The organism is Acinetobacter sp. YH12097 (assembly GCF_013419225.1).
GTDB lineage: Bacteria > Pseudomonadota > Gammaproteobacteria > Pseudomonadales > Moraxellaceae > Acinetobacter > Acinetobacter amyesii.
The window spans coordinates 1-54816 of sequence record NZ_VPAN01000007.1; the positions used below are offsets into that span (position 1 = coordinate 1).

At 41.8% G+C, this 54816-nt stretch carries 67 protein-coding genes, 4 tRNA genes and 1 rRNA gene (1 of these 72 only partly in view); 21 read left to right on the plus strand and 51 right to left on the minus strand.

Annotation, left to right across the window (positions count from 1 at the left end; genetic code table 11):
- The 4 genes from FTU37_RS04695 to FTU37_RS04710 form a co-directional block, all read right to left on the minus strand.
- Window positions 1–219: ribosomal RNA gene (locus FTU37_RS04695) — 16S ribosomal RNA — on the minus strand; the annotation flags it as partial.
- A gap of 435 nt (window positions 220–654) precedes the next feature.
- Window positions 655–1731 (minus strand): DUF6670 family protein, encoded by a 1077-nt coding sequence (locus tag FTU37_RS04700; RefSeq protein WP_180123892.1) that lies wholly within the window; start codon window positions 1729–1731, stop codon window positions 655–657.
- 37 nt (window positions 1732–1768) lie between these two features.
- The gene (pssA, locus tag FTU37_RS04705; RefSeq protein ID WP_078189231.1) at window positions 1769–2593 is read right to left on the minus strand and encodes a CDP-diacylglycerol--serine O-phosphatidyltransferase; all 825 of its coding nucleotides are present in this window, start codon (window positions 2591–2593) and stop codon (window positions 1769–1771) included.
- A gap of 41 nt (window positions 2594–2634) precedes the next feature.
- A complete protein-coding gene (locus FTU37_RS04710) occupies window positions 2635–3492 on the minus strand; it encodes a 23S rRNA (adenine(2030)-N(6))-methyltransferase RlmJ (RefSeq protein WP_078189232.1) in 858 nt (285 codons plus the stop codon).
- Between the two features lie 114 nt (window positions 3493–3606).
- Between FTU37_RS04710 and FTU37_RS04715 the strand changes: the two genes are divergently transcribed.
- Both FTU37_RS04715 and FTU37_RS04720 read left to right on the plus strand, forming a co-directional pair.
- Window positions 3607–4209 carry a 2OG-Fe(II) oxygenase gene (locus tag FTU37_RS04715; protein ID WP_180059188.1) on the plus strand — a complete coding sequence of 201 codons (603 nt, stop codon included), beginning with the start codon at window positions 3607–3609 and terminating at the stop codon, window positions 4207–4209.
- 71 nt (window positions 4210–4280) lie between these two features.
- Complete coding sequence (locus FTU37_RS04720) at window positions 4281–4808, plus strand: hypothetical protein (RefSeq protein ID WP_180008394.1); 528 nt, start codon at window positions 4281–4283, stop codon at window positions 4806–4808.
- A 51-nt stretch (window positions 4809–4859) separates the two neighbouring features.
- Here FTU37_RS04720 and FTU37_RS04725 read toward each other — a convergent pair whose 3' ends face one another.
- The 5 genes from FTU37_RS04725 to FTU37_RS04745 all read right to left on the minus strand — a co-directional run bounded on the left by FTU37_RS04725 (window position 4860) and on the right by FTU37_RS04745 (window position 9510).
- Window positions 4860–5117, minus strand: a complete 258-nt coding sequence (locus tag FTU37_RS04725; protein ID WP_078189234.1) for a DUF2789 family protein — start codon at window positions 5115–5117, stop codon at window positions 4860–4862.
- Between the two features lie 104 nt (window positions 5118–5221).
- Window positions 5222–5482 (minus strand): DUF2789 family protein, encoded by a 261-nt coding sequence (locus FTU37_RS04730; protein ID WP_078189235.1) that lies wholly within the window; start codon window positions 5480–5482, stop codon window positions 5222–5224.
- A 188-nt stretch (window positions 5483–5670) separates the two neighbouring features.
- Window positions 5671–6657 (minus strand): malate dehydrogenase, encoded by a 987-nt coding sequence (locus FTU37_RS04735; RefSeq protein WP_078189236.1) that lies wholly within the window; start codon window positions 6655–6657, stop codon window positions 5671–5673.
- Window positions 6658–6827: 170 nt separating this feature from the next.
- Window positions 6828–7484, minus strand: a complete 657-nt coding sequence (locus FTU37_RS04740) for a ribonuclease I (RefSeq protein WP_180123893.1) — start codon at window positions 7482–7484, stop codon at window positions 6828–6830.
- A gap of 49 nt (window positions 7485–7533) precedes the next feature.
- Window positions 7534–9510, minus strand: coding sequence for a lytic transglycosylase domain-containing protein (locus FTU37_RS04745; RefSeq protein WP_180123894.1), 1977 nt, complete (start codon window positions 9508–9510; stop codon window positions 7534–7536).
- A 307-nt stretch (window positions 9511–9817) separates the two neighbouring features.
- Here FTU37_RS04745 and miaB point away from each other — a divergent pair, with 307 nt between their 5' ends.
- The 4 genes from miaB to FTU37_RS04765 all read left to right on the plus strand — a co-directional run bounded on the left by miaB (window position 9818) and on the right by FTU37_RS04765 (window position 13251).
- On the plus strand, window positions 9818–11275 hold the full coding sequence (gene miaB / locus FTU37_RS04750) for a tRNA (N6-isopentenyl adenosine(37)-C2)-methylthiotransferase MiaB (RefSeq protein WP_180123895.1): 1458 nt from the start codon (window positions 9818–9820) through the stop codon (window positions 11273–11275).
- Window positions 11276–11313: 38 nt separating this feature from the next.
- Complete coding sequence (locus FTU37_RS04755; protein WP_111885944.1) at window positions 11314–12405, plus strand: PhoH family protein; 1092 nt, start codon at window positions 11314–11316, stop codon at window positions 12403–12405.
- A gap of 9 nt (window positions 12406–12414) precedes the next feature.
- On the plus strand, window positions 12415–12897 hold the full coding sequence (ybeY, locus tag FTU37_RS04760) for an rRNA maturation RNase YbeY (RefSeq protein ID WP_180123896.1): 483 nt from the start codon (window positions 12415–12417) through the stop codon (window positions 12895–12897).
- A gap of 63 nt (window positions 12898–12960) precedes the next feature.
- The gene (locus FTU37_RS04765; RefSeq protein ID WP_180123897.1) at window positions 12961–13251 is read left to right on the plus strand and encodes an antibiotic biosynthesis monooxygenase; all 291 of its coding nucleotides are present in this window, start codon (window positions 12961–12963) and stop codon (window positions 13249–13251) included.
- Window positions 13252–13254: 3 nt separating this feature from the next.
- On the opposite strand, the gene FTU37_RS04770 is transcribed toward FTU37_RS04765, so the two are convergent.
- Window positions 13255–14112, minus strand: coding sequence for an energy transducer TonB (locus FTU37_RS04770; RefSeq protein WP_218954640.1), 858 nt, complete (start codon window positions 14110–14112; stop codon window positions 13255–13257).
- Between the two features lie 258 nt (window positions 14113–14370).
- Between FTU37_RS04770 and FTU37_RS04775 the strand changes: the two genes are divergently transcribed.
- The 4 genes from FTU37_RS04775 to FTU37_RS04790 all read left to right on the plus strand — a co-directional run bounded on the left by FTU37_RS04775 (window position 14371) and on the right by FTU37_RS04790 (window position 17257).
- Entirely contained in the window at window positions 14371–15054 is a 684-nt protein-coding gene (locus FTU37_RS04775) for a hypothetical protein (protein WP_180123899.1), read from the plus strand.
- 157 nt (window positions 15055–15211) lie between these two features.
- Window positions 15212–15925, plus strand: coding sequence for a DUF3108 domain-containing protein (locus FTU37_RS04780; protein ID WP_078192434.1), 714 nt, complete (start codon window positions 15212–15214; stop codon window positions 15923–15925).
- 90 nt (window positions 15926–16015) lie between these two features.
- Complete coding sequence (locus FTU37_RS04785) at window positions 16016–16591, plus strand: xanthine phosphoribosyltransferase (protein WP_078189246.1); 576 nt, start codon at window positions 16016–16018, stop codon at window positions 16589–16591.
- Window positions 16592–16858: 267 nt separating this feature from the next.
- On the plus strand, window positions 16859–17257 hold the full coding sequence (locus FTU37_RS04790) for a hypothetical protein (protein ID WP_180049320.1): 399 nt from the start codon (window positions 16859–16861) through the stop codon (window positions 17255–17257).
- A 165-nt stretch (window positions 17258–17422) separates the two neighbouring features.
- Here the strand turns inward: FTU37_RS04790 and FTU37_RS16670 are convergent, their stop codons facing one another.
- Window positions 17423–17551, minus strand: coding sequence for a hypothetical protein (locus tag FTU37_RS16670; RefSeq protein ID WP_257225226.1), 129 nt, complete (start codon window positions 17549–17551; stop codon window positions 17423–17425).
- 316 nt (window positions 17552–17867) lie between these two features.
- Window positions 17868–18461 carry an NAD(P)H:quinone oxidoreductase gene (gene wrbA, locus FTU37_RS04795; protein ID WP_180010538.1) on the minus strand — a complete coding sequence of 198 codons (594 nt, stop codon included), beginning with the start codon at window positions 18459–18461 and terminating at the stop codon, window positions 17868–17870.
- A 112-nt stretch (window positions 18462–18573) separates the two neighbouring features.
- Here wrbA and FTU37_RS04800 point away from each other — a divergent pair, with 112 nt between their 5' ends.
- A complete protein-coding gene (locus FTU37_RS04800; protein WP_180123900.1) occupies window positions 18574–19821 on the plus strand; it encodes a YihY family inner membrane protein in 1248 nt (415 codons plus the stop codon).
- Between the two features lie 399 nt (window positions 19822–20220).
- Here FTU37_RS04800 and FTU37_RS04805 read toward each other — a convergent pair whose 3' ends face one another.
- Window positions 20221–21150: a DMT family transporter gene (locus FTU37_RS04805; RefSeq protein ID WP_373686275.1), complete on the minus strand. Its 930-nt coding sequence runs from the start codon at window positions 21148–21150 to the stop codon at window positions 20221–20223.
- A gap of 103 nt (window positions 21151–21253) precedes the next feature.
- Here FTU37_RS04805 and FTU37_RS04810 point away from each other — a divergent pair, with 103 nt between their 5' ends.
- Together FTU37_RS04810 and FTU37_RS04815 are read left to right on the plus strand one after the other, a co-directional pair.
- On the plus strand, window positions 21254–22069 hold the full coding sequence (locus FTU37_RS04810) for a helix-turn-helix domain-containing protein (RefSeq protein ID WP_180123901.1): 816 nt from the start codon (window positions 21254–21256) through the stop codon (window positions 22067–22069).
- A gap of 96 nt (window positions 22070–22165) precedes the next feature.
- Window positions 22166–22939, plus strand: coding sequence for a tetratricopeptide repeat protein (locus FTU37_RS04815; RefSeq protein ID WP_180123902.1), 774 nt, complete (start codon window positions 22166–22168; stop codon window positions 22937–22939).
- 54 nt (window positions 22940–22993) lie between these two features.
- Here FTU37_RS04815 and FTU37_RS04820 read toward each other — a convergent pair whose 3' ends face one another.
- Together FTU37_RS04820 and FTU37_RS04825 are read right to left on the minus strand one after the other, a co-directional pair.
- On the minus strand, window positions 22994–23659 hold the full coding sequence (locus tag FTU37_RS04820; protein WP_373686280.1) for a fumarylacetoacetate hydrolase family protein: 666 nt from the start codon (window positions 23657–23659) through the stop codon (window positions 22994–22996).
- 8 nt (window positions 23660–23667) lie between these two features.
- A complete protein-coding gene (locus tag FTU37_RS04825) occupies window positions 23668–24165 on the minus strand; it encodes a YcxB family protein (RefSeq protein ID WP_180008423.1) in 498 nt (165 codons plus the stop codon).
- Between the two features lie 163 nt (window positions 24166–24328).
- Between FTU37_RS04825 and FTU37_RS04830 the strand changes: the two genes are divergently transcribed.
- Complete coding sequence (locus FTU37_RS04830; RefSeq protein ID WP_180123904.1) at window positions 24329–25633, plus strand: SRPBCC family protein; 1305 nt, start codon at window positions 24329–24331, stop codon at window positions 25631–25633.
- A gap of 92 nt (window positions 25634–25725) precedes the next feature.
- On the opposite strand, the gene FTU37_RS04835 is transcribed toward FTU37_RS04830, so the two are convergent.
- The 4 genes from FTU37_RS04835 to FTU37_RS04850 all read right to left on the minus strand — a co-directional run bounded on the left by FTU37_RS04835 (window position 25726) and on the right by FTU37_RS04850 (window position 26603).
- Window positions 25726–25802: transfer RNA gene (locus FTU37_RS04835), tRNA-Arg, on the minus strand.
- Between the two features lie 497 nt (window positions 25803–26299).
- Window positions 26300–26376: transfer RNA gene (locus FTU37_RS04840), tRNA-Arg, on the minus strand.
- Window positions 26377–26421: 45 nt separating this feature from the next.
- A tRNA-Arg gene (locus tag FTU37_RS04845) sits at window positions 26422–26498 on the minus strand.
- Between the two features lie 15 nt (window positions 26499–26513).
- A tRNA-Ser gene (locus tag FTU37_RS04850) sits at window positions 26514–26603 on the minus strand.
- 268 nt (window positions 26604–26871) lie between these two features.
- Between FTU37_RS04850 and rnr the strand changes: the two genes are divergently transcribed.
- The 6 genes from rnr (at window position 26872) to FTU37_RS04880 (ending at window position 33712) form a co-directional block, all read left to right on the plus strand.
- A complete protein-coding gene (rnr, locus tag FTU37_RS04855; protein WP_168379126.1) occupies window positions 26872–29289 on the plus strand; it encodes a ribonuclease R in 2418 nt (805 codons plus the stop codon).
- 79 nt (window positions 29290–29368) lie between these two features.
- Window positions 29369–29953, plus strand: coding sequence for a hypothetical protein (locus FTU37_RS04860; RefSeq protein WP_111885424.1), 585 nt, complete (start codon window positions 29369–29371; stop codon window positions 29951–29953).
- 74 nt (window positions 29954–30027) lie between these two features.
- Window positions 30028–32067, plus strand: coding sequence for a M3 family metallopeptidase (locus FTU37_RS04865; RefSeq protein ID WP_180123905.1), 2040 nt, complete (start codon window positions 30028–30030; stop codon window positions 32065–32067).
- Window positions 32068–32107: 40 nt separating this feature from the next.
- The gene (locus tag FTU37_RS04870) at window positions 32108–32317 is read left to right on the plus strand and encodes a YheV family putative zinc ribbon protein (protein ID WP_171256675.1); all 210 of its coding nucleotides are present in this window, start codon (window positions 32108–32110) and stop codon (window positions 32315–32317) included.
- 15 nt (window positions 32318–32332) lie between these two features.
- Window positions 32333–32770 carry a hypothetical protein gene (locus tag FTU37_RS04875; RefSeq protein WP_180049281.1) on the plus strand — a complete coding sequence of 146 codons (438 nt, stop codon included), beginning with the start codon at window positions 32333–32335 and terminating at the stop codon, window positions 32768–32770.
- A 66-nt stretch (window positions 32771–32836) separates the two neighbouring features.
- Entirely contained in the window at window positions 32837–33712 is an 876-nt protein-coding gene (locus tag FTU37_RS04880; RefSeq protein ID WP_180123906.1) for a DMT family transporter, read from the plus strand.
- Window positions 33713–33799: 87 nt separating this feature from the next.
- On the opposite strand, the gene FTU37_RS04885 is transcribed toward FTU37_RS04880, so the two are convergent.
- From FTU37_RS04885 to FTU37_RS04905, 5 genes are all read right to left on the minus strand, one after another.
- Window positions 33800–36001, minus strand: coding sequence for a TRAP transporter large permease subunit (locus tag FTU37_RS04885; RefSeq protein WP_078189260.1), 2202 nt, complete (start codon window positions 35999–36001; stop codon window positions 33800–33802).
- A 190-nt stretch (window positions 36002–36191) separates the two neighbouring features.
- Window positions 36192–36764, minus strand: coding sequence for a rhombosortase (gene rrtA, locus FTU37_RS04890; RefSeq protein ID WP_180123907.1), 573 nt, complete (start codon window positions 36762–36764; stop codon window positions 36192–36194).
- Between the two features lie 41 nt (window positions 36765–36805).
- Entirely contained in the window at window positions 36806–37888 is a 1083-nt protein-coding gene (locus tag FTU37_RS04895; RefSeq protein WP_180123908.1) for a hypothetical protein, read from the minus strand.
- 521 nt (window positions 37889–38409) lie between these two features.
- Entirely contained in the window at window positions 38410–38796 is a 387-nt protein-coding gene (locus tag FTU37_RS04900) for a hypothetical protein (RefSeq protein ID WP_180123909.1), read from the minus strand.
- The gene (locus tag FTU37_RS04905; protein WP_078189264.1) at window positions 38789–39046 is read right to left on the minus strand and encodes a succinate dehydrogenase assembly factor 2; all 258 of its coding nucleotides are present in this window, start codon (window positions 39044–39046) and stop codon (window positions 38789–38791) included. The genes FTU37_RS04900 and FTU37_RS04905 overlap by 8 nt, the downstream gene beginning before the upstream one ends.
- A gap of 182 nt (window positions 39047–39228) precedes the next feature.
- Between FTU37_RS04905 and FTU37_RS04910 the strand changes: the two genes are divergently transcribed.
- Window positions 39229–40401: an acyl-CoA dehydrogenase family protein gene (locus tag FTU37_RS04910; RefSeq protein ID WP_180089578.1), complete on the plus strand. Its 1173-nt coding sequence runs from the start codon at window positions 39229–39231 to the stop codon at window positions 40399–40401.
- Between the two features lie 44 nt (window positions 40402–40445).
- Here the strand turns inward: FTU37_RS04910 and FTU37_RS04915 are convergent, their stop codons facing one another.
- From FTU37_RS04915 to rplW, 27 genes are all read right to left on the minus strand, one after another.
- On the minus strand, window positions 40446–41243 hold the full coding sequence (locus tag FTU37_RS04915) for an alpha/beta fold hydrolase (RefSeq protein WP_373686277.1): 798 nt from the start codon (window positions 41241–41243) through the stop codon (window positions 40446–40448).
- 133 nt (window positions 41244–41376) lie between these two features.
- Window positions 41377–42867, minus strand: coding sequence for an NAD(P)/FAD-dependent oxidoreductase (locus tag FTU37_RS04920; RefSeq protein ID WP_180123910.1), 1491 nt, complete (start codon window positions 42865–42867; stop codon window positions 41377–41379).
- Window positions 42868–43083: 216 nt separating this feature from the next.
- Window positions 43084–43449 (minus strand): 50S ribosomal protein L17, encoded by a 366-nt coding sequence (rplQ, locus tag FTU37_RS04925; RefSeq protein ID WP_005012953.1) that lies wholly within the window; start codon window positions 43447–43449, stop codon window positions 43084–43086.
- Between the two features lie 18 nt (window positions 43450–43467).
- The gene (locus FTU37_RS04930) at window positions 43468–44475 is read right to left on the minus strand and encodes a DNA-directed RNA polymerase subunit alpha (protein ID WP_004650465.1); all 1008 of its coding nucleotides are present in this window, start codon (window positions 44473–44475) and stop codon (window positions 43468–43470) included.
- 17 nt (window positions 44476–44492) lie between these two features.
- Entirely contained in the window at window positions 44493–45119 is a 627-nt protein-coding gene (gene rpsD / locus FTU37_RS04935; RefSeq protein ID WP_078189268.1) for a 30S ribosomal protein S4, read from the minus strand.
- A gap of 12 nt (window positions 45120–45131) precedes the next feature.
- Window positions 45132–45518 (minus strand): 30S ribosomal protein S11, encoded by a 387-nt coding sequence (gene rpsK / locus FTU37_RS04940; RefSeq protein WP_001040166.1) that lies wholly within the window; start codon window positions 45516–45518, stop codon window positions 45132–45134.
- Window positions 45519–45537: 19 nt separating this feature from the next.
- Window positions 45538–45894: a 30S ribosomal protein S13 gene (gene rpsM / locus FTU37_RS04945; protein ID WP_078189269.1), complete on the minus strand. Its 357-nt coding sequence runs from the start codon at window positions 45892–45894 to the stop codon at window positions 45538–45540.
- A 107-nt stretch (window positions 45895–46001) separates the two neighbouring features.
- Entirely contained in the window at window positions 46002–46118 is a 117-nt protein-coding gene (gene rpmJ, locus FTU37_RS04950; RefSeq protein ID WP_000867907.1) for a 50S ribosomal protein L36, read from the minus strand.
- Between the two features lie 20 nt (window positions 46119–46138).
- Window positions 46139–47458, minus strand: a complete 1320-nt coding sequence (secY, locus tag FTU37_RS04955; RefSeq protein ID WP_171263746.1) for a preprotein translocase subunit SecY — start codon at window positions 47456–47458, stop codon at window positions 46139–46141.
- A 45-nt stretch (window positions 47459–47503) separates the two neighbouring features.
- Window positions 47504–47944, minus strand: coding sequence for a 50S ribosomal protein L15 (gene rplO, locus FTU37_RS04960; protein ID WP_078189271.1), 441 nt, complete (start codon window positions 47942–47944; stop codon window positions 47504–47506).
- Between the two features lie 3 nt (window positions 47945–47947).
- Entirely contained in the window at window positions 47948–48124 is a 177-nt protein-coding gene (gene rpmD / locus FTU37_RS04965; protein WP_005012961.1) for a 50S ribosomal protein L30, read from the minus strand.
- 6 nt (window positions 48125–48130) lie between these two features.
- On the minus strand, window positions 48131–48628 hold the full coding sequence (gene rpsE / locus FTU37_RS04970) for a 30S ribosomal protein S5 (RefSeq protein ID WP_067762902.1): 498 nt from the start codon (window positions 48626–48628) through the stop codon (window positions 48131–48133).
- A gap of 2 nt (window positions 48629–48630) precedes the next feature.
- Entirely contained in the window at window positions 48631–48981 is a 351-nt protein-coding gene (gene rplR / locus FTU37_RS04975; protein ID WP_067762903.1) for a 50S ribosomal protein L18, read from the minus strand.
- Window positions 48982–48995: 14 nt separating this feature from the next.
- Window positions 48996–49529 carry a 50S ribosomal protein L6 gene (gene rplF / locus FTU37_RS04980; RefSeq protein WP_078189272.1) on the minus strand — a complete coding sequence of 178 codons (534 nt, stop codon included), beginning with the start codon at window positions 49527–49529 and terminating at the stop codon, window positions 48996–48998.
- A gap of 13 nt (window positions 49530–49542) precedes the next feature.
- Window positions 49543–49938: a 30S ribosomal protein S8 gene (rpsH, locus tag FTU37_RS04985; RefSeq protein WP_078189273.1), complete on the minus strand. Its 396-nt coding sequence runs from the start codon at window positions 49936–49938 to the stop codon at window positions 49543–49545.
- A gap of 12 nt (window positions 49939–49950) precedes the next feature.
- Window positions 49951–50256: a 30S ribosomal protein S14 gene (gene rpsN / locus FTU37_RS04990; RefSeq protein WP_067762906.1), complete on the minus strand. Its 306-nt coding sequence runs from the start codon at window positions 50254–50256 to the stop codon at window positions 49951–49953.
- Window positions 50257–50265: 9 nt separating this feature from the next.
- Window positions 50266–50802 (minus strand): 50S ribosomal protein L5, encoded by a 537-nt coding sequence (rplE, locus tag FTU37_RS04995; protein WP_067762907.1) that lies wholly within the window; start codon window positions 50800–50802, stop codon window positions 50266–50268.
- Between the two features lie 15 nt (window positions 50803–50817).
- Window positions 50818–51135 carry a 50S ribosomal protein L24 gene (rplX, locus tag FTU37_RS05000; protein ID WP_078189274.1) on the minus strand — a complete coding sequence of 106 codons (318 nt, stop codon included), beginning with the start codon at window positions 51133–51135 and terminating at the stop codon, window positions 50818–50820.
- A gap of 9 nt (window positions 51136–51144) precedes the next feature.
- Entirely contained in the window at window positions 51145–51513 is a 369-nt protein-coding gene (gene rplN / locus FTU37_RS05005) for a 50S ribosomal protein L14 (RefSeq protein ID WP_005012978.1), read from the minus strand.
- Window positions 51514–51602: 89 nt separating this feature from the next.
- A complete protein-coding gene (rpsQ, locus tag FTU37_RS05010; protein WP_078189275.1) occupies window positions 51603–51860 on the minus strand; it encodes a 30S ribosomal protein S17 in 258 nt (85 codons plus the stop codon).
- Window positions 51857–52054 (minus strand): 50S ribosomal protein L29, encoded by a 198-nt coding sequence (rpmC, locus tag FTU37_RS05015; RefSeq protein ID WP_005012982.1) that lies wholly within the window; start codon window positions 52052–52054, stop codon window positions 51857–51859. The genes rpsQ and rpmC overlap by 4 nt, the downstream gene beginning before the upstream one ends.
- Complete coding sequence (rplP, locus tag FTU37_RS05020; RefSeq protein WP_078189276.1) at window positions 52054–52467, minus strand: 50S ribosomal protein L16; 414 nt, start codon at window positions 52465–52467, stop codon at window positions 52054–52056. The genes rpmC and rplP overlap by 1 nt, the downstream gene beginning before the upstream one ends.
- Window positions 52468–52470: 3 nt before the next feature.
- Complete coding sequence (gene rpsC, locus FTU37_RS05025) at window positions 52471–53223, minus strand: 30S ribosomal protein S3 (protein WP_180123911.1); 753 nt, start codon at window positions 53221–53223, stop codon at window positions 52471–52473.
- A gap of 1 nt (window position 53224) precedes the next feature.
- On the minus strand, window positions 53225–53554 hold the full coding sequence (gene rplV / locus FTU37_RS05030) for a 50S ribosomal protein L22 (RefSeq protein WP_035265103.1): 330 nt from the start codon (window positions 53552–53554) through the stop codon (window positions 53225–53227).
- Window positions 53555–53565: 11 nt separating this feature from the next.
- Window positions 53566–53841 (minus strand): 30S ribosomal protein S19, encoded by a 276-nt coding sequence (gene rpsS, locus FTU37_RS05035; RefSeq protein ID WP_004281508.1) that lies wholly within the window; start codon window positions 53839–53841, stop codon window positions 53566–53568.
- Between the two features lie 19 nt (window positions 53842–53860).
- On the minus strand, window positions 53861–54685 hold the full coding sequence (gene rplB, locus FTU37_RS05040) for a 50S ribosomal protein L2 (protein WP_078189278.1): 825 nt from the start codon (window positions 54683–54685) through the stop codon (window positions 53861–53863).
- 11 nt (window positions 54686–54696) lie between these two features.
- On the minus strand, window positions 54697–54816 hold the final stretch of the coding sequence (rplW, locus tag FTU37_RS05045; protein ID WP_005012992.1) for a 50S ribosomal protein L23. 201 nt of this gene lie beyond the right edge of the window; 120 of the gene's 321 nt are visible here — the last part of the coding sequence; its start codon lies off the right edge, out of view — the gene reads right to left on this strand; it ends in the stop codon at window positions 54697–54699.

Here is a 54816-nt window from a genome sequence, read left to right on the forward strand (position 1 = left end):
ATTAGCGCAAGGTCCGAAGATCCCCTGCTTTCTCCCGTAGGACGTATGCGGTATTAGCATCCCTTTCGAAATGTTGTCCCCCACTAATAGGCAGATTCCTAAGCATTACTCACCCGTCCGCCGCTAGGTCCAGTAGCAAGCTACCTTCCCCCGCTCGACTTGCATGTGTTAAGCCTGCCGCCAGCGTTCAATCTGAGCCATGATCAAACTCTTCAGTTTAAAATCAATAGTACATATAGTGTACCAATCTTGGCTCATCAATTACTGACAAATATTTCTCAAATAAACTTCGAGTAATTTCTACCATCAATCAATGAAATATTTTCGATTGATCAACCAGTAAAAATCCACACAAGTTGTTCTTCATAATCTCTTAATGATCTTCTTGTTGGTTCGTCACCAGCAAGCTAGGTCGGCTATATTACTCTTTATTTCTAAAGAGTCAACCGGTAATTCAAATTATTTTTAAACTTATCAAATAAAACCCAACTTAATCAATTCAACCAAGTCATTGTTTTATCAGAAGTTTTAATCTTCATCACCGCCGATGGATGTGCATTCTACAGCATTTCCGATCCAACGCAACACCCTTTTCCATTTATTTTTAATTTTCCATTACGTTTGTTTATTTATTCTACTAAATTGCGTTTTTTACTATTTTTTGAGCATAAAAGGGACAATATTTCCATATTTGTCCGTTAATTTATCTTTTTCATTCTTTTCTTGCCATTTCAAAGCTCGACAATCGACATATTCACAGTATCCACCTTCCCCACACTCAATTTCGTCATTGATTTTGATTTGATAGTTAAAGCTTCCTGCATAACCTGCGCCGAGTCCAAATTTAAAATCCCCACGGCTCTGCGCTTGTACATGTATTTTCATTTTGTCATTTTGGTAAATCCATTCAAATTCACGTGGCAAATACATTTTTTGCAAATTGGGGGTTTTAACAACGGGATAAACGCGCATGACTTTAAAGAACACACCTTGGTCTGCCATGAACACTTGCTGCTGATTTAAATCTCTTAGATATAAACGCGAACTCAAAATATTGTTATAACGATCTCGCGTTTGCATAAAGATAATTTGACGCTGTCGGCTAAGGTTGATTACCTGATGGGTATAAAACGCTAAAGGTAAATATGGAAACTTGCGTATTTGTGCATAAGATAATACCGCCAACTGATTTACATCATACATCTGGCCCTGAAATTTGATTTGCCCTTCACATTGGCACATCACTGACCAATATTCAGCAAGACCCAATCTTAATTTAATTAAACACGAAGAAATATCGGTAGTTTGCACGGACAAATCTAAACTGAGTTCAGTATCTTCTCGATGGATTTGAAATACCGCACCATCCCAACCAATCAGTTCTTTGTCTCTAAATTTAAAGACGGTCTCACTCAGACTACAGTCGTCTTTGATGGAATATGATTGTAATTGCCCAACCATATGACCACTCACACTGGTCATTACTGTGGCCGTATTGAGTTCGTCTTGTTGAATGGACGCAGGATTTTGAAAAGCGGGAATCTGAGGCTGCCCGAGCCAACTCATAAAGTTAAGATAATGTAAGGGCGCAGGAAGATTCGGTAGACAAAGTCCATAATGGACTGAAGGATATGGCGTATTCGGCGCATGTAAATTTATTTTTTTATGTTGTAAATCTGGAGCTTGATTCAGTCTTCTTGATTGATCCAAGAAATCTTGAAATATCTGCATATCAAGCTCCTTTTCATTTTTTATTTCATGCTTTAACTCATGCTTCTGCCTTTTTTGCCATTAAGGTTGTGACAAAGCCAGACAATGCATAAATTACTGAAATAATTAAAATACCCATTGGAATATTATACGTTACAGCAGCTAAAACAAAGACTATGATTGGTAACACCGCAAATGGAACACGGCGACGATCCACCGTTTTAAATGAATAGTATTTTACATTTGAGATCATCAATAGACCCACTGCAATAATCACTACCGCATTAAAAATCTGAATACCTGTTTCGCGTAAGTCGAAGACCGCAGGGATATCCATACCTACCCATACCAATGAAATAATCATAACGGCTGCGAGTGGACTTGCAACACCAATAAAGTAACGTTTATCGACGACCCCAATTTGTACGTTAAAACGTGCCAAACGGAAGGCTGCACATGCGGTGTAAACAAAACATGCTGCCAGGCCAATACGGCCTAAGTCATTTAGACTCCAGCTATACATTAAAATGGCAGGTGCAACACCAAATGCTAGCAAGTCTGATAAGGAGTCAAACTGTTCACCAAATGGACTTTGTGCGCCGATAGCACGTGCGACACGCCCATCCAAACCATCAAATAATGCTGCAAGAAAAATAGCATAAATGGCTTGTTGAAATTCACCATTCATACTGGCAATTATTGAATAAAAGCCGGATAACAACGCTGCGGTTGTAATCAAGTTTGGCCACAGATAGATCCCACGACGTTTCACTTTATGCCCTTCATGGGTGTGCTCCTCTTCTTCAACTTCAAATGTAATGCCATCAAATGCATTTTCATCCTTCGAAGAAATTTCCCGCTCAGGTTTATTTGTATTTGTCATTGTTCGATCCTAACTGTGACCTTTCTTTTTCAAGTTTAAAATTATTCGCCAACTAACCAACGTACGGCTGCATGACCACCATTTTCATTCATACGAAGATGTGGGAACAACCATTGTAATGCTTCGTCCGCATCTTCAGAGAATTTCCAAGGTGGATTAATCACCAATAAACCACAACCATTTAAACCGACTGGAGTGTCATCTGGCCATACGCAAATTTCACAAACCAACTGACGACGAATGCCAGTTTTGTACATTTTCTTTTCAAAACGTTCAATCATCGCGCGGTCTTTAATTGGATACCATACCGCAAAAACACCTGTCGGCCATTTTTTATAAGCAGCCACCAACAATTCTACAAGCTGTGGAAAATCTTTACGTTCTAATTCGTAAGGCGGGTCAATCATCACCAAACCACGTTTTTCTTTTGGTGGAATTACACCCAGTAAACCTTCGTAAGCATCACGCTCATGCAAGCCTGCACGTTTATCAAAAATATTGTGGCGCAATTGCTGAAATACATCACGCTGCATTTCAAAAATCGTGGCTTTATCAGTTTCACGCATGCCTTCAAGTGCAAACCATGGAGAACCTGGATAGGCGCCCTTACCAAAGTTTTCACGCATTTTTTCAACAACTTTTAAATATTGTTGAACACCTTCAGGTGCATTGCGTTTAATAGAATCATCGAGCTTAACTAAACGATGAATACCATTTAAAAACTCACCTGATTTCTGCGCTTCAGAGGTCGAAAGATCATATTTACCCGCACCACCATGTGTATCTACATAGCGATAAGGTTTATCTTTTGCATTCAGTCGACTTAATAACTGAAGCAGCAAAACGTGCTTCATCACGTCGGCAAAGTTGCCTGCATGGAAATGGTGACGGTAATTCATGTTTCTTTAATTCCTGATATCAACGGACATTTTAGCATGAAAAATAGTTTCATTCCGATGCTATTCTTGCTCTAGAATACGTCACCTTTTTTTCCACAACTTTATGGATCGTATATGGAAACAGCCTTTCTCCCAAAGTCTTGGCCGGTTGATCAAATCCTCGATGATTTAGATCAACACGGGTTTAGTATTATTGATGATGCTTATCCTGCTGAATATATACATGCACTTGTTGAAGAATGTATGTCAAATTTAAATAAATTTAGGGATGCAGCCGTACAAAATGGGGTCATCAGTAAAATTAGAAGTGATCATATTTTATGGATTAACGACACATTAGATGTCGCACAAGAACACGTTCAAGCCTTAGAACATTTATCAGAACAATTTAATCGCGCATTTTTTTCTGGCATTCACGAAGTCGAAGCACATTTTGCCTGTTATAACGCAGGTGAATTTTATGCCCTGCATAAAGATAATCCTCAAGGTAAAAATGGACGTGTCATTTCAGCGGTTTATTATTTGCATGAACATTGGCAAGCCGACTGGGGCGGTGAATTGCGCTTACAAGATAAGAATGATGTTTGGCATATTTTAGAACCTAAACCGAATCGCATTGCTTTATTCCAAAGTGACCTGTTACACGAGGTACTCGAAGCCAAACATCAACGTTTATCGATTACGGCTTGGCTGCGTAATGACAACACGATGTGGTAATTCAAGATTCATCCTTTAAATCCCTTAAATTATCCTCATATATGAGTCATTCATAGATGAGGATGTACCCGATGCGTCAAAACAGTCAACAAATCATTCAGCGTATTGGCGAAACTGATCAATTATTTCTACAAGGCAACAGCCCTGAACTTGCCCTTGAGCGTGCTGACTTACGACTGCAATTGGTTGGCTTAAGCAAGAACCATCAAGAACAAGTATATTTTCTGCAAGAAGCCATTGTTCTGCTTGAACAAAGCCGGATTGAATTTGAAGAAATGCCGATAGAGCTATACATCAATCTGTCTGTGCATTTAGCCAAAGCTTATATGGTATTTTTTGAAATCACCCAAGAGCAGCGCTATGCCCTGATTACCCAGCAGATTATGAAACCGATGTCCAAAGCTGAGCATGGCGACATCTACTTCTACTTGGCCTATGCCTCTGCGGTAAAACAGGAACCTGCGTTAACCCGCCACTGGTTAAATAAATACTGCAAATCTCAAGAATTCAAACTCACAACTTTACTTGAGCATCCTGCATTTAATCCTTATCGCCAAGAAGACTGGTTTGCAGAATTACGCCAAAGCAAACTGCACTAAATAAAAAAACACCTCCGAAGAGGTGTTTTTTTATTTGTGGAGAAATGAAATCTATGCCGGCTGCAGCTTATATGCATCCATATGTAACTGTTGATTCAGCTCATCAATCCAAATAGCCCAATCATCATCTTGTACTAAATGACTGATTAGAAAATCACGCTGCGCTTTATTCCAAAACGGCGCATCATGTAAATTTTCACTTGCAGCAAGCTGATGCGTACGCACATATAACTCGATCGCTGCTGGACTGCTGGCTAACCCCAATTGAGAAAACAATAACGCTAAGGATGGTTTATTTTGATTGAGCATCTTGCCCTCCTTATCAACTAATCTGTCATTTATTATTTAATTAACTTATATGATGAAGCAAAAAAACCTAGCGTTAAAACTAGGTTTGTTGTTTCAAATTGTATTTAGATTTTGCATGATCCGGAAAGCTTATGTTCTGTATGCAATTGTTCATTTAAAATATCGACCACCATGGCCCAGTCATCATCTTTTTTCCAATGACTGATAATGAAGTCGCGCTGTGACTTCGTCCAAAATGGCGCTTCATGCAATGGAACATCCATGGTGATTTGATGCGTTTCGATAAATTGATCGATGCCTTCCGGACTTGCATCTAACCCCAATTGTTCAAAAAATAGTTCCAACGTTGGTTGTTGATCAAACATTGCCGTTCTCCTCAAGCCTATAACATTTCTCCCATCTTTATAGTTATCTGTTTATTTGACTTTGTCAGTTGCAACAGCATCTCAACGTGTTATTTTTTGTTCAAAACTTAAGCGTGGTATTTTTCGCAGGCCATAAAAAAAGCACCCCAAATGGAGTGCCTTTTTATAATTTAATTTATAAAATTAAATTATTTAACCATGTCAGCAACTGCTGCACGTTCTTCTTCAAGCTCGTTTAGAGTGAAGTTGATACGTTCACGGCTGAATTCGTCGATTTCAAGACCTTGAACGATTTTGTATTCGCCGTTTTCAGTTGTTACAGGGAAACCGAACATTACGCCTTCAGGGATACCATAAGAACCGTCAGAAGGAATACCCATAGTTACCCATTTGCCGTTTGTGCCAAGAGCCCAATCGCGCATATGGTCGATTGCAGCGTTTGCAGCAGAAGCAGCAGAAGAAAGACCACGCGCTTCGATGATCGCAGCACCACGTTTACCAACAGTTGGAAGGAATACGTCTTTGTTCCAAGCAGCATCGTTGATTTTGTCTTTTAAGCTTTCGCCATTTACATTTGCAAAACGGTAGTCAGCATACATTGTTGGAGAGTGGTTACCCCAAACTGTCATGTTTTCGATGTCAGAAACTGCAACACCCGCTTTTTGAGCAAGTTGAGTTAACGCACGGTTGTGGTCAAGACGTAACATTGCTGTGAAGTTTTTCGCTGGAAGATCTGGAGCAGATTTCATTGCAATGTAAGCGTTAGTGTTTGCAGGGTTACCTACAACAAGAACTTTAACGTCACGGCTAGCAACTTCGTTAAGAGCTTGGCCTTGACCGATGAAGATTTCACCGTTTACTTTAAGAAGGTCAGCACGTTCCATACCAGGACCACGTGGACGTGAACCTACAAGAAGAGCGTAGTCAGCATCTTTGAATGCAACTTTAGGATCATCAGTACCGATCATACCTTCTAAAAGAGGGAATGCGCAGTCATCAAGTTCCATCATTACGCCTTTAAGCGCTTGTTGAGCTTTCTCAACTGGAATTTCTAATAATTGAAGGATAACTGGTTGGTCTTTACCCAACATTTCACCGCTTGCGATACGGAATAATAAGCTATAACCGATTTGACCAGCTGCGCCAGTAACGGCAACACGAACTGCTTGCTTCATGTAATTATCTCCAATTGAGGAAGGTCATAATGATTAAATAGCTGTTCTATCTAATCTTAATAATCATAAACGGCAAAGATTGTACTCCAATCTTTTGACGCTTGCATGTAAAAGAGAATGCTTTTCAACAAAAGTATGATAGGAAATATAAATAAAATGCCGAAAAAAGCTTAGAAAGAACCTTTAATTATGAAAGTTGCAGGACAATTTCCGACGATAGTCGCAGGGCAACTTTTGTACTGACCATTGTTTTTATAGCAAATTTTAATCTCAGTCAGCAGGCTACCACCATGGGTTTGCATACAGTTAAATTCAATACTTTGTGATACCAATCCGCTGTTCATACGCAACATTTTATTACGCAAGACATTGGCTTGAATGGATTGGGTTTCTTGACTGGTCAATTCATCTGGAATTTTTAGCTTATCTGCATGATTAATAATGGTTCTGAAATACTGGCTGGCATTCATTGGCACACAGCCGCCGGTATTATGCCAAAGCGCCACGCGAGCATTTTCATCAGGCATAATCCGTGCAACCACTTTGGCTTGCAGCGGAGAAAGTTTAGCGGAACTATTGGTGGTGCAATCACGGGTAGAAGTTTCTGGATATAGACCCGTGATATTGAGTGAATACCCTTCCAGACATTTACGTTTTTTACTTTTTAATGGGTCATAAGCGCAAACAGCTGGCACCATTTGTACATCCATCACATAGCCATTAACCACGGGTGCTGCCGAAAGCACAGACACACCAAAGCCTGCACCAATGCCGATGAGCAGTGATGTCAGTATTCGATAAACAGGTCTAATGTTCAAGTTCGGCATTCATTATTTACCCATATTGCGCCTTAAAACAGGCGCGTTGCTTCAATGCTTATTGCGCATTCCGTAATGGAATCATTTGCATTCGTTTTTCAATCGATTGCGGCCCCTGACCCAATAAAAGGCCGTAATGGGTTGCATTGGTCATCACATGTTTTACATAGTCTCGAGTTTCCGTTAATGGAATCGATTCTGTATATTGGTCCGCTGCAATTGCTTGATATTCAGGCTGCCAGCGTCGAGCACGATTTGGACCCGCATTGTAGCCTGCAGTCGCTAATACTGGACTATTACTCAATTGACGTTGAATCATCGATAAATAGAAAGTGCCATAACGGATATTGGTATTCATATCCGTTAATGCAGCGGGGTTATAACTCTCCCCCATCTGACGAGCCACCAATTTTGCGGTGTCTGGCATAATTTGCATTAAACCACCGGCACCGACATGTGAACGTGCGCTAGTGACAAACCGACTTTCTTGACGCATCAAGCCATAAGCCCATGCAGGGTCAATCCCTGCATTACGACTATGACTCACCACATAATTTTGATGCGGCATAGCATAACGTAAAGCATAATTGTGCTGTTTAGTGGTTCGATCTGCCGCATAAATCGCCCGATCATACCACCCCATATCGGTTGCACGTTTAGCTGCGGCAAGAATCATGCCATCATCATGCTTTAAATAGGCTTGACGCACCGCCCAGTTCCATTCACGGTTAATATAGCTGTCAGATGCATTAATATTGCGCAATGCAAAGGCACGACGGAAGTGAATATCCTGACTGAGACGCTGCGCATCTTGTGACGAAGGCTGCACATTTGACGGAATATTGTTATAAGACTGACCAATTTTGTCACGTGCTAACAAATTATGGTAATCATCGCCAACGGCAAGCTTGCGATAAATTTCTTTAGCCGCACGTTTAGATGAGGCATCTCCACGTTGTTCAGAGGCACGTGCTAACCAATATTGCCAACGGTCTTCCTGCTTTTGCGAAACGCTCATCGCATCAATTGCACGAATGACACTTTCCCATGCGCCAAAACGAATGGCTTGTCGCGCATAAATCTCGGCTTCTTCTGCACTAAAAGGCAAGCCATAACTCAAATCAAGATAATTTAGAACTTCACGGTTGAAATTATTTTTCATTACCGTTGTACCACCGATATACCCGACACTACGGTATAGGGCTTTTTGTACATCGGCTGGTGTGCCTTCTGCTGCACGTTTCACCGAAGAAATCGCGCCATTTAAGTCGCTATCGGCCAAGCGACCCATCGCATAAATCAGATATGCATGATCTTCTGCCGTCGCTTTGGGTGCAGACCATAAATAATTCAGTGGATTGGCTTGAATGGTGTTGAGTTGCGATAAATTAATATTCACGCCAATGGTTTGCGCAGTCGCAATCGCTTGTCCTGACTGACCCGCTCTTAACTGTCCCCACATCCGTTGATGGCGGTCATCTTGAGTCATTAAAGGACTCGACAGCATCATACGGCCCAAGCCCGTACACGAGTCAGGTTGTGAGTTTGTGGTCAACCATACATCTTTAAATTCTGCGTAAACCAGAGGGTCGCCCGACTTTGCGCGGACTTGAGCCATGGCACATGTTTCAGCACGGTCAGCATTAGTCACATATTGCAAGACAGGCTGTGCTGTAGCGAAATCAGCTTGTTTGACTTTTTCTTCAATATAATCTGCGGCTAATTTTTCTGCCATTGCCGAGTTTGGATAGCGCTGTGCAAAATTAATAATGGCACTTGCAGGTTGTGAAGCCAAATTGTTATTCAGTAACCAATATTCTGGATAATAGCCCAAAACATCATTTTGCATGGATGATTGGTATTGTTGTAATAAACTAATATTGCCTGCATTCGCAGCACGTAAAGCATCGTTAAACTGCTCATCTGCGGCTTGGGCAAACGCAGAAATTCCGGAGAGCCCGACACTCAAAGCAAGTAATTTAGCGTAATTTTTCTGTTTAAAATTATGTTTTAACATCCACTTGCCTTCTTTCATGTCATTCTGCTCAGTTACAGCACATCGAACTTTGTTTAGGAATTAGTTTAATAATTCTAAACTCTGCATTGTGTTCTGTTATGTAACCTTATGATTAGCCAATATTAATTTTCAAACATTTTTGCTTCATAAATCAATATGGCAGAGTTGTAATTTTAGGCTGTAAGTTTCTAGTAAATTACTGCTAAAATATTGCCCATTCTTAAAATCCCCTTTTTGACCTCCGCAGCTGCACAATTCAATTGATTGAATTGTCTGTCAGCCACGTATGGTTATTGATTTTCATAAAATTCCTTTAGGAGCCTACATGACGGTTCAAACCTTCATCCCCAATAGTGCCCAAGCTGCCCCAGATAACACTGTTACCCAGCCACAGCACACCCCAGCTCAAGATGGAACAGTGAAAAAACTGTACATCGAAACGCAAGGGTGTCAGATGAATGAGTATGACAGTCAACGTATGGGCGACCTTTTAGGTGATTCTCACGGCTATGTGCTGACAAGCGATCCAAAAGAAGCGGATATTCTCCTGATGAATACCTGCTCTATCCGTGAAAAAGCACAAGAAAAAGTATTTTCTGAGTTAGGCCGCTGGCGCAAACTGAAAGAAAAGAATCCTGATCTTGTGATTGGTGTCGGTGGTTGTGTGGCATCTCAAGAAGGTGACAACATTCAAAAACGTGCGCCTTATGTCGATATGGTCTTTGGCCCACAAACTTTGCATCGTTTACCGCAAATGCTGGATCAACACACTGAACAAGTGGTTAAGCCGAAAAAAGAAAAAATTCAATTGGTGGATATTTCATTCCCTGACATTGAAAAATTCGACTTTTTGCCGGAACCGCGTGTAGAAGGTTTTAAAGCCTTTGTCTCGATTATGGAAGGCTGCTCAAAATACTGTTCTTTCTGTGTGGTTCCTTACACACGTGGAGAAGAGGTATCACGTCCACTGGATGATGTATTGGCTGAAATTGCAACTTTGGCTGAAAAAGGTGTCCGTGAAATCAGTCTTTTAGGTCAAAACGTTAATGGTTACCGTGGTGAAACCTTCGAAGGTAATATTTGCACCTTTGCAGACTTATTACGTTTAGTTGCTGAGATTCCAGGGATTGGTCGTATTCGTTACACCACATCGCACCCGCTTGAATTTAATGATGACTTGATTCAATGCTACCGTGACTTACCGCAAATGGTTTCTCACTTGCATCTACCAGTTCAAAGTGGTTCGAATGACGTGCTACAAGCCATGAAACGTAACCACACGATTGATGTATATATCGATAAAATTGCTAAATTACGTCAAGTTCGCCCTGATATGCATTTATCTAGTGACTTTATTATTGGCTTCCCGGGTGAGACTGACGAAAACTTCGAAGAAACTTATCAATTTATCCAAGATATGGACTTCGATCATTCATACAGTTTCATCTACTCAAAACGTCCGGGTACTCCTGCCTCAGAACTTGAAGACACAACCCCTGAAGATGTGAAAAAAGAACGTCTTGCAAAAGTTCAACAATGGATTAAACAATCCAGTATCGATAAAACTGATGCCATGCTGGGCACCATTCAGCGTGTCTTGATTGAGTCTGTTTCAGACAAAGATCCGAACTTGCTGATTGGTACTGCAGACAATACACGTTTGGTTAGCTTTATCGGTGATCCTGCATGGGTTGGGCGTTTTGCAGAGATTGAAGTGACCGATATTAAAACTTTGAAGTTTGTTTACGGTGAACTCTTGAATCTTGAGCCTGACGTGGCGTAATGTAAGCTTAATCGTCAGACCAATTTAAAGGAATTCTCTTGACTGCAGCGATTCGACGTACTGTAACTTTTGCTGGTATTCCACTTGACCGTTTACAAAGCATGCTCGGTGCCTATAACGGTCATCTCAAACAAATTGAACAACGTTTAGATGTCAAAATTTCTCATCGTGCAGATGCTTTTTTTGTCGATGGGGAAATCGATGCGGTAGAGAGAGCCGAAAGTCTCCTTCACCGTCTTTATGAGGAGTCCGAAACCAATCCACAGATTAGTGCGGACATTTTACACATGATGATTCAAGGCAGTCAGACTGACCGCGAAATTCAGGAAGATTTTTCTGAAAATGAGCATACCGGTTTAGACAATGTTTATCTACAAACCCGTAAAGGTCGGATCAATCCACGTGGTGCCAATCAAAAACGCTATGTACAGCGTATTTTACAAAGCGATATTTCATTTGGTATCGGCCCAGCGGGTACAGGTAAAACTTATCTCGCGGTCGCCGCTGCTGTAGATATGCTAGAACGTAACGAAATTCAACGCATTTTATTGGTTCGCCCTGCGGTTGAAGCCGGTGAAAAATTGGGTTTTTTACCCGGTGATTTGAGCCAAAAAATTGACCCTTACTTACGTCCGCTATACGACGCTTTGTATGAAATGCTCGGTTTTGAAAAAGTCGCTAAACTAATTGAACGTCAAGTGATTGAAGTTGCACCACTGGCCTACATGCGTGGTCGTACCTTAAATCATTCTTTTGTGATTTTAGATGAAGCACAGAACACTACACCTGAACAGATGAAAATGTTCCTCACCCGTTTGGGTTTTGGTTCTCGTGCGGTAATCACGGGTGACATTACACAGGTCGATTTACCTCGTGGTCAACAATCTGGTTTGGCACATGCCTTACGCGTGATTGAAAAAATCAAAGAAATTCATATTACTCGCTTTCACTCTCGTGACGTGGTACGTCATCAATTGGTTCAAAAAATTGTTGAAGCCTATGAGGGATGGGACAGCGAACAACATCGCCTCACGGCTGAACAACGTGCAGAACGTAAAGCACGTCAGGAAGCCTTGGTGGCGGACAATGATGCTAAAGCTGATGGGCAGCATCAAGACGAAAACATTTAAGGATTCATTTTGAAACTTAATCTCTCCTTGCAGCAAAATTTTCAGTCACCTGAATTGGTGGTGAAACGTGCGCATATCAAAAAAGTCGTGGAAACGGCTTTACGTCATATCGATACACAAAGTGATTGTGAGATCGGTATTGCATGTGTGGACAATGACGAAAGCCACAAATTGAACTTGGAATATCGTGGTAAAGACAAACCGACCAATGTGTTGTCTTTTCCAAGCGACCTCCCCGATGAAATGGCAGCAGTTTTAGACTCATTTCCGATTGGCGACTTGGTGATTTGTATTCCTGTGGTTCTTCGTGAAGCACAAGAACAAAGCAAAGCACCCCTGACCCACTTTACGCATATGCTGGTACACGGTACGTTGCACCTCATGGGCTATGACCATGAAACCTCTAATGAAGATGCTGAAGAAATGGAAGCTTTGGAGATCGAGATTTTAGCCAAATTGGGGTTTGATAACCCTTATCTGGAAAGAGATTAAGAACCCAAAAAGCGAGCTACGGCTCGCTTTTTTTATCGTCATAAAAACCAAGGAAGGAAAGATATGCAATATGTCGTGATTTTTAAAGCACGCATTCATACACTTGATGAACTGTATTTTTCGACTGCACAGCAGCTTAGAGACAAAGCCTTGACACACTTTAACTGTCAACATTTTGAAGCGCTAACAGAGGCTGAGCATGAAATCGCCCTTTCCTACTGGAATACCTTAGAAGACATTCGAGCTTGGCAGCAAGATGCACAACATCTGGTGGCGCAGCAATTGGGGAAAAACCAATGGTATGCAAGTTTTAGCGTCGAAATCTGCGAAGTTTTGCGACGCTATCACAACTGAATTTTAACGAACCTCAAACTCTGCTTCTGCAGGATCGAAGCGCCAAGTCCGCACAATACGAAGTTCTGAGATGTCTTTCATTTTGGCATCAAACAAACCAAAAGGTGCCGCCTTACGCACAGAGGTTTTTGCTGCTTCGTCCAATAAGCTTGAACCTGAACTTTCGATCAAACGAATGGCACGAATCCCGCCATTACTGTTCAAAATAACCATTAAGCGTACTTCACCTCGTAGCTGCTGCTGTTTTGCCGCTTCAGGATAGTAACGGTTACCGTAAAACTCGACTTTTTCACGAAACTTTTCCATATAGGCCGCAGAAACATCTTGCTTGGCTTGAATACCATCTATGGTTTTAATTTTTTGCTGACGGCTAAAGTTTTGCTGACGTTGTAAATATTGAGCTTCGATACTCGCCACCATCGCAGCCTTGGCCTGAAACTGACTATTCAACTCCTCAACAGCTTTTTTGCGACTGTTTTCTTCCGCTTGTTTTTGCCAACTCAAAGTTGTCATCAACACTTTATCTTCAAAACTGAGCTCTTTTTTTTGTTGCAGTTGCTCTAAAGCTTCACTTTTTTGCTCACCGGCTTTTTGTTCGATCATCGGTGCAGGCATGTCACTCGACATCCGATGTGACTCACGGAATGTCCCCGAGCCCTGCTGATCGGCTTGCGCTAAAAAGTCCGCATGTTCAATTTTTTCCGTCGTAGGACGTAAAGAAACTGCAATTTCTTTGGTGTTATAGTCAGCCTCTTGGGGAATGGTAAATTGCATGGTTAAAAATGCCAAATGCAACACCGCAGCAAACGCCAACGCAGTTGCAAATATGGGATCTTTCCACCACTCTTTCATCAAGGGCATGAACGTTATTTTTTTCAGCATCTCATTAAACCGACAATTTGCCGCATTCCCCAAACTGCTTAAAACAGTATAAAATAAAACTCGTATTCATTTTTTGATGAAAACGAGAAATCCATCAACACATCGATAATGCACAATTAAAATCATGAAAATGGTGCAATTTATTTTGCTAAACTGCAAGATCAAAACCTTGTGTTTTTATAGAAATCGACAAGATACACATCGTCAAAAAACATAATTTGTCAGGATGCACTTCTTATGCAAACGCTAGTTTCCAATATCGCTAAACGTATACGTCAAGTGTACCAAAAAGCTGAAGGATTTATTGAAGATGAGCGTGAATTCCCAATGTCTCAAGTGTTTTTAAATGCGACGTTTCAGCGCTTTGTGACCGATAATGTGAAAATGCTCAAAGACTTGCATGCTGACCTTCATGACGACTGGCTCAGACTGTATGCCACACTCGATTATAATGGACTCCTTATTACACTTTCCGTGGACCTTAAATTGGTGCAAATGGAGCTGAATAAAAATACCCAATTGATCGTGTTTGAACAAATCAGTGATACTCAAGTCATTGAAGCCAAATATCCAAATGTGTTTTATAAAGTCGGTGTTCGTGTGGCTTTATGGTTCTACCAAAAAGTACTCAACCAAGATCCATTGGGTATGATTTTGGAAAAGCTCAATGTGATCAAAGTTAAAGATGATTTACTGTATTTAGACCTGAATCGCTGGCTCGGTAAAAGTCGATCGATTATCGACACACTGGGCAAAGTCCATGTCAACCATGCTGTTTTACGTGAGGCCGAATTGGTGGTGATTGGTAATGTTAATTTAACCGCATTGTTCACCAAGATGTCGCAAGAACGGATAGAAGACTGGGATGATTCAAATTTAAAAGACGATGAAGTCACGCCTATAAAGCAAAAGGAAAGCTAGACTTATCCTGTACTTAGATATCTTGAGCCTATAAAACGCTACACAACATATACATTAGGCACGGATTTGCGACGAGATTCTCCACAATCCAGCCGCATAATAAATATATCAGGTGGTTTAGCCCACCACACTTCTATTGAATAGGAAAACCATACTTATGGCACATTCAGTTTTGAAAAATTTAGGTCTTGTTGCTGGGGTATCGACTACACTGCTTTTGACTGGTTTCTCAAGTCAGTCATTTGCCATGAGTCCATTCCAAGCCAACTACCAATTTAACTACAACGGCAAAAACTTGGGTTCTGCAACACGTACCCTAAAACAATCTGGGAATAACTGGACTTATGTTTTCGCAGCAAAAGCTGGTGCGATGGCATCCGCAACTGAAACCAGTCGTTTTAGTTTAAATGGCAGCCAAATTCACTCGAACAGCTTTAGCCGCAGCAGCAAAATTTTGGTGCACAACAACACCATGAATATTAATTTTAATGCTGGCGCAAAAACCATTAATACCAAAAAAGATGATAAAGCGCGTTCATTTGCGTGGAAATCAGGTGTGTTAGATGAACTCAATGCTGAATTGCAAATTCGTGAAGATTTAAAAAATGGTGGTTTGAAATCGAATTACTACATTGCCGATGCCAAAGAGGTTGAAGCTCGTAAGTTCGTGAAACAAGGCACTGAAAAAGTGAAAACCACTTATGGAACTTTTGACACCGTGAAAGTCGTGATGCGTCATGACAAACCAGGCCGTCAAACGACTTTCTGGTTAGCGCCAAAACTAGATTATCTACCTGTCAAAGTTTCCCACCAAGACAATAAAACCTCTTACGGTTTATTGTTAACGGGCTATAAAGGTGCAACAAATTAATTGATTTGATCAATTTCGCTTGCATTTTTCACGGTGCTTTTTAAAATACGCTTTTGCTTTAAAAAGCACCTGCCCCTCGAGGATTCTCCCGTGCACGCTCTGGAACAGAAAATCTTAGCTGAAGGTATCGTTCTCTCTGAAGAAGTTCTGAAAGTCGATTCTTTCCTGAACCACCAAATTGACCCTGTGATGATGCAGCAAATTGGTCAAGAATTTGCCCGTCTTTTTAAAGATGCTGGCATCACAAAAATCATTACGATTGAAGCATCAGGTATTGCACCTGCAGTAATGGCTGGTCTTGAACTTGGTGTTCCTGTGATTTTTGCACGTAAATATCAATCTTTAACCTTAAAAGATGATTTGTATCGCTCAAAAGTGTTTTCTTTCACCAAACAAACTGAAAGCACGATCGCGATTTCTAAAAAGCACATCAATGCTGAAGATAAAGTTTTAGTGATTGATGACTTTTTGGCCAATGGTCAAGCGGCTTTAGGTCTTGCAGATCTTATTCATCAAGCAAGTGCTGAAGTATTGGGTATCGGTATCGTGATTGAAAAATCATTCCAACCTGGTCGTGATATTTTGCTTGAAAAAGGCTATCGCGTTGAATCATTGGCACGTGTGAAATCACTGGCGAATGGTACAGTTGAATTTGTTCGTGACTAAGTTTGCGTTCAAAAGAAAAAAGAACACATCAGGTGTTCTTTTTTTTGCTAAAAATTTGCCATTAAGGTGACATAAAGCGCACTTTTTAACGCCTTAGTTACAAGCAGACAAAACATTTGTGTGCAAAAATCGATAAAATTCAGGAAAATCGTTGCATTTGATCGAATGGGTCAACTACTCATCTGTCAAATTACATTATGCTGCACCATAAATTCGGCCATTTATTTTTTAAGGCTATGGAAAGTTATGAATACAGAAGAGCAAAACATGGAAACGACAGTTAAATGTCCAAAATGTGGATCAACCCATATTGAAAAGCGTAACCATGAACAAAACTTACAAAAAATTGGTGGGGTCTTACTCAGTGGTGCAGGAACTGCTGCAGGGACTGTCGGTGGTGCGGCATCTGGCGCATCTATTGGTGCTGCGATTGGTGGCGTGACTGCTGGCCCACTTGGCGTGATTATGGGCGGAACCATCGGGACTTTTGTTGGTGCAATTAGCGTCGGTATCACAGGCGGTTTTCTCGGACACCGTTTTGGTAAAAAAGCCGGCGTGATCGTCGATCAAAATATTTTTCTCGACTACCAATGTTTAGATTGCAAACAGCGCTTTGAAGTTGAGCAACAGCCTGAAGACGCTGCAAAGACTTCGGATCAAGACTAATTTCGATATTAAAAAAGAGCGCATCAGCGCTCTTTTTTAATAGGTTATTGTTTTTCTAATATGTATTTCTAGTCTATTGAAATGCTATTCGAAAACCATGGCGAATCAATTATTTTGAAACATCAGTTAAAGATTTTGAGTCCACTTTAACTTGATCTTGTTTCACTAAAAATTCTTTTTCTTCGGCTTTTTCTCTTGCGGGAAATCCATACTGTATAAAACTGGCATTGCCGTACACAAGGAAGATGCAGCCAATGCGGAACACAGGAAAATCATTCGAAAATTAATAGACATCCCCCCCCCAAAGAAGAAATTTAAATACAAATCATGTAATCAAAAAATAAAAATAACGCGCCCAAAGAGACAGCAAAAATCGACTCAAGGCCATCACTGAGCAGGCTGTATTTAAAAACTTTCAATATATTGTTGATATCATTTATTTTTAATATTTCAGGAATAGTTCGACAGATTTATTTTTATATTTTGGGCGGTATACAACGTCATAAATAAAAAGACGTCACACGTAAATAAAGCAAGAAAAGTGCAATATTTAAGCCTTTTCTTGCCCGTTCGCTACAAAGTTAGCGCAACTTCCTAGAGCAAGTAAGTATCAAATCAACTTTTTGACGACTTCGCCTAGGCGTTTACCCAGCTCTTCACACAAATTACGCTCATCTTGACTCAATGACTGATCATGGCGTGGACCACTGACATGGCTTGCACCATAAGGTGTACCACCCGTTTTGGTATTCGATAATGCCGGATGGGCATTACTTAAACCCATAACCATCATTCCGTGATGAAACAAAGGCGGCAGCATGGTCAGCAAAGTACTTTCCTGTCCCCCATGCATTGAACCTGAACTGGTAAACACACAGGCAGGTTTGCCATGTAATGCGCCATTGAGCCAAAGCGCTGTGGTTTGATCCCAGAAATATTTCATTTCCGACGCCATATTACCAAAACGTGTTGGCGAACCAAGGGCTAAACCTGAGCAATGCGCTAAGTCATCTAAGCTACAGTAAATATCGCCTTCGGCAGGAATACTGGGCTGCACGTCAGTCACCACAGTAGATAAATTTGGAACGGTTCGTATTTTTACTGCCATTCCAGACGCTTCAATTCCATTGGCAATTAAATGTGCCATCTCACGTGTTGAACCATATTTGCTGTAATACAACACCAGTACATAAGCTTGCGTCATTTTTATAAATTCAATGAAAAAAGAAAACTATACGGTATTTTTCCTATTTTTTGGTTAAGCTAAGTGATGAAAATTGCATAAACATGACTAAAATAACTCGAGACTTGAACGAATGATCGAAGCATTTTTAAAAAAACTTCCCTTTTACGACAAGAAATGGTTTCAGTTTGTTTTATTTGTCATTCGACGTTTTGAAGCCGATCGCTGCCGTGAACAAGCAGGATCATTAACCTATACCACCTTGTTTGCAGTGGTACCCATGTTGACCGTATTCTTGGTCATCATCTCCTCAATTAAAGCTTTAGAACCTGCTCGTCAACAGCTTCAACAATTGATTTATAGTAATTTCCTACCGAAAACGACAATTGCTTTTGATAAAGCACTGAATGCATTCACCGATAAATCCAGTAACCTGACTGTTATTGGTGTACTATTTTTATTCATTACCACAGTTATGATGCTGACCAGCATTGAGACAGTATTTAACCGAATTTGGCGGGTGCGTGAGACACGTGGCGGCATTATTGGCTTTATGCGCTATTGGACTATTATCTCATTAGGCCCAATCTTACTGGGTAGCGCATTTGTTGTGTCATCTACCTTGGCCTCTATGAATGTCCTCAGCAATAATTTTGCCGGCTATGAACTGGATGGAGCTTTTCTACTGTGGATCTTGTCTTTTTCATTGACCATTTTAGGTTTTTTCATTCTGTATTGGACGATTCCCAACCGTAGTGTGCCAATCAAGGCAGCGCTAATCGCAGGTGTCTTTAGTGCCGTGGTATTTGAATTACTCAAAAACCTCTTTGGTTTTGTCATGTCAAATTTCACCAGTTATCAAATCGTTTACGGTGCTTTTGCTGCAGTGCCAATTTTCCTGCTTTGGATATTCCTTTCATGGAATATCGTGCTGATAGGGGTAGAAATTAGTTATGCACTGACAGCTTTCAATTCGGGCAACGACCAAAAACGTCATCCTGTTATTATGTTGATGGATTTGCTTGAATTATTTTATATAAAGCAAAAACTCGGTCAGAGCGTGACAGAAAAAGAAGCGCTTGAGGTTTTAGGGCGTGATGAAATCGGCCGCCTGCCAAGCTATATTTTATTGTTTGAAGAGCAACACCTGATTAAACGTACAGATGATGATCATTATGTTTTAGTTCGTAATTTAACCCAAGTGGACTTTTGGAGTTTTTACAGTAAGCTGCCCTATCCGCTCCCTAAACGGCAAGATTTAGGTCGCGTCGATCCAGATGATGTTTGGATGGAAAAAATTGGGCCGCAACTGGTCGAATCGGATGATTATCTCGCGGCCAAACTCTCGATTCCACTTGCGACTATTTTTGAAGAAAAATAAGCGTAAATAAAAAAAGGAGAGCCGTAGCTCTCCTTTTTTATTTACTGATGTTACTCACGTAAAAGTAATTTCGCATTTTTAAAATGCTTTTTAAGTCTATTCGACGGAGTCTTACATCTAGGAATTGAATAAAGGGATTAGCCTTCGGCTGGAGGTACTTTTGTTTTGGCAAAATGAGAAGCGAAGCTTCGCAAGGAAACCATCTTGCGGTGCAATGCACCTCACCGACAAAACTCGTTCACTAGCGTCTACGCATTCAAAGTATCGCAAAAAACATTTTTGAATAGATGTAATCCTGTCTCAAATACTTGCGGATGACGTTGCCGCGTATCGTTCTTTTATTTGAAGCAAATTGCGCTTCTAATGTTACTGCGTAACATCAGTTATTTATACACGGCGTTAGATAGCAGTACGCTGACGCCCCATCAGTTTAGCCAACCACTGATGCAAAGTTACCGTCATCACCCCGACCATTACTAAGGCCGTCCCCAAGATAAAGTTCAATTCAATCGTTTCGTTTAAGATCAATACGCCAAAGACTAGACCAAAGATTGGAGTAAGGAATGAAAAAACGCCCAGACCATTGGCCAGATATTTACTTAACAGCCAAAACCACAACATCAGGCTGAAAAATGAAATAATGAGCACATGAAAAATCATGCTGCTGATGGACAGCACCGTCCAATGTACAGTCATTTGTCCTGTCAGCCATGCTACGGGTAATAAAAACACGCAACCACCGACTAACTGATAAAACAGCGTCTGAGTTGGAGGTGCATCAGAGAGTTTGGTGAGTCTTAATGAAATGGTGGTCAAGGCCCACATCACCCCTGCAAGTAATGCCATCGCATCACCCAACAGGGCTTGAGTGTTGACTGTAGTGCTACTTTCACGTCCCATGAACGACAGGACAATACCTGAAAAGGCAATAAAAATACCGACCCACTGGATCGCTGTAAGCTTTTCTTCAGGCAACTTCCAATGTAAACCTAATGCCACGAATATCGGTGCGGTATAGAGCAAGACAACAGTATGTGATGCAGAGGTATAGCGCAGGGATTCTGCCACTAAAATAAATTCAGCTGAAAATAAAAACGCCAACCAGATACCCGGTAGCAAGTATTCGCGTGTATATAAATGTGTTCCCGGCTTGAGACGAATCAGTGGAAAGACCAACAGCGCAGCCAAACCCGATCGAATGGCAATTTGCATGATCGGCGCAATATCAACCGCGGCCAATTTCAAAATGACCTGTTGAATCCCTAAAATCATGCACAAAATAATCATCAGACCAGAAGCTTTTGCATCTAGCGCCTTACGCTGTTCCACACTATTTACTCAACAATACGACAAGCAACACTATAGAACTGTCAGAAATAAAATATATACTTCAAAATAGACAAGTGATCTTCTTATTCAGGCAAAATTTCTCATGCGTCATAAAGCTCGTGCAGATCATACGCAGTTCCAACAACTTCCCACCAACGATGAAATTCAAGCAGCGCTCTGGATCAGTTTTCGTGACGATCCTGCATTATCTGTTTATCCCGTTCATGGGCATGCTTGGGGCGAGTTTGTCTATGCCTTTAATGGCGTGATGGAAGTGAATATCAATCAAATTGACTATATTACCCCACCACCTTATGGCATTTGGCTTCCTCCACATTTAGAACACAGTGGTTTAAATCGTACTGCGGTTTCACATGGAACCTTATATGTACATGAATCTCTATGCACCCACTTACCGAAACAACCAGGGATTTTACTCAGCTCGCCCTTAGTCACCTCGATCTTCAGCCATTTGCGTCTGTTGCACCAACAAGCCGACCTCATGGAAAATACGGCCGAATATCAACGCTTACTCCATGTGATCTTAGATCAACTGCATCAAGCCAAACTGGTCAGTAGTTATTTACCGCATTCGGATCACCCTGCCCTCAAACAGCTGCTTGATTATTTACATCAATATCCTGCAGATCAGAGCGCGCTTGAGCAATTGGCAAAGCGGATAAATATGACGGAACGTACTCTGGCGCGTTATTGTCAAAAAGAACTTGGGATGTCCCTGCATGAATGGCGACAACGTCTCAAAGTCATGAAAGCCATGTCCATGCTCAACGCAGGCCAAACCATCGAAAATATTGCCTTAGAACTTGGCTATGCCAATGCCTCAGCGTTTATAAATATGTTTAAAAAATGGATGCTTTGCACCCCAGATCAGTTTAGAAAATCTGCCTTAAAGCCCTAAATGTGTTTAAATTTAGCTATAAGTATCTCTATAAAGTGATTCAACAATCCGTTAAGATCAAAAAATCTAGGAAAAATGATAATAATTCCATTTCAAATGAATAAAAAAACCATTTTAGCGCTGTGTTTATCTGCCTTATTTTTAATGGCTTGTAGTTCCAAAGAACAGCGTGAATTTAAATCTGCACTCAAAACCGCTCAAACGGGCGATGTGACCGCACAAATGAAAGTGGGTGATTTATACCTCAGTGGAACGGGCACAGAACAAAATATCGAACAAAGTGTACATTGGTACAAAGCTGCTGCGGATCAAGGCACTACGGACGCATTCGCATGGTTGATGACTCAAGCCTACCAAGGAAACCCGCATGCAGATCAAGTGATTCGAAAGATGCAGCAAGATGGCAATATTTTCCTTGCACACTGGGTGCTAGACCTTGCAAAAAAGACTCATGATCCTGCTGCTGAATATACCGTTGGTTGGATGTACGACACGGGAAAAGGCTTAATTCAAGATAAGCACCAAGCGCAAATTTGGTATGAAAAAGCTGCCAAACAAAAGAATGTCGAAGCGATCAAAGTCTTGGGAAATCAACATTATTTTTCTGAACATTCTTCGTCTACACCCGACAAAACAGCTGAATATTTAAGCTATGCCGCAGAACAAGGGCAAGATGCTGACGCGGCGATGAAAATGGCACATTATTATCATTATGATATTCGAGATGGTGAAAAAGCGCAACAATGGTATGCCAAAGCAGGTGCATTGGGAGACACCGACTCACAGCATATGGCCGAGACCTATGAAGCATGGAAAGATACTGGTCCTTTACAACCGAATGAGCCACCGCCATCAAGCAGTACCGAATAGATCAATCAAAAAAGGCTGCATTAAGCAGCCTTTTATTTATATTTAGCCCACAGATTATTTGACAAAGGTTGTCCAGATATAATCCAGATTTTTTCCTTTTAGGGTCATTTTCAACTGCTCACCTGACTGTAGTGCCGCGACACCTGCAGGCGTACCTGTCATGACCACATCACCCGCTTCAAGACTAAACACTTGGCTAATATCGGCCAGTAATGTACCCACATCAAAAATCAGCAATGCAGTATCACCGTTCTGACGCAGTTCATCATTGACATGCAAGGTGTAATGCACATCTTTCCAATCTTGAACCACCTCTTGGACATCGACCCAATCTGCAAGGATGCAAGAACCATCATAAGCTTTGGCACGTTCCCACGGCTGACCTTTTTTCTTTAAGTCATCTTGTAGATCACGCAAGGTCAGGTCTAGCCCCAAAGTCACAGCTCCGACTGCTTCTAAGGCTTTGCGTGGATCAGTTTCAGCCGATAAAGGTCGATCAATACGTAAACTTAATTCGCATTCATAGTGACAACTGCCCCATGCAGGATTCCATGTGATGCCTTGCTCTAATGCGGTTAATGCACTTGGCGGCTTCATAAAAAGCACAGGACGGTCAGGAATTGCATTGCCTAATTCTTTGGCATGATCTGCATAACTACGACCGACGCAAACAATTTTAGATGGACGTGACTGCATACTACTCCCTCTTTTGTTATGAATAGATTGTCTTAGTGCTGAAAAGTATTGCTAAAAATCGCTTGGTCCGCAGTATCTTTAAATGCACTTTTCGGCACAATAATCACGGTTTTATTTTTCAGCTCAAGCATATAGGTCAATTTGCCTTCAGCAAAATTGGCCACTTCAGCATAATGGAAGATATTCTTACGACCATTGGCATGAATTTCTGCATAGTCTTGAAACAAATCAATACCTTGTTCACTTTTTCCTAATTGGTATTTTACAAACTGGCGTTTAAACATCATCGGTAAAAACCAATAACGCATGATGCCTTGAAGAAGTAAAAAGAAAGCACCCAGCCCAACATAGTAGGCACCGACACCATTTACACCTAAGTAAAAACCCCAGATGATAATCCCAAGGCTAATGGCTGGCGTTAAAAAACGCGTAAATTGCTTTTTGCCAAAAGTAGCTAGTGCAAAACCATCCTGTGATTCTTCTAGATTTAAAAAATAGCGCAGCGATAATGCAGGTAGATTTTCAGACATAAGCGTATGAATATTTAAAAATGAATTGCGCTAAATACTACACCACAATTCAAACTTGCTTCATGCTTTTTAATGGTCGGTTGTAACACATCACTACTTCCTTTCCCTCTAGAAATACGTTAAAAACAGCAACAAATAAAAGATTGCATACGCAGGATGTGACATGCAGATAACAAAAATAATCATGGTGCTGGTGTTTCTGAGTGGACTGAGTGTATCGACCAGTTGGGCCAAATTCGTTCAATGGCAACCCCAGATCCCTAGTAGTTTGGACTTATTTAATGGCAATGCCAAAGCCTTGGCAAATCTTGCCGGTGATCACATCGTGATTTTTGCACATCCTTCACAGCAAATTAGTCTACCCACGATGAAAGCAGGACAAAAAGTCGTTGGTAAATTTCAAAGTGCCGCGGTGGTTGTCCCAACCAACAGTAAAAATGTCGCCAGATTACTCAGTAATTATCCAAACTACGCCGGCTTATTTCCCACGCTAAAATCTGCTGAGGTTTTGCAACAGCAAGGTTCAACCAGCCAAGTTGAATATCGCATCCATATCCCGACGCCGATTCCGGTTTTAAACTTTAAAGAAACTGTGGTGATGCAGCACCAAATTCAGCACAACAGCATTAATAGTTTGGTTCTAGAAGCACCAGTGCCCTTTGGTGCAGGGAAAATTGAATGGTTTGAGATTGATGCACAACACACCTTGATTAGTGTGACCCAATGGGGCGATTTAAATCAGCCCAAAGGTTTTTTGTTTAGCAAAATATTAAATGCCTTACCCGATGCCAAATTAGGGATTCCTGCGGGAACCAATGGTTTTTTACTCGAATCATTACAGCGCCGATTTAAAGCCTTTAGTAGTGAAACTCTCGCTGCAAATCAATTGCCTGAACTCAAATTGAATGCCTCTCAACTCGACAAAATCACCCAATTAAGTCAAAGCTCGAAAGAACCTGTGTCCTTTATTTTGACAGCGCAGCGCGTTCCCTTTGGGCAAAATTATGAATTGATGCGCTTTAGCACCAGTTTTCAATATTATGCACAAGAGCCTTCGAGCTTACAGCGCTGGATTAATGTGTCTTCGTTCAAGCACTTATTTCCAAGACAAGTCAAACATATGCAAGTGCAGAAAATTAATCCGCACCTCATGGATGCCGACTATAAAATTTCGGTGGGTTTAGGTGTGATCAATATTCCCTTTGATTTTAAGATGCGTTTTAACTATCCCGACTTACTGCAAAATCAATATACCGCAACAGGTGGGGACTTAAAGTTTGTCCGAGGTGCAATGCATATTCGCCCCTTACAACAAGGGTCGTTATTACAATTGACCAGTGCGGTGAAGATTGATGACAAAGCACCGTTTTTACTTCGTGCTATGCGCAGTATGCCGTATCACGACATGTTACCGGCTTTAGGCGGAAATACGGTCTTTGCACTCAAAGTTAAACAAAAGCTAAGTTAGAACCTTGATTGATGAACTGAATTTATTGTTTTTAGCTATATTTCAGACACAAAAAAACCGCAACATGTGCGGTTTTTCAATCTTGATCAAGTTGGTGCGCTCAGAGAGATTCGAACTCCCGACCCCTTAGTTCGTAGCCAAGTGCTCTATCCAGCTGAGCTATGAGCGCGACGTCTTGATGAGGCTCATTATACGTGATTTTTATTTTTTGTTAAGAGCTTTTTCATATAAATTTAACCAAACGCACAGCAAATAAACAATTGCCCTTTAAACACGCTAAAAATCAGCCAAATTTACTTTTTAAAGGGCTTTTGCATCACAAGTTTGGAATCTAAAGTTAGCTGTACTCACTTATAAATGCTCAAGATAGATAACAAGTATATCGCCATCATTGAATCACGGCTTTAAATGAGTCAACTTTTCCTTGCCTTAGATTTAAAAAATTGCATCACCATGAACATCTGAAAAAAAAAGGTTATCTATGGAAGAAAGCAAAATCAAATTTACTGATGGGTCGTCTTATGAAAAAGAACGCTTTATACAATCCAAGCAAAAGACAAAAGACAAAAGACAAAAGACAAAAGACAAAAGACAAAAGACAGCTATATCAAAGCGATAAATCACAAGCACAAAAAAACCGCAACATGTGCGGTAATTTGTTCAAGTTGGTGCGCTCAGAGAGATTCGAACTCCCGACCCCTTAGTTCGTAGCCAAGTGCTCTATCCAGCTGAGCTATGAGCGCGTAACTTGTGTCGTCTTAAAAGACTACGTTTTCAGATTTACTTATTGGTGCGCTCAGAGAGATTCGAACTCCCGACCCCTTAGTTCGTAGCCAAGTGCTCTATCCAGCTGAGCTATGAGCGCGACATAAGTAAATCGTGGCGGTGAGAGAGGGATTCGAACCCTCGATACAGTTGCCCGTATGCATCCTTAGCAGGGATGTGGTTTCAGCCACTCACCCATCTCACCGTAACGTGCCGCCATAATACAAAGATCATGATACGACTGCAAGCACAGTCGTTATATTTTTTTCATTTTTTTACTCAATTAGATATTTTTTAAACGATTTTCAAAAAATTAGTGCAAAATTAGTTCAGCACGCGCTGCTATCCCCTACTTTTCAGCTTTAAACATTATAAAATATCGGCATAAAACACTTTATTGCAATCAATTGCGTGCAGTATCTGCTTGCATGACTTATGCTAATCCTAATCTTCTGATTTGAAGCCAAATACATATGAAAAACTGGGTCGACCCTGAAGCAAAAGCTGAAGCCGAACGTTATGACAATCCAATTCCAAGCCGTACTCTGATTCAAGAGACGATTGAACAACTGAAAACTGCAATGTCGCATGCCGATCTTGTAGAACATTTTGAAATTGCCGATCAAAAAAGTATTGATGCACTGAGTCATCGTCTGATTGCGATGGTTCGAGATGGTCAGTTGATGAAAGATGGATTTAAGTTCCAGCTTGCAGCTGAGCAACCGACTCATGAAGCAACGGTTTATATCAACTCAAAAGGTTTAGGCACAGCCAATATTAGTGGTGAAGATGACCTTTTACTTCCTGAACGTGAGTTGCGTCAGGTGTTTAATGGTGACCGTGTTAAAGTCCGCCAAACGTCGGTAGACCGTAAAGGCAAGGCATGGGGCTTTATTACTGAAGTTCTACAGCATCGTGTCAAAGAAATTATTGGTAAAGTGTCTGAGTATGAAGGTGAATATTTTATTCAGCCGGCAAATCCCAATGCACACCAACCGATTACTTTAGAAAAAGAATTAATCGAGCATGCCAAAGTCAAACTCGGCGACTCTGTGCGTATTGCGATTGACAGCTACCCAACCAAAGAAGAATTTGCGACAGGCCATATTGTTCAGTCGATGGCTGATAAAGCAGACACTGAAATTATTATTCCGCAAACCATTTTAGAGTTTGGTTTACCTTACGAATTCCCTGAAGCGGTACAACAAGAAGCTGACAGCTTTAAAGAACCCTCAGAACAAGACCGTGAAGGTCGTGTCGATTTACGTGATTTAGCGCTTGTCACCATTGATGGTGAAGATGCCCGCGACTTCGATGATGCCGTGTATGCGGAAAAACGTCCAGGTGGTGGTTATCGTGTTGTGGTGGCAATTGCCGATGTCAGCCATTATGTACGTCCGGGTAAACCACTCGATGACGAAGCTCAAGAGCGCGGTACATCGGTGTACTTCCCTCATTTTGTATTGCCGATGTTGCCTGAAGCGCTGTCGAATGGTTTATGTTCTTTGAACCCACACCTAGACCGCTTATGTATGGTCTGTGATTTAAACTTATCTCGCGCGGGTCGTGTTACCAAGTTTGAATTCTATCCGGGTGTGATGCATTCAAAAGCTCGTTTGACCTATACCCAAGTTGCCGAATATTTTGAGGGTAATAGTCAAGCCATTCCTGAAGACCGTGATGTGCGTAAATCGGTCAATACCCTATTCCAATTGTATCAAGTGTTGAAAGGCTTACGTGCTGAACGCCACGCGATGGAATTTGAAACCGTTGAAACTTATATGACTTTTGATGAGCTTGGCGGTATTAATGAAATCTTACCGCGTAGCCGTAATGATGCACATAAGTTAATTGAAGAATGCATGTTGTTGGCAAACGTCGCAGCGGCAGAATATGCATTAAAAAATGAAATTCCGATGCTGTACCGTGTGCATGAGCCACCTGAGTTTTCACGCATTCAAAAGGTTCGTGACTTTGTGAAGTTATTGGGGCTGCCATTCCCTGAACAGCCGACTCAAGCTGACTATCAAGCCGTGATTGATGCCACTAAAGACCGTATTGATGCTCCAAGCATTCATGCCGTTTTACTCCGCTCAATGATGCAAGCTTATTATGGCGCGAACAATGCAGGTCACTTTGGCTTGGCTTATGAAGCGTATACGCATTTCACATCTCCAATCCGTCGTTATCCAGACTTGTTACTTCACCGTGCCATCAAAGCACAATTGAAGAAAAAGCCTTACCCAATTTCTGGTGCTTCGCTGGATGATGCAGGTGAACACTTCTCTGCGACTGAGCGCCGTGCAGATGAAGCTTCTCGTTCTGTCACTACATGGTTGAAGTGCCATTACATGCAGCAGCATTTGGGTGAAGAGTTTGTCGGCACCATCAGTGCGACTGCTGAATTTGGCCTGTTTGTAACGCTCAAAGACTTATATGTTGATGGCATGATCCACGTCAGCCAATTGGGTGATGACTTCTTCGTCTATGACCAACCAAGTCAGAGCTTAATTGGTCAATCTCGAGGTCAAGTTTTCAGTCTCGGCGATGAAGTGAAAATTAAAGTTGCTGGTGTAAATCTAGAAGAGCGCAAAATCGACTTTGAATTGATTCAACAATTGAGCCATGCAGGTCGCGCTATTCGCGCACGTGCCCCTCGTGTTGCAAAACCTACAGCCAAAGAAGAAGTCTTTTCAGAGCGTAAAACCAACGCTGCTGAAGATGGAGAACAGCCCATACGACGCAAAAAATCGAAATCTAAGCCCAGTTCATTCGGTAAAAAGCCTGCTAAAAAATCTGCAAGCAAATCTGAAGCGAAGGCTAAAGATAAAGTGAAGAAAAAGTTAAAAGTAAAAAAGAAAAAATCCAATGCCAAAGCAAAGGGTGAGTAAATTTTACTAAATAAAAAAGAGTGCTACGGCGCTCTTTTTTATTTAATATATCTCTATAAAAATAAACCACTTAAAAATCATGACATCACAGAAAATTACTAAATACTATTACCATGAATATGTAATATGCTTAGTCTTTGTACTTAGTATTTCAGCACTGATTGCTCTCTTTTTTATAGACTTCACCCCAACAAATCAAGTCAAAATCACAGCCTTCATTGTTGCAACGTTGATTTATTTGGCTGTTTTGATCTACTTTTATGTTCTGCATAGATACGGACAATGGATCATTCCACGTACATGGACAAATGTACAAAAAAAGCCAAAATTCTATTTTTTACTCCTCTTCCCTATTTTTGTAATTCTGTTTCTTTACTTAAATCTAGTTGTCTATCCTCCTCTGCTTCATACCCTAGTTTTGGGTACACCTACTGTGGTGACATTGGAAGCAAGCGCTGTTAAAAAACATGGTAAAAAAGGAAGTGTCTACTATTCTATTGAAACACCGTATGACTCTACTGGTATGTTTCGAATCAATGTAGATGAATATGAACACTACAAAAATCAAAATCTATTCATAAAATTATCGGTCATTGAGGGGCGCTTTGGCACCTACATCCAAGATATTCAATCTATCCACGGTGAAACAAGAGCGAATAAATAGCACCCAAGGCTTGATTTATCCTTCTAGAAGCCTTACTTCTACAAATAACACAGGAAATAAATCGGCAGACCGACATGACATTAGAAAAGGCAACTTTGCCTGTTCCACAATTTGACCAAATTACCCTTGCAGACTTAAAACAAAAGATTGAACAGAGCATTGCCCAAGGTCAGGCATTTTTAAAAGAATTAACGGATGTACCCGAATCCGTACAAGCACAACTACAAGTACTCGAACACGTCGATACCCTTGAAAATAACATGAGTGAAGCATGGGGCGTGCTTTCGCACCTCAATGCTGTCATGAATAATGCCGAAACACGTGAAGTTCATCAGGCTTTATTACCAAGTTTAAGTGAATACTACACACAACTTGGTCAACATACACCGTTATATCAAACCTATCAGCATCTACACGATGCTCCTATTTTTAGTGACCTACCTACAGCACAGCAAAGTGCGATTAAACTTGCACTGCGTGATTTCAAGCTTTCAGGTGTCGCTTTAGAAGGTGAAGCAAAAACACGTTATGCAGAAATTTCTTCACGTCTGTCACAGCTTTCTTCTGACTTCTCAAATCACGTGCTCGATGCTACACAAGCCTACTTCAAGCCACTTACTGAAGAACAACTCCTAGGGTTACCAGAAAGCAGTATTGAACTGTTAAAACAATATGGTCAACAACGTGAGCTAGAACAACCCGTTGCAACTTTAGATTTCCCATCCTATTTAGCGATTATGACCTATGCGCAAAATCGCGAACTACGTGAAGAACTCTATAAAGCTTATACAACACGTGCTTCAGATCAATCTGATAAACCTGAGTTTGATAACACGCCTGTCATCGAAGAAATCCTCAGCCTACGCCATGAAATGGCAAGTTTGCTAGGTTTCGACTCGTATGCCGATTTATCTTTGGCAAGTAAAATGGCGCCAAGTGTTGAAGCTGTCGATACGTTCTTACGTGATTTGGCTGAACATGCACGTGCACCTGCAACCCAAGAGATTGCAGAGCTAAAAGCGATTGCAAGCGAAGATGGCATCACTGAACTACAGCCATGGGATAGCACTTATTATTCTGAAAAGCTGAAAGTGCAACAATTTAATTTATCGCAAGAAGCATTAAAACCTTACTTCCCTGCGCCAAAAATTATTCAAGGCTTGTTCAGCATTGTGAATCGCTTATATGGTATTCACGTGATTGAACGTGAAGCAAATGTTTGGCATAAAGACGCACGTTATTATGAACTTGAAGATCAAGGTCAAGTCATTGGTGGTTTCTACTTTGACCTTTATGCACGAAGCGGTAAACGTGGCGGCGCATGGATGAGCGGTTTCCGTTCACGTATGCAAACTGAAAATGGTCTGCAAAAACCAATTTGCTACATGGTCTGCAACTTCACCCCACCTGTCGGTGAGCAAGCCGCTTTACTCACCCATGATGAAGTAACGACGCTGTTCCATGAATTTGGTCATGGCTTACATCACATGCTCACTGAAGTCGATAACATTGCTGTGGCTGGTACACATGGTGTGGCGTGGGATGCAGTAGAGCTACCAAGTCAATTCATGGAATTTTGGACTTGGGATCAAGAAAGTTTAGATTTACTCAGTGAACATGTTGAATCAAAACAAACCTTACCAGCCGATCTGCTAAAAGCACTGCAAGATGCGCGTTTCTTCCAATCAGGGATGCAAACTTTACGTCAAATTGAATTTGCCATGTTTGACTTAAATATCCATAAGGCTAACCCTGCTTTGGACGCTGAAGGCATCCAACACACCCTAGATGATATTCGTCAAAAATATGCGGTTGCACCCACCACTTCGTACAACCGTTTCCAACATGGTTTCAGTCATATCTTCGCAGGTGGCTACGCTGCTGGTTATTATTCATACAAATGGGCAGAGGTTTTGGCGAGTGATGCCTTCGACCGATTCGAAAATGAAGGAATTTTTAATACTTCGACTGGCAAGTCGTTTAGACAATTTATTCTAGCAGTTGGCGGAAAAGATACGGCACTTGACGCATTTATCAATTTCCGCGGACGCAAGCCAAAAATAGATGCTTTGCTGCGTCATCAAGGTTGGACGAACGCATCTAAAAACGCTTAAACTAAGGACCTTAGTTAGATTCAAGGTAAGTATGATGACCATTAAACGACGCTTCATTGCAGGTGCAAAATGTCCAAAATGCCAAGCGATGGACCGGGTTGTCATGCTGACCTCTGGCGAAGACGAATGGATCGAATGCATTGATTGTGGTTACAGTGAAAATCGACCGACTCATGTCGATCAACCTGAACAACCCGCCGTGCCAGACGATATCGGTGTGATCCAATTTAAGCCACGTCAGCCTAAATAAAAATTAAGGTCAAAAATGACAGAAGATCAAAGAAATAATCCAAAACTGTTAGTTGGAATCATTGGGGGCTTAACGTTATTGATTGCTATCTTTTTTGCATATCAATGGTTAAGCAGCAGTACAGCAGATAAATCTGAACTTCAAGAAGAAATGGTCGCTGCACCGGCTAAACCGCCTGTTGCAGTCCCAGTCCAATCTGAAACTGAAGCATCAGTCCCTGCCGCAGAGACTGACACCATTAAATTGGTCGAAGAAGACATTTTAGATGCAGCTGTGCCTGAAAATGCCTCTTTAGCCAAAGAAGAAATTGCCAAATTAGATGACATTCAACAACAATTGAATGATCAGGAGCAAAGTTTAAAACAGCAACATTCAGATGCAGATGAACTGATTAAACTGAAAGAAGAACAAATTAAATTACTCGAAGCACAGTTAGCACAACAAGCAAAATAACCGACTTCTGCTACACCATGCGTACTTATAGGCTAGAATATCATCAGATTTTCTAGCCTTTTTGTTATGTCCACTACTACACCACAAAATATCCCCAAAGCAATTGGCTTTCTCATGCTATCAGCGCTGCTTTTTTCCATCATGGGGGTTTGTATACGCTACGCATCTCACACAGTAGATAATGCCACCATCGTATTTTTTCGCAATGCGGTTGGCTTATTGATCTTTCTCCCTTTGATCCTACAAAAAGGCAGCAGGTTTTTTAGAACTGAAAAACTGTGGATGCATACCTGGCGTTCAATCGTGGGCTTAGTGGCAATGTATGGTTTTTTTTATGCCATCGCACACTTAAAACTCTCCAATGCCATGGTCTTCACCTATTCCTCACCGATCTTTATCCCCTTAATTGCATGGTTATTTTTAAAAGAAAAAATGACCCTGAGTATGCTCATTGCCGCAGTCATTGGTTTAATCGGCGTGCTCTTCGTCGCAAAGCCCGATGCAGGAATGTTCAATCAGTTATCACTCATCGGACTGAGCGCAAGCTTCTTGGCAGCCATGGCATTTGTCACTGTCCGTGCGCTTACAGCAACAGAACCGCCTGAACGCATTGTGTTTTATTTCTGCTTTTTTGGCACACTTATTTCCATGATCCCAATGTTTTGGCTCTGGCGTCCCTATAGTTTAAAAGAGTTAGCTTTTCTGATTACAGCGGGACTTTTGGCCAATATCAGTCAAATTTTTATGTCCAATGCCTATAAGCTCGCACCCGCAGGTCAAATTGGCCCCGTGAACTATATCACGATTATTTTTGCAGGTATTTGGGGCTTTATTCTTTGGCAGGAACTGCCAGACATTTACAGCCTATTCGGCTTTGCTTTTATATTTTTAGCGATTTTGCTCTGTAGTCCAATCCTACAAAATAAGTTTAAAAAGTCATAAAGATTCAAACCATTTACCATCAAATGCACAGCCCCTTATTCAATAAAAAAGCACCCGAAGGTGCTTTTTTAATGCTTCAAAATTAATTTATTGGTACCAACCAAACAGTTTCAGAATATAAGGAGCATAAGTCACGATCACCAAAGCTGGGAACAATACAAGGATCGGTAAAATCCAACGTTCATAGCGATAATAGAAATTGGTGTATTGGGCTTTTGCTTCTGCATCTGCTGCCCGCACCTCTTCATCCCCGACGGAGAGTCGTGTCAACAAGTGATTCAGCGCTACAGGTGGCGAAACATAACCGAGCTCAAAGGCAACCAAAACGATCATCCAGAAGTGAATCGGATGAATACCATTTTCATAAGCTACTGGTGCAATCGTTGCTGCAACCAAAATCACTGCCCCGAATGGATCTGTCGTCATACCAATAATCGCCAACAACAATGCGATAAAGGCTAAGGAAATGTAGATATTGCCCAAATGCGTTGGTAATAATTCAACGATTTCTGTCCGTTCAATCAAACCGCCGACACTTGCCGACAAGGCCATTAAGATAATTAATGCGCCAATATGACCAACTGTTTCAGAAGAGGCAAACCAGATTGAACTACCGAAACCACGACGGTTAGCCCCATGTCCACCATGTTCACGCATGAACTCAGAACTTTGCTCATGTTGTAAGCTGAGTTGTTCATGTGCATCTACAGTTTGCGAAGTAAAACGATCTGCAAACCAACGATCAAACATAATATAAACAATCAGAATGATCGGTAGAACCACAGGTGCGGTGAATTCATCCATTTGTGTATCTAAACCGTACTTGTAGAAAGCAATCACAAGCAAGGTCAGTACGATATACGGAATCACAGGAATGAACGCTTTCAGCATGCCCGGAATAGCCACTTTCGGCGATGCCACACGGAAACGTGTTTCTGCCAAGAACAGTGAAATACCCAAGAACAAGAATGCCGTGAGCCAGAACACATAGATACCGTGATCAAATAGTTCATCTGACGTCACGTGGCGGCTATCAAGCATCGAGATCAAGATAATCAATAGACACGGACGAATGACCACACCCAAGGAACCTGACATTGCTGATACAGCGAGTGCGAACTGACGACGAGAGCCGGAGTTCCACACTTCTTTATAAATAATTGCACCGGCTGCTACAACAAAGATCCCTGAAGCACCGGTATAGGCGGTTGGAATCGCCGCGGCAATCAGAATTAACCACGTCAAGGTCTCTGGTGCTAAGTTCCATGGCCGTAAAATTCCTAAGAACAGATCCATCACGCGCGTTTGGGTCAATAACATCCCGGCCCAAATAAACAATGCAAGGTTTAGGAAAATTCCGGAGAATTCAACCAACTGTCCGAGGTAAATCCCCTGACCCATTGGATAGTCCATAAAGAAGGTAAATGCCACACCCGTAATAATCGCCATAAAGGCATACAACGGTACACTCAATAGCGCAAAACCAATATTCCCCGGCCCCGGCTCTTTCGCAGCAGGTGGTTTAAAGAACTGATAAATACTGATGAGGGTGACAATACCAAACAGGGCTAACCACAACCAATATACCGCCAAAGTTTCTGTGGTCGATTTCACCCCAGAATTCAGGACTGAATTAAATTGGCTATACACCGAGAAAGTTAATAGACCATTACCAATCGCCATGAATAAAGCATAGACTTTATAATCCAAGCGTGTTGTTGGCGCACGCAGACCAATATGATGGAACTTCACTGAAGCGGTAATGGCAGATACCAAGACCATTAATAAAAGAATCAATACGCGGTTTTCAGAACCAAATTTAAAGATGCCAAAGAATGTCGTCTCAATCGCACGATAAGTACGAATACTTGGATGCTCATCTAAATAAGCTTTTGCTTTGTCATAAAATTGGAATTTTTCTTCACATTGCTGTACACCTGCCATGACCGATGCACGTACATCGGATTCAGATGCTGTACCAAAAATGTCAGCAAATTCGTCGGCCGCATTGGCTTTCATTTGCGTTTGCACCATTTTTTCTACATCTGGGTGGCGGTCACAATCTGGCTTGGTCGGTTCTGCACGTAAAAATGAATACTGCATCCCAATGCTTTCATTACCATACAAACGCTCACCAGTACGCAGAAGCTGACCATGAATCATCTCCCCTGTCCCGATAATCAATGTAAGCAGAAGCAAGATCAACACGACTAGAGTCGAAATCCATTCTGTCCAGACATACCTTAACAGCCCGACGATGCCGGATCTGTTTTGTGCATCATTTTGCATGAGTCTTCCTATTTTTTATTTTGGAGCCTAGCGGAGCCAAGCATCCTTTTCCTTAGCGGCTCGAGAAGTTCCTTTCCCTGACCTAACTGTTTTATTATTACGTTTAAATTTGCATCAATATTCAAAACATTAAAATGACAATATGTATTTTCTTTTCGGTTTTTTTGTCAACCCAATCACCTAAAGTGCGCTAGCGATCCCAGAAATAATTACCAATAAGATAAAACACGGCGATGACAATGCCCCAGATCACCCCCAATAAATGGGCTTCGACTAAAATGGGACTTCCTATTAATTCTGCCGTTCCGGTATTCCCTACGGTATTTTCCCACACCAATTTTGCCAAAATCAGCAAGAGAACAAAGGCTGCAAAATTTCGCTCCCGCTTATACATTAAATGTACGCAAGCGACCGCGACATAGGCACCATGTAAGACACCAGATAATCCGGCATAGGCTTCAATATCGGGAAGGAAAAAATAGAAACTCAGACTGATTAAAGGGGATAATATCAATAAGATGGCCACAAAGTGCCATATTGAAACTCTTGGAAAAATAAACGGTAAGCAGATAAAGGCCAACATATTTAAAGCAAAATGAATCCAACCGACGTGAACCCAATGGGCCGTCCATAAGCGCCAAAAGTCATGAAATAAGTCATCTTGCCAGTAGATAAAATAGTCTTTAAATACCTGTAGCGAGGCACAGATCGAAACGAATACAGCAAGAAAGACAATTTTCGGTATTAAAAACTGTGTTTTCATTTTCGCTCCTCTTGTACCTCACATTTGGACTTTGTTTTACATTAATTTGTTGCAGCACCACTCGTTTCTGTAGCACCACTGGTTTCAGCATCGCCACTAAACAAATCATCGAGTTCTGAACTATTGGCACTTTCATCCCAGAAATGTTCCATACCATCGTCACCGGTACGAACACCTGTATGTTCAGTCCAATAACGATCTGAAATCCCTTTCACCATGCTTTCAGCCATACTATCGATAAGCTTAAACTGCGGGTTAACAGGTTTTTCATCGCTACGCGCCTGTGCAAAGGTACGTAAGGCATCACGGATTTTCGCATCATCGCCACTGGCTTGTGCAGCAACTGCATATAACGCATGTGACAGTCTTACGCCTTTTTGCTCACCAATTTGCGCGGATTGTTTTAAGGTTTGGTATGGATCAGGTTTTCCATCTCCAGCACCCGGTAATAACGTCCAGATCACAGCACGGGTTGCATTTGGTGCGCCCCAGAATTTTTCATTATTCAGACATACCATACCGCGTTCAACAATCGCAGCAATGTCTTTAGGAACGTTTACCGCCCCACCTGAGTTAATATCATTGGTCATGGCCTGTAAGCCACTTAACATTCCCAACATATACACTGTTTGGTCAATGTCGCTGTTCATTTTTGGACAGCCTTCACCTAGACTTTTCTTATACTTCTTTTCAAAACGATCTTGAAATAATTGATAGCCGGTATATTGACGCTGTGCCGCAAGTGCCGCCCAACGCTTTTGCTCAACACGGGCATCCTGTGCTTCGGTTACTTGGTTAGCTTTAGATGCACGTAAATAACGTAACTCTGCATCCAAGGCTTTTTGTTCTGCACAAATCCCTGCTGCTGAATACATCAACACAGCCACACGTGTTGGGTCTGCGCCCATATCTTTGGTGGCCATAATGGCTGGGGTTAATGAATTACCTGAATTACACACCATTTCAGCATCTTCCATGGCTAAAATTGGTGGCACAATATGTTTTTCGGTAAATCCGAGTGCAACATTAGCACCGGTTTTTACAACCTGTGAACAACCCGCGAATAATGTACTTGTTATTGCTACAACTGCCACACCCTGGCATATTTTTTGGACGCTCGACATTTTCCTGTCCTCTATAATTGTGTTTATGTCCATCACGACAAACATATCAGAAGCAAAAAATGAATAAAAGAGTATTTGCTCTAATTTGAACGACACACTGTGCCATGAATCACGCTGAATGCAATTGACTGATTTTTTAGAAAGACTAAATTTTAGGCAAAAAAAAAGTAGCATAGCGACGGTTCGGCACATGCTACTTATTAACTGTGAAAGCGTTTGACTGCTTATTTTTGAGTTAACTGTTCCTTCAGCACTGTTCCTAGTCGTCCTATAACAATTGCTAACACAATCGCTATTACCAGAAACATCCAAGTTGGCATCATCATGATGATTTCCTTTAACGGCTGTTGGTAAGGCTAATATATAGGCAGAGAATCATCGCACAGCTTAAAATTGTCAGACAATTTAAATATTTTGCCAATAAAATCCAATCCTGTCAGACAAGATTATTTTACCTGCAATATAAGATAATGAAATATTTTTCATTTTATTGAATTTTAAAAATTAAGGCTGTCTAACAATTAGATCATTTTGGCCAATACTTTGAGTGATTTCCACTGTTTCAATGACAATTGATCGCGCCAAATAATCACTGGTTTTGCACGCGCATGCATAAAATACACCACGATATACATTTGATGATCCAAAATATGGCTAATTTGAACGCGTTGCACTGGACGGTTGAGCCGTTGCAAAGACCAATCAGTTCCATCCAAATAATCTAGACTGGTGACGTGTAAATGCTTACGGAAAAACAGTACATAAACCACTAGTCCAATGAGGAAAAATACCCCCCAAAGCATAGGTATTAGTAACTGATAAAGCAGCGTCATCAATACCGCAAAAATAAAAAACTGAAACGCATGCGATAAAAAACTGCGTTTCAGTTTGAATTGCCGATTATCCATGAACGTAATGTTTTAATTTTTGAATAAACGTTTTTAATTCAGGACGTGGCGGTTCACTAACTTCCATAAACCAATCCAACAAATCTGGATCTTCTGCAGCAACGAGTTCTGCAAACATGTCTTTTTCAGCTGCATCGGCTTGTAAATAGTAATTTTTGACGTAGGGATCAAAATAAACATCAATCTCTTTTAAACCACGACGTGCGCGGTAGATTACTTTACGCTCTTCTAAGCTGATTTCATCAGTCATTGTCTTCCCCAATCGTTGAACCCGTCTAGTGTAACTCATCCACCCCATTGAAGTGGAGTGTTTTCAAAGATTGACCGAATGCTTCATCGCAATTCTTGCTTTTGAATGTTCTGCACATTGCAGTCACACGCTGCATCTTATAAGTTGAAGACAAAGCCATAAAAATGAATAGGATATTCAAAATGCAATCTGGAGCGATTCGCCCACTCAACAACATGCTGCCACGTCAATTATTTAATGCAGAACATGATGCATTTCGTGAAACAGTACGAAAATTTTATGAAAAAGAAGTCATACCTAATATCGAAAAATACGAAAATCAGCAACACGTTGACCGTGACTTATGGAATAAAGCCGGTGCCATGGGCTTACTTTGCCCGACCATGCCCGAAGCTTACGGTGGCTATGGTGTAGACCGACTCTATAGCATGATTCTGATTGAAGAGCAGGCCTATGCTATGGACTCCTCTACTGGCTTTTCACTGCATTCCGACATTGTGGCCAATTATATTCATAACTTTGGCAATGAAGAACAAAAGCTGCATTGGCTGCCGAAAATGGCTTCTGGCGAAACCGTGACTGCCATTGCAATGACCGAACCGGGCACAGGTTCAGACCTACAAGCGGTACGCACAACCGCTACAGAAGATGGCGATGACTATATTATTAATGGGTCAAAAATCTTTATCACCAATGGCTATTTATGTGACATGGCAATTGTGGTCTGCAAGACAGGTAATAGTGAAAAAGGTTCAGCTAATTTATCGCTAATTATCGTCGAGGCAGATCGCGTCGGTTTTAGCAAAGGCAAACCTTTAAATAAAATTGGCATGAAAGGTCAGGATACCTGTGAACTGTTCTTTGACAATGTCCGCGTCCCTAAAAGCAACTTACTTGGCATGCAAGGTATGGGCTTTATGATGCTGATGAAGGAATTGGCTTGGGAACGTATGTTGGTCGCGATTATTTGCCAAGCCGGTGCAGAAGCAGCCTTTGCGCACACTGTTCAATACACCAAAGAGCGTAAGGCATTTGGCAAGACCGTATCTAGTTTCCAAAACACCCGTTTTAAATTGGCAGAGCTACGCACTGAAATCGATTTTTGTCGAACTTATCTAGACCGTTGTATGGAGCTGCAACTTGAGGAACAGCTCGGTATTGACGCAGCCGCAGCTGCTAAATACAAAATTTCAGAAATGTTCTCCAAAGTCGTGGATGAATGTCTGCAGTTGCATGGCGGCTATGGCTATATGCTTGAATATCCAATTGCACGGGCTTATATCGACAACCGTGCCAACCGTATCTATGCCGGTACCAATGAAATTATGAAAGAGCTAATTTCCCGCTCTTTATAACAACAAAGCCCATCATCTGATGGGCTTGTTTCATTCTTTCGATATCAACTTAAATCATTCACAAAATCACAGATCATTGCAGTGACCAATGCGGGTTGCTCTTTGTGCGGCATGTGATGAAGCCCTTCCAAAATCTCTAGCTCAGCATCAGCTTGTATACCCGAAAAAAGTTTCTGAGCTTGTGCTGTCGTCCCGTATTCATCCAGTTCTCCGTGAATAACCAAGCTTGGACACTGTACTTTTCCAACATAATGCTCGAGGTTCCATTGACGGAAACTCGGTGAGAGCCAAGTTTCCGTCCAAGCATCCAAAACCCATTGGGCTTTATCCCCATGGTATTTAGCCAAGCGTTCAAGCTGTCCCGGCTGCGCAAAACCTGTTTTGGCTTCACGTATACCCGATAATGTCAGTTCTTCTACTTCATACTGCGCAGCTATGGTAATCAGAGCTCGACATTGTTCTTGATATTCAGTTGCAATGACGACTGCCATTCCCCCACCGACACTATGCCCCATAACAATAAACTGTTGAATGGAATAATGTTGAAGAAGCGCCCTAAAGCTTCGCTGTGCTTCGGCATAGACAAAATCAGTACTTAATGGATCAGGGTTCGCTGATGATTTCCCGAAGCCCAACCGATCATAGGCAATCACCGTTCTGCAAGACTCAGCAGCCAATTGCGCAGGAAAATCACGCCACAAATCAACACTGCCTAGTGAATCATGCATCAATATAATCGGAGCCAAAGTTGCATCTTTATCCGTAGTTTCAGGCTGCCAAGCTTTGGTATATAGCTCATAAGCATTTAATTTTATAAATTCTGAATGTTCTTGAATATTCACATTAACCCTGTGTGCTTTTCCTTATTTCAACATGATATATTTTTCAACAAATAATGCGCATCAAATAAAACCCTAAAGTCACATATCTAAAGCAAAAAAAAGGAGCATGATGCTCCTTTTTTATGTAACTGACTTAAGAAACTAATCTGGGTTTAGCCGCTAGTTGATCAGACTTTTTTTCAAATTTCAGCACCCCATCTTCAAATGAAGCATGCTTTAATTCTTTACGATCTGCCAAATAGTTATTGCTGACTTTCCACGGTGCATGTTTACCCTGTTTTGGCATCACATCTGCTGCACGTGCAATATAGCCTGAAGTCAAGCTTCCCATTACTGTATCTTCTAACAACTCGGTCGCATCGCCTTGTGGAATCACTTGGTTATAACCATTTTGATCCATATAGTTAATCAATTTACAGATGTATTCAGAAGCAATATCGACTTTTAATGTCCATGAAGCATTAATATAGCCAATAATCATCGCCATATTTGGTACATCACTGACCATGACACCACGGTACAGCATATGCTTAGAGGTATTTAATGGCTGACCATCGATTGTGGCACTGATGCCACCTAAAATTTGAATGTTGAGACCTGTAGCTGAAATCACCACGTCTGCATCAAGATGTTTACCTGATTTCAATTGAATGCCATTTTCAGTAAAACTTTCAATTTGATCGGTTTCAACAGATGCACGGCCTTCGCGTAAAATTTTAAACAAATCACCATCTGGCACCACACAAAGGCGCTGATCCCAAGGATTGTAATCTGGGGTAAAGTGCTTCATATCCACTTTACCTTTCAACTGCAACTCAATTGATTTTAATAAAAATTTACGGAGTAATTTAGGTTGCTTTTGTGCAACAGCATAAACAGTCCGTTGGACACCGATATTTCGTGCTCGGGTCAGTTTATAAGCAACATCTTCAGGTAATACTTTACGCATTTTGTCGTAAATGATGTCAATAGAAGGTACTGAGGCAATATAGGTCGGAGAGCGCTGTAGCATAGTCACATGCCCTGCACCGCCTTTTGCCATAGCTGGCACAAGGGTAATTGCTGTTGCGCCACTACCAATAATCACCACTTTTTTGCCTGCATAATTAAAATTTTCAGGCCAATGTTGTGGATGAATGAAGGTACCTTTAAAGTTTTCCTGCCCTTTAAACTCAGGTTGGAAACCTTGGTCATAATTATAATAACCCGTACAGCCAAAGACGAAGTTTGCAACCCAGGTTTGTTGTTTCTTCTTCGAATCTTCAATAACAACAGACCATTTACGAGTTTGTGAATCGTAGTTCGCACTCACAACACGGTGCTGAAAATGAATTTTTTCTTTAATCTTATATTCATCAATCACTTCAGAAAGATAGCCTTTAATCGAAGACCCATCAGCAAGCACACTAGATTTTTTCCACGGCTTAAAATTGAAGCCAAAAGTTGACATATCCGAATCAGAACGAATACCCGGATATTTAAAAAGATCCCATGTACCACCGAAACTTTCACGTCGTTCAATAATTTCAAATGAACGATTTGGACAATTTTTTGAAAGATGAGCAGCCAAACCTACACCAGAGATCCCTGCACCTACAATGAGAATATCAACTTGTTTTTCCATGTTGTTCTTTTAACCTATCTTAGATTTATATTTATTAAATCACATTTTTGACAATGCACAATGTCAAGTTTAAGCAAAAGGCGATTTATTTTTATCTTTTAAGGACAAATTGAATTATTGTCTAACAATATACAGCCAATACAAAACTGCAGGCATTAAAAAAGGTCGGTTAAAAACCGACCTTTTTTAGAACAACGTACGCTGCTCTTCACGAAATTAGTTAACTTCGCGATCTACTAGCTCAACGTAAGCCATCGGTGCAGCATCACCTGCACGGAAGCCCGCTTTAAGAACACGTAGATAACCGCCGTTACGTTCTTTGTAACGAGGGCCAAGAACGGTAAATAATTTACCAACAGTTGCAGCTGAACGAGTACGAGCAAACGCTAAACGACGGTTTGCTACAGAATCGACTTTAGCTAAAGTGATTAAAGGCTCAGCAACACGACGTAATTCTTTTGCTTTAGGAACAGTAGTTTTAATTAACTCGTGTTCGAACAAAGAATTAGCCATGTTTTGGAACATCGCTTTACGATGACTGCTTGTACGGCCTAATTTCACACCACTATTACGATGACGCATGGTGATAGTCCTACTTAATTAACGGCTACGATAAGCAAAGCGATCGTCCATGCGGAGGCTAGCCGGTGGCCAGTTCTCTAAACGCATGCCCAATTGCAAGCCTTTCGATGCCAGAACATCTTTAATCTCAGTCAACGATTTTTTACCTAAGTTAGGAGTTTTAAGCAACTCAACTTCAGTACGTTGAACAAGATCGCCAATGTAGTAAATATTTTCTGCTTTCAAACAGTTAGCAGAACGAACAGTAAGCTCTAGATCATCTACTGGACGAAGCAAAATCGGATCAACTTCTTCACGAGGTTCTTGAGCAACTGGTGCTTGATCTTTCTGAAGATCAACAAAAATTGCAATTTGTTGTTGCAAGATTGTTGCCGCTTTGCGGATTGCTTCTTCAGGATCAACAGTACCGTTGGTTTCAAGATCAATGATCAATTTATCAAGGTCAGTACGTTGTTCTACACGAGCGTTTTCCACTGTGTAAGACACACGTTTGATTGGGCTGTAAGAAGCATCTAATTGTAAACGACCCACTGGGCGAGTTTCGCCTTCAGGGAAGCGTGAATCAGAAGTCTCATAACCACGACCTTGAGAAACTTTCAGGCGCATTTTTAATGAGCCAGAAGCACTTAAAGTACCGATCAAGTGTTCAGGGTTAACCACTTCAACATTGTGTGGTAAACGAAGGTCAGCGGCTGTAACGTCGCCAGGACCTTGTTTTTCCAATGTCAGATAAGCTTCATTTTGATCGAACAGCTTAATAGACAATCCTTTTAGGTTCAGCAAGAGCTCGACGATGTCCTGCTGCAAGCCTTCCAAAGTACTGTACTCGTGCTCGACACCTTCAATCTCTACTTCAACCACGGCTGCGCCAGGTAAAGAAGACAAAAGGATACGACGTAAAGCATTACCAAGAGTATGACCAAAGCCACGCTCTAATGGTTCTAGAATAACTTTTGCCGAGGTCCCGCTTGCCGCTTCGACCTTGATCGCTTGCGGAGTTAGAAACTCATTTGCAGTACGCGTCATTATTGCTACCTCAAGGATTATTTAGAATACAATTCTACAATCAAGCTTTCGTTGATTTCAGCAGGTAAATCAGAACGATCTGGTGCAGCTTTGAACGTACCTTCCAATTTAGAATGATCAATTTCAATCCAAGCTGGAATGCCACGTTGAGTCGCTAACTCAACTGCGTTTTTGATACGCAATTGTTGTTTAGCACCTTCGTGAACTGCAACAACGTCACCAGCTTTAACTTGGATAGACGCGATGTTAACACGACGACCATTTAAAGTGATTGAACGGTGAGATACAAGCTGACGAGCTTCTGCACGTGTAGAACCAAAACCCATGCGATAAACAACGTTATCTAGACGGCTTTCAAGAAGTTTCAACAAGTTTTCACCTGTTGCGCCTTTAACACGAGCAGCTTCTTTGTAGTAGTTACTAAATTGACGCTCTAAAACACCGTACATACGACGTACTTTTTGTTTTTCACGTAATTGTAGTGAGTACTCAGATTGTTTGCCGCCACGAGCGCCACCATGTTGGCCAGGTGCTTTAGCAGCTTTTTTTGTTTTGACGTCAAATGGTTTAACGCCAGATTTTAATTGCAGGTCTGTCCCTTCGCGGCGAGAGAGTTTGCATTTTGGACCAATATAACGAGCCATGAATGTTTCTCCTTACACGCGACGTTTTTTAGGTGGACGGCAACCGTTGTGCGGGATTGGCGTCACATCGGTAATGCTGTTAATTTTATAACCCACTGCACCTAAAGCACGAACCGCAGATTCACGACCTGGACCAGGACCTTTTACAAGGACGTCCAAGTTTTTCAAACCGTAATCTAAAGCAGCTTTACCAGCAACTTCAGCAGCTACCTGAGCAGCAAACGGAGTTGATTTACGTGATCCACGGAAGCCTTGTCCACCAGAGGTAGCCCAAGCCAGTGCATTACCTTGACGATCGGTAATAGTCACAATGGTGTTATTAAAAGAAGCGTGAATGTGTGCAACACCTTCAGAGACGGTACGAGTGACCTTCTTGCGTGTGCGAGTATCTTTAGCCATCTTTTAGCTTCCAGAAATCTTATTTCTTAATAGGTTTGCGCGGACCTTTACGGGTACGTGCGTTAGTTTTGGTGCGTTGACCACGGACAGGCAAGCTGCGACGATGACGAAGACCGCGGTAGCAGCCTAAATCCATTAAACGTTTAATGTTCATGGAAATTTCGCGACGTAAATCACCTTCGGTAGGAACCTTAGTAACTTCTGCACGAATCGCATCAAGCTGAGCGTCATCTAATTCACGAATTTTAGTTGTTGGTGCAATACCAGCAGCAGCTAAGATAGCTTTTGCAGTGTGGCGACCAATACCAAAAATGTACGTTAGAGAGATAACAGCATGCTTGTTATCCGGAATGTTTACACCGGCAATACGAGCCATTCAATTTTCTCCAAAAAGGCAGTTAAGATAATCAACCGCCCGACAAAATCTTTGAGGGGCGGATAATAACCTAATTAGCCTACTGAAATCAACAGGTCTTGATCAGATTAACCTTGACGCTGCTTATGACGAGGTTCTGCGCTGCAAATTACGCGAATAACCCCATTACGACGGATAACTTTACAGCTACCACAAATTTTCTTTACAGAAGCTTGAACTTTCATAATGAAACCTCTAAGTGCGCTTATCCTTTCGGATGAGCAGTCGTTTTACGCATTAACGATTGATTGTCATATTGATGCGATGTGAGATGAGCTTGGAGCTGAGCCATAAAGTCCATCACCACCACCACTACGATCAGTAAAGACGTACCACCTAAGCTAAATGGAATACCAAATGAGCTTTGTAGAATCATCGGCATTAAACAGATGATTGTGATATAAACCGCGCCAATAAAAGTCAAACGATTCAAAATATGATCTAAATAGCGTGCAGTTTGCTCACCAGGACGAATACCCGGTACATAAGCACCACTACGTTTTAAATTCTCTGACACTTCTTTCGGACTAAATACTAGCGCAGTATAGAAGTAACAGAAGAAGATAATTAATGCACCAAATAGCACCAAATACATCGGTTGACCCGGCGACAATACGAGTGCCAAATCTTGTAGGCCACGTTTAATCACGCCAGCATTTGGGTCTGCACTGCCAACCCATTGCCCTAAGCTCGCTGGGAACAATAGCAATGAACTCGCAAAAATTGCAGGAATCACACCCGCCATATTAATTTTTAATGGCAAATGTGTTTGCTGAGCAGTAAATACACGACGACCTTGCTGTTTTTGAGCATAGTTTACTGGAATGCGACGCTGCGCCTTCTCAATAAACACAATTGCTGCTAACACTGCAACAGATAGCAATGCAAAGATTGCAAGACCAATTAAACTTGATTGGCCATTATCTACTGAGGTTAAAGATTGCAGAACCAAGTTCGGCAAACCAGCAACGATACCAGCGAAGATGATCATGGAAATACCATTCCCTACTCCACGCTCAGTAATTTGCTCACCTAACCACATCAGGAACATTGTACCTGCAACCAAAGAAGTTACAGCAGGAACGTAAAAAGCAAGTCCACTAGTCAAAGTAATATTTTGACTAATCAGACCTGCACACATCCCAACGGCTTGCACAAGTGCAAGAAACAATGTGCCTTGTCGCGTATATTGATTGATCTTACGCTTACCTTGTTCGCCTTCTTTCTTTAAAGCTTCCAGCGAAGGAACAACCGTAGACATTAACTGCACGATAATCGATGCAGAGATATACGGCATAATCCCAAGAGCAAGAATTGACATACGCTCTAATGCACCACCTGAGAACATGTTAAACAAACCAAGGATCGTACCTTGGTTTGCATTAAACAGATTCTCTAGTGCGGCATTGTTAATGCCCGGTACTGGAATATGTGCTCCCAGTCGAAAAACCAACAACGCCCCGATGAGGAACATCATACGGCGAATAATTTCACGATATTTCACATGAAAAGGTTGGCCTTTCATCATGTTAACATGACCTGTCGAACTAGGAGTCATAGACACTGGGGATTACTCCTCGACTTTACCGCCAGCAGCTTCAACAGCAGCTTTAGCGCCTTTAGTCAATGCAACACCTTGAACAGTGAATGCACGAGTAATTTCACCAGAAAGTACGATGCGTGCACGCAACATATCTTTACGTACAACGTTAGCAGCTTTTAAAGTTTCAAGAGACACGATGTCGCCTTCAACTTTAGCAAGTTCTGATAAACGTACTTCAGCAGTTTTCAAAGCCATTTGGCTAGTGAAACCGAATTTAGGTAAACGACGATATAACGCAGTTTGACCACCTTCGAAACCAGGACGTGTACCACCGCTCTTACGTGAGTTTTGACCTTTGACACCACGGCCACCAGTCTTACCAACGCCAGAACCGATACCACGACCTAAACGAAGGTTGTCACGCTTAGCACCTTCTGCAGGTGCAATTGTATTTAAACGCAGAGTCATGGCTTATTCCTCTACACTAACCATATAGTAAACTTGGTTGATCATACCACGGTTAGAAGGCGTATCTTGCACTTCAACTGTATGACCAATACGACGCAGACCTAAACCTTTAAGGCTAAGCTTGTGATTTTTCAAGCGATGCGATGAAGATTTAGTCTGGGTAACTTTAATCGTTTTCATGATTGATTACCCTTGAATTTGTGCTACTGATAAACCACGTTTCGCAGCAACTTTCTCAGGAGAAGTCATATCACGCAAACCGTTAAAAGTTGCGTTTACTACGTTAGCAGCGTTAGTAGAACCATAACACTTAGTTAATACGTTACGTACACCTACAGCTTCTAAAACTGCACGCATAGCGCCACCAGCAATTACACCAGTACCTTCAGAAGCAGGTTGCATGTAAACGCGGCTTGCACCGTGACGAGCATTGATAGGGTGCTGAACAGTACCGTCAACAAGGTCAACAGTAATCATGTTGCGACGAGCAGCTTCAAGTGCTTTAGAAATAGCAGCTGGAACTTCACGTGCTTTACCACGACCAAAACCTACGCGACCATTACCATCACCCACAACAGTTAATGCTGTGAAAGAGAAGATACGACCACCCTTAACAACTTTGGCTACACGATCAACGGCAACCAGCTTTTCAACAAGACCTTCGTTTTGTTCAACTTTAGCCATGATTAGAACTCCAAGCCGTTTTCACGAGCAGCATCAGCCAAGGCTTTGATACGACCATGATATTTGAAACCAGAACGGTCAAATGCAACTTTAGTTACACCAGCCGCTTTAGCACGTTCTGCAATTAAAGCACCAACTTTCTGAGCCGATTCAACGTTACCAGTAGTACCAGCACGTAGAGTAGCGTCTAAAGTAGAAGCTTGCGCTAATACTTTGCCACCATCTGCAGAGATAACTTGAGCATAGATGTGACGCGGAGTGCGGTTTACACACAAACGAGTCGCACCCAATGCACGGATGTGCAAGCGTGTGCTTTTCGCACGACGCAAACGGGATTGTTTCTTTTCGTTCATAAGAACCTCGCGCCTTATTTCTTCTTAGCTTCTTTACGAAGTACAACTTCGTCAGAATAACGAACACCTTTACCTTTATAAGGCTCTGGCGGACGGTAACCACGGATTTCTGCAGCAACTTGACCTAATTTAGCTTTATCAGCTGATTTAAGTACAATTTCAGTTGCAGTAGGAGTTTCTGCAGTTACACCTTCAGGAAGGTTGTAGTCGATCGGGTGAGAGAAACCAAGGTTAAGGTTAACAATGTTACCTTTAACCGCAGCTTTATAACCAACACCGATAAGCTGTAACTTACGTTCGAAACCTTCGTTAACACCTTTTACAAGGTTGTTAAGCACAGCGCGAGCAGTACCAGCTTGCATCCAAGCATCTTTAGATTCAGCTTTAGGAGCAATAACTAGAGTACCGTCTTCCTGTTTTAGCTCGACCAGCGCATGCAGGTTGAAAGACAATGTACCTTTGCTGCCTTTCACTTCGACCTGCCGGCCGTTCTGAGTAACTGTAACACCGTTAGGTACAGTTACTGGGGCTTTAGCCACACGAGACATGAGGAATCACCTATTAAGAAACAAAAGCAATAACTTCACCACCGATACCTGCTGCACGTGCAGCGCGATCAGTCATGATGCCTTTGCTTGTAGAAACAATTGCAATACCTAAACCTTGCTTAACGCTAGGAAGTGCATCTTTACCGCGATATTGACGTAGACCAGGACGGCTTACGCGTTTCACAGTATCAATAACTGGTTTGCCTTCGAAATATTTTAAAGTAATCGTTAAAGTTGCTTTGCCTTCATTGTCAGCAACAGCTACATCAGCGATATAACCTTCTTGTTGAAGTACGTTAGCAATCGCAACTTTCAACTTTGAGTTTGGCATAGAAACAGTTTGTTTCTTTGCCATTTGTGCGTTACGAACACGTGTTAGCATGTCGGCAACGGTATCTTGCATACTCATTTATAGTGCTCCTTACCAGCTTGCCTTAACAACGCCCGGTACATCACCTTGCATTACTGTTTCACGTAATTTGTTACGGCTTAAACCGAACTTACGGAAGTAACCATGAGGACGACCAGTTAAACCACAACGGTTACGTAGACGTACTGGAGACGCATTACGTGGTAATGCTTGAAATTTCATCATCGCTTCGAAACGTTCTTCGTCTGATGCATTTACGTTTGCGATAATTGCTTTTAATTCAGCACGTTTCGCAGCGTATTTAGCAACAGTAGCTTCGCGTTTCAATTCGCGATTAATCATACCTTTCTTAGCCATATCGACCTCTTATTTGAACGGGAAGCCGAATGCACGCATAAGCGCACGGCCTTCGTCATCGGTGCGAGCAGTCGTAGTGATGGTAATGTCCATACCACGAATACGATCAATCTTATCAAAATCGATTTCAGGGAACATGATTTGTTCCTTAAGACCCATTGAGTAGTTACCACGACCATCGAATGATTTCGCAGAGAAACCACGGAAGTCACGGATACGAGGGATCGCGATAGAGATCAAACGGTCTAAGAATTCGTACATACGTTCGCCGCGTAAAGTAACTTTACAGCCGATCGGCCAACCATCACGGATTTTGAAACCAGCGATAGATTTACGAGCTAAAGTAAGTACTGGTTTTTGACCAGCAATTGCTTGCATATCAGAAAGAGCGCCATCTAACAATTTCTTGTCAGCTGATGCAGCACCAACACCCATATTGATGGTGATTTTTGTAATGCGAGGGATATCCATCACATTCTTAACGCCCAATGTTTCTTTTAATTGAGCCTTAAGTTCGTCGTTGTAACGCGTTTTAAGTCTGGCCATTGCCTAGTCAACCTATTACTTCGCTACCGCCACTGATTCACCATTAGATTTGAATACGCGAGTTTTCACGCCTTCAATCACTTGGTAACCAACACGGTCAGCCTTTTGGGTTGTAGCATTAAAAATTGCCACGTTAGAGATATGAAGCTCAGCTTCTTGAGTTACGATGCCGCCTTCAGCGCCAGTAGCTCGGTTAGGCTTTTGATGCTTCGTTACCAAGTTAAGGCCTTCAACCTTAACACGGTCATTTGAAACAGACAAAACAGTACCTTGTTTGCCTTTTTCTTTACCTGCGATCACAATTACTTGATCGCCCTTTTTAATCTTAGCCATGAGTGCCTCTTATAGAACTTCAGGAGCCAATGAAATAATTTTCATGAACTGTTCAGTACGAAGTTCACGAGTCACTGGTCCGAAAATACGAGTTGCAATCGGCGCTTTGTTGTTGTTCAAAATAACAGCTGCGTTATCGTCGAAACGAATAACTGAACCATCTGCACGACGGATGCCGAATTTTGTACGTACAACTACAGCATTCATCACGTCACCTTTTTTAACACGTGCACGTGGAATAGCTTCTTTTACAGTAACTTTAATAATGTCGCCAACAGAAGCATAACGACGATGTGAACCACCAAGTACTTTAATACATTGTACGCGGCGAGCACCACTGTTGTCTGCTACGTCGAGCATACTTTCGGTTTGAATCATTGCCCTACTCCAAAACCGAGCATCACCGGTCGCAATTTCGAAAGGCTCAAAGAGTACTCGAAATTGACCGATGATGCAAGAACGTTTAATTACTCAGCAGCAGCTTCAACAACTTCAACTAAAGTCCAAGACTTAGTTTTAGAAATTGGGCGGCTTTCTTTGATGCTTACTACGTCGCCAACTTTAGCAACATTGTTTTCATCATGAGCGTGTAATTTAGTTGAACGGCGGATTGATTTGCCATACAACGGGTGTTGAACGCGGCGTTCGATAAGAACAACGATAGACTTGTCCATCTTGTCGCTAACTACTTTACCGGTTAACGTGCGAACTGTTTGTTCACTCATTGTCCGTTCCCCTGTTTTTCGGTTAGGAGTGTCTTAATACGAGCAATAGTTTTACGAGTAAGTGCAACTTCGTGCGATTTACCCAATTGACCAGTTGCTTTCGCCATACGAAGACGGAATTGGTTAAGCTGTTGCTCATCAAGCAAAGCTGTCAACTCTTCTACCGACTTTTCACGTAGATCATTAGTTTTCATTACATTACCGTCCGAGTCACGATAGTGGTTTTAAACGGAAGTTTTGCAGCAGCAAGCGTAAACGCTTCGCGAGCAAGTTCTTCGTTAACACCATCAATTTCGTACAAGACTTTACCTGGTTTGATTTGGCAAACCCAGTATTCCACAGAACCCTTACCTTTACCCATACGAACTTCTAATGGTTTTTCAGTAATTGGTTTGTCTGGGAAAACACGGATAAAGATCTTACCACCACGTTTAATACGACGGCTGATTGTACGACGCGCTGCTTCAATTTGACGTGCAGTCATTTGACCACGTTCAATTGATTTAAGTGCAATAGTACCAAAAGATACTGAGCTACCGCGATGTGCTAGACCAGTGTTACGGCCTTTTTGCACTTTACGGAATTTAGTACGTTTAGGTTGTAACATGGATTATTCTCCTTTTTCAGCAGAACGATCATTGCGACGACCACGACGCTCTTGACCTTCACCACGACCACGACCACGTTTAGCTGGACGTTCTTCAGCTGGAGCTGGGCTCATGACTTGTTTCATGCCACCCAAGATCTCACCACGGAAGATCCATACTTTAACGCCGATCGTACCGTAAGTAGTCTCAGCACGCATAGTAGCATAGTCGATGTCAGCACGAAGAGTATGAAGAGGTACACGACCTTCACGATACCATTCAGTACGAGCAATCTCAGCACCACCTAGACGGCCTGAAACTTCTACTTTGATACCTTTAGCACCAGCACGCATAGAGTTTTGAACCGCACGCTTCATAGCACGACGGAACATTACACGTTTTTCTAATTGAGAAGCGATTGCTTCAGCAACTAAACGAGCGTCTAAATCTGGGCGATCGATTTCGTTGATACTTACTTGCGCAGGAACACCCATAATGGCTGTTAATTCGCGTTGTAATTTCTCAATGTCTTCGCCTTTTTTACCGATCACGATACCAGGACGTGCAGTGCTAATAGTTACTTTAGCTGCGCCTGTAGGGCGTTCGATAAGAATATTGCTTACCATCGCATTCTTAAGTTTTTTAGTTAAAAACTCACGAACTTGAAGATCTTTTAGCAAATATTCAGCATATTGTTTCGGATTCGCATACCAGTTAGCGTTATGACGTTTCACAACACCTAGGCGGATACCGATTGGATGAACCTTCTGACCCATATCAAACCCCTACCTTAACGGTAATGTGACAAGTACGCTTAGTAATACGATCTGCACGGCCTTTAGCACGTGGCAAAATACGTTTCAGGCTCATGCCTTCATCAACGTAGATCGTAGAAACTTTAAGGTCGTCTACATCTAAACTGTTATTGTGTTCAGCGTTTGCAATCGCAGATTCCAATGCTTTTTTAACTAAAACTGCAGCTTTTTTGTTGCTGAAGTTTAAGATATTTAAAGCATGCGCAACAGATTTGCCGCGAATTAGGTCTGCAACCAAACGTGCTTTTTGTGCCGAGATAGCGGCACCGCGTAATTTAGCAGTTACTTCCATCATAGCACCTATTAACGTTTAGACTTCTTGTCAACACCGTGACCACGATAGGTACGAGTTGGCGCGAATTCACCTAATTTATGACCAACCATATGCTCAGATACAATCACTGGAACATGGTTACGGCCATTGTGTACAGAAATTGTTAGACCAACAAAATCCGGTAAGATCATCGAACGACGCGACCAAGTTTTGATCGGCTTACGGTTATTAGCCGCGATAGCCGCTTCAACCTTAGCGAACAAGTGCGCATCGACGAATGGGCCTTTTTTCAGAGAACGAGGCATTGTCAGATTCCTTTACTTGTTACTTAACGCGACGGTCGCGAATGATCATCTTAGTCGTACGCTTGTTGGTACGTGTTTTGTACCCTTTAGCTTTTTGACCCCATGGACTTACAGGTTGAATACCTTTGTTACGTCCTTCACCACCACCATGTGGATGGTCTACTGGGTTCATCGCCATACCACGTACGGTAGGACGAACGCCACGCCAGCGTGATGCACCTGCTTTACCAAGTGAACGAAGGTTGCTTTCTGAGTTAGAAACTTCACCTAACACAGCACGGCATTCAACGTGTACTTTACGCATTTCGCCTGAACGAAGACGAATGATAGCGTAAGAACCGTCACGACCCAACAATTGAGCAGATGTACCAGCAGAACGTACTAATTGTGCGCCTTTACCGATTTTAAGCTCGATGTTGTGAAGAGTAGAACCGATAGGCATGTTGCGAAGTGGCAAGCAGTTACCTGGACGGATTGGAGCATCGTTACCAGATTGAACTTGATCACCAGCGCGAAGGCCTTTAGGTGCAATAATATAGCGACGTTCACCGTCAGCATATTTCAATAAAGCAATATGAGCTGTACGGTTTGGATCGTATTCAATACGCTCAACTACAGCAGGGATGCTGTCTTTGTTACGTTTGAAGTCTACGATACGGTAGTGCTGTTTATGACCACCACCAACGTGACGAGTTGTAATGTGACCGTTGTTATTACGACCGCCAGTACGTTTTTTAGCTTCAACCAACGGAGCATATGGCGCGCCTTTGTGAAGGTGGTTATGAACCACTTTCTCTACAAAGCGACGTCCTGGAGACGTTGGCTTACATTTTTGAATCGGCATAATTTTCGTCCTTATTCCGCTGCGTTTTCAGCGGTATCGCCCAAGTCAGCCATTTCAACATCTTGGCCAGCTTTCAGGGTGACGTATGCTTTTTTAACATCAGAACGACGTCCTAATGTTTTACCAAAGCG

What these genes read in the sequence shown, in the direction of transcription:
- FTU37_RS04700 (WP_180123892.1), bottom strand. Translation starts at nt 1,731, where the DNA reads ATGCAGATATTTCAAGATTTCTTGGATCAATCAAGAAGACTGAATCAA.
- pssA (WP_078189231.1), bottom strand. Translation starts at nt 2,593, where the DNA reads ATGACAAATACAAATAAACCTGAGCGGGAAATTTCTTCGAAGGATGAA.
- FTU37_RS04710 (WP_078189232.1), bottom strand. Translation starts at nt 3,492, where the DNA reads ATGAATTACCGTCACCATTTCCATGCAGGCAACTTTGCCGACGTGATG.
- FTU37_RS04715 (WP_180059188.1), top strand. Translation starts at nt 3,607, where the DNA reads ATGGAAACAGCCTTTCTCCCAAAGTCTTGGCCGGTTGATCAAATCCTC.
- FTU37_RS04720 (WP_180008394.1), top strand. Translation starts at nt 4,281, where the DNA reads ATGCGTCAAAACAGTCAACAAATCATTCAGCGTATTGGCGAAACTGAT.
- FTU37_RS04725 (WP_078189234.1), bottom strand. Translation starts at nt 5,117, where the DNA reads ATGCTCAATCAAAATAAACCATCCTTAGCGTTATTGTTTTCTCAATTG.
- FTU37_RS04730 (WP_078189235.1), bottom strand. Translation starts at nt 5,482, where the DNA reads ATGTTTGATCAACAACCAACGTTGGAACTATTTTTTGAACAATTGGGG.
- FTU37_RS04735 (WP_078189236.1), bottom strand. Translation starts at nt 6,657, where the DNA reads ATGAAGCAAGCAGTTCGTGTTGCCGTTACTGGCGCAGCTGGTCAAATC.
- FTU37_RS04740 (WP_180123893.1), bottom strand. Translation starts at nt 7,484, where the DNA reads ATGCCGAACTTGAACATTAGACCTGTTTATCGAATACTGACATCACTG.
- FTU37_RS04745 (WP_180123894.1), bottom strand. Translation starts at nt 9,510, where the DNA reads ATGAAAGAAGGCAAGTGGATGTTAAAACATAATTTTAAACAGAAAAAT.
- miaB (WP_180123895.1), top strand. Translation starts at nt 9,818, where the DNA reads ATGACGGTTCAAACCTTCATCCCCAATAGTGCCCAAGCTGCCCCAGAT.
- FTU37_RS04765 (WP_180123897.1), top strand. Translation starts at nt 12,961, where the DNA reads ATGCAATATGTCGTGATTTTTAAAGCACGCATTCATACACTTGATGAA.
- FTU37_RS04770 (WP_218954640.1), bottom strand. Translation starts at nt 14,112, where the DNA reads ATGCCCTTGATGAAAGAGTGGTGGAAAGATCCCATATTTGCAACTGCG.
- FTU37_RS04775 (WP_180123899.1), top strand. Translation starts at nt 14,371, where the DNA reads ATGCAAACGCTAGTTTCCAATATCGCTAAACGTATACGTCAAGTGTAC.
- FTU37_RS04780 (WP_078192434.1), top strand. Translation starts at nt 15,212, where the DNA reads ATGGCACATTCAGTTTTGAAAAATTTAGGTCTTGTTGCTGGGGTATCG.
- FTU37_RS04790 (WP_180049320.1), top strand. Translation starts at nt 16,859, where the DNA reads ATGGAAACGACAGTTAAATGTCCAAAATGTGGATCAACCCATATTGAA.
- FTU37_RS16670 (WP_257225226.1), bottom strand. Translation starts at nt 17,551, where the DNA reads ATGTCTATTAATTTTCGAATGATTTTCCTGTGTTCCGCATTGGCTGCA.
- wrbA (WP_180010538.1), bottom strand. Translation starts at nt 18,461, where the DNA reads ATGACGCAAGCTTATGTACTGGTGTTGTATTACAGCAAATATGGTTCA.
- FTU37_RS04800 (WP_180123900.1), top strand. Translation starts at nt 18,574, where the DNA reads ATGATCGAAGCATTTTTAAAAAAACTTCCCTTTTACGACAAGAAATGG.
- FTU37_RS04810 (WP_180123901.1), top strand. Translation starts at nt 21,254, where the DNA reads ATGCGTCATAAAGCTCGTGCAGATCATACGCAGTTCCAACAACTTCCC.
- FTU37_RS04815 (WP_180123902.1), top strand. Translation starts at nt 22,166, where the DNA reads ATGAATAAAAAAACCATTTTAGCGCTGTGTTTATCTGCCTTATTTTTA.
- FTU37_RS04825 (WP_180008423.1), bottom strand. Translation starts at nt 24,165, where the DNA reads ATGTCTGAAAATCTACCTGCATTATCGCTGCGCTATTTTTTAAATCTA.
- FTU37_RS04830 (WP_180123904.1), top strand. Translation starts at nt 24,329, where the DNA reads ATGCAGATAACAAAAATAATCATGGTGCTGGTGTTTCTGAGTGGACTG.
- rnr (WP_168379126.1), top strand. Translation starts at nt 26,872, where the DNA reads ATGAAAAACTGGGTCGACCCTGAAGCAAAAGCTGAAGCCGAACGTTAT.
- FTU37_RS04860 (WP_111885424.1), top strand. Translation starts at nt 29,369, where the DNA reads ATGACATCACAGAAAATTACTAAATACTATTACCATGAATATGTAATA.
- FTU37_RS04865 (WP_180123905.1), top strand. Translation starts at nt 30,028, where the DNA reads ATGACATTAGAAAAGGCAACTTTGCCTGTTCCACAATTTGACCAAATT.
- FTU37_RS04875 (WP_180049281.1), top strand. Translation starts at nt 32,333, where the DNA reads ATGACAGAAGATCAAAGAAATAATCCAAAACTGTTAGTTGGAATCATT.
- FTU37_RS04880 (WP_180123906.1), top strand. Translation starts at nt 32,837, where the DNA reads ATGTCCACTACTACACCACAAAATATCCCCAAAGCAATTGGCTTTCTC.
- FTU37_RS04885 (WP_078189260.1), bottom strand. Translation starts at nt 36,001, where the DNA reads ATGCAAAATGATGCACAAAACAGATCCGGCATCGTCGGGCTGTTAAGG.
- rrtA (WP_180123907.1), bottom strand. Translation starts at nt 36,764, where the DNA reads ATGAAAACACAGTTTTTAATACCGAAAATTGTCTTTCTTGCTGTATTC.
- FTU37_RS04895 (WP_180123908.1), bottom strand. Translation starts at nt 37,888, where the DNA reads ATGTCGAGCGTCCAAAAAATATGCCAGGGTGTGGCAGTTGTAGCAATA.
- FTU37_RS04900 (WP_180123909.1), bottom strand. Translation starts at nt 38,796, where the DNA reads ATGGATAATCGGCAATTCAAACTGAAACGCAGTTTTTTATCGCATGCG.
- FTU37_RS04905 (WP_078189264.1), bottom strand. Translation starts at nt 39,046, where the DNA reads ATGACTGATGAAATCAGCTTAGAAGAGCGTAAAGTAATCTACCGCGCA.
- FTU37_RS04910 (WP_180089578.1), top strand. Translation starts at nt 39,229, where the DNA reads ATGCAATCTGGAGCGATTCGCCCACTCAACAACATGCTGCCACGTCAA.
- FTU37_RS04920 (WP_180123910.1), bottom strand. Translation starts at nt 42,867, where the DNA reads ATGGAAAAACAAGTTGATATTCTCATTGTAGGTGCAGGGATCTCTGGT.
- rplQ (WP_005012953.1), bottom strand. Translation starts at nt 43,449, where the DNA reads ATGCGTCATCGTAATAGTGGTGTGAAATTAGGCCGTACAAGCAGTCAT.
- FTU37_RS04930 (WP_004650465.1), bottom strand. Translation starts at nt 44,475, where the DNA reads ATGACGCGTACTGCAAATGAGTTTCTAACTCCGCAAGCGATCAAGGTC.
- rpsD (WP_078189268.1), bottom strand. Translation starts at nt 45,119, where the DNA reads ATGGCTCGTTATATTGGTCCAAAATGCAAACTCTCTCGCCGCGAAGGG.
- rpsK (WP_001040166.1), bottom strand. Translation starts at nt 45,518, where the DNA reads ATGGCTAAAGATACTCGCACACGCAAGAAGGTCACTCGTACCGTCTCT.
- rpsM (WP_078189269.1), bottom strand. Translation starts at nt 45,894, where the DNA reads ATGGCTCGTATTGCCGGTGTAAACATTCCGGATAACAAGCATGCTGTT.
- rpmJ (WP_000867907.1), bottom strand. Translation starts at nt 46,118, where the DNA reads ATGAAAGTTCAAGCTTCTGTAAAGAAAATTTGTGGTAGCTGTAAAGTT.
- secY (WP_171263746.1), bottom strand. Translation starts at nt 47,458, where the DNA reads ATGAAAGGCCAACCTTTTCATGTGAAATATCGTGAAATTATTCGCCGT.
- rplO (WP_078189271.1), bottom strand. Translation starts at nt 47,944, where the DNA reads ATGACTCTGCGTTTAAATACAATTGCACCTGCAGAAGGTGCTAAGCGT.
- rpmD (WP_005012961.1), bottom strand. Translation starts at nt 48,124, where the DNA reads ATGAAAACGATTAAAGTTACCCAGACTAAATCTTCATCGCATCGCTTG.
- rpsE (WP_067762902.1), bottom strand. Translation starts at nt 48,628, where the DNA reads ATGGCTAAAGTTGAACAAAACGAAGGTCTTGTTGAAAAGCTGGTTGCC.
- rplR (WP_067762903.1), bottom strand. Translation starts at nt 48,981, where the DNA reads ATGAACGAAAAGAAACAATCCCGTTTGCGTCGTGCGAAAAGCACACGC.
- rplF (WP_078189272.1), bottom strand. Translation starts at nt 49,529, where the DNA reads ATGTCTCGTGTGGCTAAAGCCCCAGTAACTGTACCTAACGGTGTTACA.
- rpsH (WP_078189273.1), bottom strand. Translation starts at nt 49,938, where the DNA reads ATGAGTATGCAAGATACCGTTGCCGACATGCTAACACGTGTTCGTAAC.
- rpsN (WP_067762906.1), bottom strand. Translation starts at nt 50,256, where the DNA reads ATGGCTAAGAAAGGTATGATTAATCGCGAATTGAAACGCGAAGCTACT.
- rplE (WP_067762907.1), bottom strand. Translation starts at nt 50,802, where the DNA reads ATGGCCAGACTTAAAACGCGTTACAACGACGAACTTAAGGCTCAATTA.
- rplX (WP_078189274.1), bottom strand. Translation starts at nt 51,135, where the DNA reads ATGGCTAAGATTAAAAAGGGCGATCAAGTAATTGTGATCGCAGGTAAA.
- rplN (WP_005012978.1), bottom strand. Translation starts at nt 51,513, where the DNA reads ATGATTCAAACCGAAAGTATGCTCGACGTAGCAGACAACAGTGGTGCT.
- rpsQ (WP_078189275.1), bottom strand. Translation starts at nt 51,860, where the DNA reads ATGAGTGAACAAACAGTTCGCACGTTAACCGGTAAAGTAGTTAGCGAC.
- rpmC (WP_005012982.1), bottom strand. Translation starts at nt 52,054, where the DNA reads ATGAAAACTAATGATCTACGTGAAAAGTCGGTAGAAGAGTTGACAGCT.
- rplP (WP_078189276.1), bottom strand. Translation starts at nt 52,467, where the DNA reads ATGTTACAACCTAAACGTACTAAATTCCGTAAAGTGCAAAAAGGCCGT.
- rpsC (WP_180123911.1), bottom strand. Translation starts at nt 53,223, where the DNA reads ATGGGTCAGAAGGTTCATCCAATCGGTATCCGCCTAGGTGTTGTGAAA.
- rplV (WP_035265103.1), bottom strand. Translation starts at nt 53,554, where the DNA reads ATGGAAGTAACTGCTAAATTACGCGGTGCCGCTATCTCGGCACAAAAA.
- rpsS (WP_004281508.1), bottom strand. Translation starts at nt 53,841, where the DNA reads ATGCCTCGTTCTCTGAAAAAAGGCCCATTCGTCGATGCGCACTTGTTC.
- rplB (WP_078189278.1), bottom strand. Translation starts at nt 54,685, where the DNA reads ATGCCGATTCAAAAATGTAAGCCAACGTCTCCAGGACGTCGCTTTGTA.